We start from the raw sequence: 56,517 nt of genomic DNA, 5'->3' as shown, positions 1-56,517 counted from the left end.
CGCGGTGGATCCGCAGGTCGCGGCCCAGATGGCGGCCGGGGCGCGGAAGGTCATGGAGGCCGACTGGGGCATCGCGACCACCGGAGTCGCCGGCCCCGACCCCCAGGACGGACAGCCCGTCGGCACGGTTTTCGTGGCCGTTGACGGGCCATGCACGACGGAAACCGGCGCCGACCGCGGCGGGAAAACGGCCGCGCTGCGGTTGAACGGCAGCCGGGCGGACATTCGTATGGAGAGTGTACGGAGAGTGCTTGGACTGCTTTTGGAGCAGATCGCGGGCGAACAGACCGGAAATGAGCGGGCACAGGATACGGAACGGAACGGGGGGTTTTGATGTTTGCAGCCCTGAGTGAACACGACATCGCTCCCCGCACGGCCGCGGCGCGAGGCGGTACGGTGGGGCGTGAAGGATGCGGCTACGCGGTCCGAGGAGGGAGCCACCGATGATTCTGCTCCGTCGCCTGCTGGGTGACGTGCTGCGTCGGCAGCGCCAGCGCCAGGGCCGTACTCTGCGCGAAGTCTCCTCGTCCGCCCGAGTCTCGCTCGGCTATCTCTCCGAGGTGGAGCGGGGGCAGAAGGAGGCTTCCTCCGAGCTGCTCGCCGCCATCTGCGACGCGCTGGACGTACGGATGTCCGAACTCATGCGGGAAGTGAGCGACGAACTCGCTCTCGCCGAGCTGGCCCAGTCCGCTGCGGCCACCGAGCCCGTTCCCACGCCGGTTCGCCCGATGCTGGGTTCCGTGTCGGTGGCCGGTGTGCCACCGGAACGGGTGACCATCAAGGCGCCCGCCGCCGAGGCGGTGGACGTGGTCGCCGCGTGACCTGTCGCACGCGCGCGTGAACCTGAGCACACGTGGATGAGGCCCCGGCCGGGCCTCTCCGGGGAGACCTGGAGGGGCCCGGCCGGGGCTTTCACCTTGTCCGGGGGTTTACGGCGGGTTTCACCGCGGCCCGTTTGCCGGTGCCGCGCGGGGCCGCCATCGTGGAGCCCAGTGCGGCGGTCCGTCGTCGGCCGGAGGTGATGGTGGGTGCGATGGCGGGGCCGATAGTGCGCTGGGGGGTCGCTCTGGGGCTGGGCGCCGTGTGGTGGTGGGCGGTGCTGAGGCTGCTGCTGTCGGGCGACGCGGGGGTGCTGGAGGGCGCCGTCGCGGCCGGGGGATGGGGGCTGAGCCTGCTGCCGGTGCACTGCGTGCCCAAGGAGGGGCCCGGGGAGAGGGGCACGGCGAGGGGCAAGGCTGGCCACAAGGAGGGGGCGCTGGACGAGCCGGACGAGGGGGCGGACGACGGGCTCGCGGCGTCGGCGCCCGGGGACGGCGGTGGACCGTCGTTTCCCGCCTCCGAGGGGTGGCCGTACGGCGCCTTCGGGGCGCCGCCCTCCGCCGGCGGGAGATGGCCGTTCGGCACCGCGAAGGCATCGCCGCCCCCTCGCCCGGACGAGGGATCCGGCCCGTCATGAGGACCGGGCGGGTGGTCAGCCGGTGGTGCGGTGGTAGCGGTCCCGCCACTTCTGCGCGCTGCCCGGCGCCGGTGTGGGGCCTGCCTGGCAGCTCGGACACCAGTACGTGGGCCGCTCCTGGGAGCCGTCGCCCTGGTCGGCCACCCGGACGGAGGTGCCGCAGCGCAGACAGGGGCGCGGTGCCCGGCCGTACACGAACAGGTCATGGCCCCGCAGGCCCGTGGTCCGGCGGACCACACGGTCGCGGTTGGCCTCCAGAAGGTTCTTGGCCAGGGCGGGAAGCTTCGCGGCGCGGTCGGCGGGCACGGCGCCGACCGGCAGCCACGGGGTCACGCCGAGCAGGAAGCACAGTTCGCTCTTGTAGACGTTGCCGATGCCGGCGAGATTGCGCTGGTCGAGCAGGGCCTCGCCGAGCGGGCGACCAGGGTCGGCCAGGAGGTTGGCCAGGGCCACGTCGGCGTCCCAGTCGGGGCCGAGGAGGTCGGGGCCGAGATGGGCGACGATGCGCTCGTCCTCCGAGGTGCGCAGCAGCTCCAGGACCTGGAGACGGTAGCCGACGGCAGCGCGGCCGGCGGTGCCGAGGACGACACGGATCTGGTGGCCGGGGCCGCCCTTCCAGCGCTCCCCGGCGCCGTACACCTTCCAGGCGCCCTCCATCAGCAGATGCGAGTGCAGCGTCAGGCCGCCCTCGAAGCGGGTGAGCAGGTGCTTGCCGCGGGAGACGGTGTCCAGGACGGTTCTGCCGGTGAGGTCGACCGTGGCGTACTTCGGCACCCGGAAGTCGCTGCGGGTCAGCACGTCGCCCGCGAGGGCGTCGCGCAAGCGCCTCGCGGTCTGCCAGACCGTGTCGCCTTCGGGCATGAGTCAAGGGTGACACGTGGGCGTGGGCGGTCGTGCAGGGGTGCGCGTGGGTTGGCCCTCGCCGCTCAGGTTCATGCGCGCAGGCGCAGTCCGCGTGGGGTCGCTATGAAGCCCGCTCCTTCCAGGAGGGCGCCGATGGGGGAGGTCAACGCGGAGGCGCCGTTGACGCGCTCCACCGTCACCGTGCCCAGCGAGCCCGCTCGGGCGGCCGCGGCCAGTGCCTCGGCGGCCTCCCGCAGGCGCGGGTCGTCACCGGCCGCGCCGTCCGGGTCTGCCGGCCAGGCCAGCAGCGTCTTGCCGCCGCGCTCCATGTACAGCGCCAGTTCGCCGTCGACGAGCACCACCAGGGAGCCGGCCTTGCGACCCGGTTTGTGCCCCGCGCCGGTCGGCGGCTCGGGCCAGGGCAGGGCGGCGCCGTAGGCGTTCGCGGGGTCGGCGGCGGCGAGGACGACCCCGCGGGCCCCGGCGTCGGTGGTACGGGCACGGCGGCCGCCGAAGCCGCCTCCGTACGGGAAGCCCGTCCCGCCTCCCGCGCTCCCGCCGCCCCTCGGGCCGCCGTGGCCCGGTGAGGCGAGGGCGCGGGGTGAGACGTAGTCACCGGGCGCCGCGCGGCCGGAGTCCAGCCAGTCGACGTCACCGCCGAGGTCGCCGCCGAGGTCGCCACCGAGTTCGGCGGCGGGGAAGCCGGAGTCGATGCTGCCACCGGGCACCCAGGAGCCGTCCGGGGGGCCGAAGGCGCCGGGGCCGCCGCCCCCGGGGACCGCGCCGGGCAGGCCCTCGCCCCGCTCACGGGCGTTCGCCACCGCGCGCAGCCGGTCCACCGCGCCGTCCATCGCGAACTGCGCGGCACCCAGGCCCTCCACCACGTAGCCCCGCCGGGCCTGGCCGCTGTCCTCGAAGGCGGACAGGATCCGGTACACCGCCGAGAAGCCGCCCTCCACGCCCTCCGCCGCCACCGCGCCCCGCGTGACCACGCCGTGCCGGTCGAGGAGCGTACGGGCCAGGGCGTGGGCGCGCACGGTGGGGTCGGGGTCGCGGACCGGGAGCAGCGACCAGCGGCCGGCGACGGTCGGCGGGCCGCTGCGGGACGCGGTGCGGGCGGCGGCCGTCAGCGATCCGTAACGCCCGCGTGGGACCGCGCGCTTGGCCCGGTGCGCGGTGGAACCCGCGGTGCGGCCCGAGCCCAGCAGGGAGCGCATCGGGGCGAGCGTGTCGTTGGTGAGCCGCCCGGACCACGCCAGGTCCCACAGCGCGTCGGCCAGTTGGGGTTCCGTGGCTTCGGGGTGCGTCGTCGCGCGGACCTGGTCGGCGATCTGACGGAAGAACAGTCCGTATCCGCCGGAGAGGGCGTCCAGGACCGACTGGTGCAGCGCGGTCAGCTCCAGCGGGTGCGGCGGAGGCAGGAGCAGCGGGGCCGCGTCCGCCAGGTACAGCGAGACCCAGCCGTCCTTTCCGGGCAGCGCGCCCGCACCCGCCCACACCACCTCACCGGCCGACGTGAGTTCGTCCAGCATCGACGGGGTGTAGTGCGCCACGCGGGACGGCAGGACCAGCTTCTCCAGCGCGGACGCGGGCACGGACGCGCCCTGCAACTGCTCGACGGCGCGCACCAGTCCGTCGATGCCGCGCAGGCCGTGCCCCGTGCCGAGGTGCTGCCACTGGGGCAGGAACTGGGCGAACGCGGCCGGCGGCACCGGCTCCAGCTCGTGTCGCAGCGCGGCCAGCGAACGCCGGCGCAGCCGCCTCAGGACGGCCGCGTCGCACCACTCCTGGCCGATGCCCGCCGGATGGAACTCGCCCTGGACGACACGGCCGCCCGCGGCGAGCCGCTGAAGCGCGCCCTCGGTGACCGCGGCGCCCAGGCCGAAGCGGGCCGCGGCCGCCGCCGACGTGAACGGGCCGTGGGTGCGGGCGTAGCGCGCCAGCAGGTCGCCCAGCGGATCCTTCACCGGCTCGGTGAACGCCTCCGGGACGCCCACGGGCAGCGCGGTGCCGAGCGCGTCGCGCAGCCGGCCCGCGTCCTCGATCGCGGCCCAGTGGTCGGCTCCGGCGATCCGGACCCGGATGGCCCGGCGGGCCCCGGCCAGCTCCCGCGCCCAGCCGGGCTCGGCGCCCCGCTCGGCCAACTCGGCCTCCGAGAGCGGACCGAGCAGTCGCAGGACGTCGGCGACGCCCTCGACGTCCTTCACGCGGCGGTCCTCGGTCAGCCACTGGAGCTCGCGCTCCAGCTCCACCAGCACCTCGGCGTCGAGCAGTTCACGCAGCTCCGCCTGGCCCAGCAGCTCGGCCAGCAGCCGCGAGTCCAGCGACAGCGCGGCGGCGCGGCGCTCGGCGAGCGGCGAGTCCCCCTCGTACAGGAACTGGGCGACGTACCCGAACAGCAGCGACCGCGCGAACGGGGAGGGCTCGGGGGTGGTGACCTCGACCAGGCGCACCCTGCGCGACTCGACGTCGCCCATCAGCTCGACCAGGCCCGGCACGTCGAAGACGTCCTGGAGGCATTCGCGGACCGCTTCGAGGACGATCGGGAACGAGCCGAACTCGCTCGCCACCTGGAGCAGTTGGGCGGCACGCTGGCGCTGCTGCCACAACGGGGTGCGCTTGCCCGGGTTGCGGCGCGGCAGCAGCAGCGCGCGGGCGGCGCACTCGCGGAAGCGTGCGGCGAACAGGGCCGAGCCGCCGACCTGGTCGGTGACGATCTGGTCGACCTCGCCCTTGTCGAAGGTGACGTCCGCGGCCCCGACGGGCGCCTGTTCCGCGTCGTACTCCAGGCCGGCCCTCATCGGTTCCTGGTCGAGCAGGTCGAGGCCCATCAGGTCGGCGTCGGGCAGGCGCAGCACGATGCCGTCGTCGGCGTGCATGACCTGCGCGTCCATGCCGTACCGCTCGGACAGCCGGGCGCCGAGCGCCAGCGCCCAGGGGGCGTGCACCTGGGCGCCGAAGGGGGAGTGCACCACGACCCGCCAGTCGCCCAGCTCGTCACGGAAGCGCTCCACGACGATGGTCCGGTCGTCCGGGACGTGCCCGCAGGCCGCGCGCTGCTCCTCCAGGTACGACAGGACGTTGTCGGCGGCCCACGCGTCGAGGCCGGCGGCCAGCAGACGCAGCCGGGCGTCGTCCTTGGGCAGGGAGCCCACCTCGCGCAGGAACGCGCCCACCGCGCGGCCCAGCTCCAGCGGGCGGCCGAGCTGGTCGCCCTTCCAGAACGGCAGCCGGCCCGGCACGCCCGGCGCGGGCGAGACCAGGACCCGGTCGCGCGTGATGTCCTCGATGCGCCAGGAGCTGGTGCCGAGCGTGAAGACGTCGCCGACCCGGGACTCGTAGACCATCTCCTCGTCCAGCTCGCCGACCCGGCCGCCGCCCTTCTTGGGGTCCGAGCCGGCGAGGAACACTCCGAACAGCCCGCGGTCGGGGATCGTGCCCCCGGAGGTGACGGCGAGGCGCTGCGCGCCGGGGCGGCCGGTGATCGTGCCCGCGACGCGGTCCCACACCACGCGCGGGCGCAGCTCCGCGAACGCGTCGGACGGGTAGCGGCCGGCGAGCATGTCCAGGACCGCGGTGAAGGCCGACTCCGGCAGTGAGGCGAACGGGGCCGCCCTGCGGACCAGGGCGAGCAGGTCGTCGAGCTGCCAGGTGTCCATCGCCGTCATCGCCACGAGCTGCTGGGCGAGGACGTCCAGCGGGTTGGCGGGCACCTTCAGGGACTCGATGGCGCCGGAGCGCATCCGCTCGGTGACGACCGCGGCCTGGACCAGGTCGCCGCGGTACTTCGGGAAGACCACGCCGGTGGAGACCGCGCCGACCTGGTGGCCGGCGCGGCCGACCCGTTGCAGTCCGGACGCCACCGACGGCGGGGACTCCACCTGGACGACGAGGTCCACGGCGCCCATGTCGATGCCCAGCTCCAGGCTGGACGTGGCGACCACCGCGGGGAGTCGGCCCGCCTTGAGATCCTCCTCGACCAGGGCGCGCTGCTCCTTGGACACCGAGCCGTGGTGCGCGCGGGCGATGACCGGCGGCGCGCCCTGCGCCGCGCCGGAGCCGCCCATCAGCTCCGCGGGGGAGTGGTGTTCGTCCAGGGGCTCGCCGGTCGCCCGCTCGTAGGCGATCTCGTTGAGCCGGTTGCACAGGCGCTCGGCGAGGCGGCGGGAGTTGGCGAAGACGATCGTCGAGCGGTGGGCCTGGACCAGGTCGGTGATCCGCTCCTCGACATGCGGCCAGATCGAGGGCCGCTCCGCCTTGTCGCCGTCCTCGGCGACAGGGGAACCGCCCAGCTCCCCCAGGTCCTCGACGGGGACGACCACCGACAGGTCGAACTCCTTGCCGGACTCCGGCTGGACGATCTCCACCTTGCGGCGGGGCGACAGATAGCGGGCGATCTCGTCGACCGGGCGGACCGTCGCGGACAGGCCGATGCGGCGGGCGGGCCTGGGCAGCAGCTCGTCCAGGCGCTCCAGGGACAGCGCGAGGTGCGCGCCGCGTTTGGTGCCGGCCACCGCGTGCACCTCGTCCAGGATCACCGTCTCCACGCCGGTGAGCGCGTCCCGGGTGGCCGAGGTCAGCATCAGGAACAGCGACTCGGGCGTGGTGATCAGGATGTCCGGCGGGCGGGTGGACAGGGCGCGGCGCTCGGCCGCCGGGGTGTCGCCGGAGCGGATGCCGACCCTCACCTCCGGCTCGGGCAGGCCGAGGCGGACGGACTCATGGCGGATACCGGTCAGCGGGCTGCGCAGATTGCGCTCCACGTCCACGGCGAGGGCCTTGAGCGGGGAGACGTACAGCACCCGGCAGCGCTTCCTCGGGTCGGCCGGGGGCGGGGCGGAGGCGAGCTGGTCGAGCGCGGCGAGGAAGGCGGCGAGGGTCTTGCCGGAGCCGGTCGGGGCGACCACCAGCACGTCCGAGCCCTCGCCGATGGCCTGCCACGCCCCCGCCTGGGCCGCGGTGGGCGCGGAGAAGGCCCCCGTGAACCAGCCGCGGGTCGCGGGGGAGAAGCCGTCGAGGGCCCGGTGTGCGTCGCTGACCATGAGTCCATCGTGCACCCGGCCACTGACAACGCCTCTGACCTGGGCGGGTGCCCCGGAGGGCCGGGGGCGGCCCCCGCACTCGCGCGGCCGCGCCGACGACGGAGAATCGGGAGCATGGCGGCAGCGGGTGAGGAGCGTGCGCGGCACTGGCGGTACGAGGAACTGCCCGGTGTCGATCTGCTGCGGGCCCGCTATGTCCGCAAGGAGTTCGTGCGGCACACCCACGAGCACTTCGTGATCGCCGCCATCGTCGAGGGCGTGGAGGTGTTCCACCACGGCGGGTCCGACCAGTACGCGGGTCCGGGGACGCTGGCGCTGGTCAATCCTGACACCCCGCACACCGGGCGGGCGGCGGTGCCCGAGGGGTGGCGGTACGGAGCGGTGTACCCGTCGCCGGAACTGGTCGCGGAGATCGCCGGGGAGACCACGGGCATCCGCGGGACGCCGGGCTTCGTCCGTCCCGTGCTCGACGATCCGTACGCCGTCGGGCTGGTGCACCAGGTGCTGCGGGCCACGGACGAGGGCAACGCGCTGGCCGCCGACACCCTGCTGCGGGTCGCCGTGACGCGGCTGCTGCGGCTCAACGGCGGGGCGCTGCCGCAGCGGGAGATACGGACGGCGGGGGCGCGGACCGCTGCACGCGCGCGTGCCGTCCTGGAGGAGCGGATGGCCGAGCCGCCGAGCCTGGAGAGGCTGGCGGCCGACCTGGGCAGCAGCCCGTTCGCGCTGCTGCGGGCCTTCCGCAACGCCTACGGAATGCCGCCGCACACCTGGTTGACCGACGCCCGGGTGCGCCGGGCCAGGCGGTTGCTGGACGCGGGCACCGCGCCCTCCGAGGCCGCCGTCGCCGTCGGTTTCACCGACCAGTCGCACCTGAGCCGGCACTTCACCCGGATCGTGGGCGTGCCCCCGGGGGCCTACCAGCGCGAGCGCAAGAACGTACAAGACTCCAGGTCCCGGCTGTTCCTACCCTCGGCGTTGTGGCAGAACAGACAGCTCTCGCAGACATACGCGCCGACGACGGAGGAAAGCCCGACGCCGCCGTCGTACGGGACGCCCTCGGGGTCGGGATCGCCGTAGGACTGTCCGGGTTCGCGTTCGGGGTGACCTCGGCGGGCAGCGGGCTCACGCTCTGGCAGACGTGCGCGCTCAGCCTGCTGGTGTTCACCGGCGCCTCCCAGTTCGCGCTGGTGGGGGCGCTGGCCGCCGGAGGCAACCCGTACACGGCGGCCGCGGGCGCCTTCTTCCTTGGCGTGCGCAACGCCTTCTACGGGCTGCGCCTGTCGCAGCTGCTGGCCCTCCCGCGCGCGGTACGGCCGTTCGCCGCCCAGTGGGTCATCGACGAGACCACCGCGGTGACGCTGGCCCAGCCCACGCGGCGCAGCGCGCGGATCGGCTTCACCGTCACCGGGGTCACCCTGTACGTGCTGTGGAACCTCACCACGCTGCTGGGCGCGCTGGGCGCCAAGGCCCTCGGCGACACCGACGCCTGGGGTCTGGACGCCGCCGGGCCGGCCGTGTTCCTGGCGCTGCTGGCGCCGATGCTGAAGACCGCCACCGAGCGGGCCGTCGCGGTCCTGGCCGTACTGCTCGGGCTCGGTCTGCTGCCCGTGCTGCCGGCCGGGGTGCCGGTCCTCGCGGCCGCGCTCGCCGCCCCGGCCGTGCTGTACCTGCGGGGCCGTCGCGGAAGCGGCGCCCGTGACGACGTACGAGACGTGCGAGAGGGAGATCGTTGAACATCTGGATCGCGGTGGCGGTGACCGCTGTCGGCTGCTACGCCGTCAAGCTGGCCGGGCTGCTCGTTCCGGCGGGCGCCCTGGAGCGGCCGCTGGTGAAGCGGCTCGCCGCACTGCTGCCCGTCGCCCTGCTGGCCGCGCTCACCGCCCAGCAGACGTTCGCCGACGGGCACACGCTCGTGCTGGACGCGCGGGCGGCCGGGGTCGCGGCCGCCGCCGTGGCACTCCTGCTGCGGGCGCCGTTCCTGGTCGTGGTCGGAGCGGCGGTGGTGGTGACGGCCGGGGTACGGGCCCTGACGGGGTGAGCCGCAGCGGGCACCGGTGGTGGTTCAGCCGATGGTCCGGCCGTAGGCCCTGAGGGTGCGCAGCGCCTCGATCGTGACCATGGGGCGTGCCTCCAGGGCGGGGGCCGGAGCCCACTGGCGCCAGGTGACCGGCCAGCCGCCGTCCTCTTCCTGGCGGCCGGCCAGGAAGTCCAGGGAGCGCTTCATCTCCTCGTCCGTGAACCACGCGCGCGCGAGGGAGGCGGGTGTCCGCGCGTAGTCGTGCGCGAAGTGGTGCTCCCCCGGGGCGTAGCCGGGGGCGACAGGACAGTCCTCAGGACGCTCCGGGTCCAGCAGCACCAGCCGCTGGTCGCGCACCAGACGGCCGAGCCGGTCCGCGGCCGCACGCGCGCGTGTGCGGTCGGGTGCCGAGTCCAGGAAGGCGACGGCCGCCTCGATCTCGTACGGGTGGGAGGTCTCCAGGGACTCGGCCCGCTGCCAGCAGAAGTCGGTGGCCCGGAACAGCCAGGCGTGCCACACCTCGTTGCGGTGCAGCAGGCCCACCACCGGCCCGGTGGCCAGCAGGTCGCTCGGCGGGTCGTCCACGATCGGCACGAAGGGGGCCGCCGGGTAGCCGCGCTGACCGGGGTGGACCGCGGGCAGCGCGCCGTCGGGGGTGGAGACGGAGGTCAGATAGCGGCACACGCGCTCCACCCGCTGTCCGCCGCAGCGGCCGACGGTGTCCAGCACGCGCAGCGCGTGCGCGGTGTGCAGCGGCTGGCTGACCGGGCCGCGCAGATCGGGCTCCAGCGCGTGACCGTACCCGCCGTCCTCGTTGCGGTAGGCGTCCAGCGCGGTCTCCACCGGATCCGCGGCGCCGTTCAGGAAGTGGTACGCGAACAGCCGCTGTTCCAGCACGCGCGCGGTGAGCCACACGAAGTGCTCGGCGCGGAACAGCGGGGAGGACGCCGGGGGCGGCGGGGGAGAAGGGGTAGCTCCGGTCTCGGCCATGCGTCAGACCGTAGGGCGGAAAGCGTTCTCCCCAGGTGGCCCCGGAACGAGGTCACCCGCAGGGGCGGGATACTGGGATCATGCGGTTGACGGTCTTCTGGGAGCGGATGGCGGAGCACTTCGGCGCGGGCTACGCCGACAGCTTCGCGCGCGACCACGTGATGTCGGAACTCGGCGGGCGCACGGTGCACGAGGCGCTGGCGGCCGGCTGGGACGCGAAGGACGTGTGGCGCGTCGTGTGCCAGGTCATGAACGTTCCGCGCGAGAGGCGCTGACCGGCCGGGAGGGGCACGGGCCGGTGCCGGGCCGTCGGCGGCGTCGGCGAGACTTGCACCGTGGCACCCACTGACGAGACCGGCCAGACGGCCCCGCACACCTCCCCGTCCGCTACGACGCCGCCTCCCCGGTCTCCGGAACCGGCCGAGGGCGCCGCCGGGCCGGGCGCCCGCATGCCCCGCTGGCTGCCGCGCGCCATGGTGCTCGCGATCGGTCTCGTCGCCGCCTTCCAGCTCGGCAGCTGGGCCTTCCACCAGCTGACCGGCCTGCTCCTCAACGTCCTCATCGCGTTCTTCCTGGCCCTCGCCGTCGAGCCCGCGGTCAGCCGCATGGCAGCCCGCGGGATGCGGCGGGGGCTCGCGACCTTCCTGGTCTTCCTCGGTCTGACGATCGCCTCTGCGGGCTTCGTGACCCTGCTCGGCTCGATGCTCGCCGGGCAGATCATCAAGATGGTCGAGGGCTTCCCGGAGTACCTCGACTCCGTCATCAACTGGGTCAACTCCTCGTTCCACACCGAGCTGAGACGGGTGGACGTGCAGGAGGGCCTGCTCCACTCCGACTGGCTGCGCACGTACGCGCAGAACAGCGCCGCGGGCGTGCTCGACGTGTCCGCCCAGGTGCTCGGGGGCCTGTTCCGGCTGCTGACGATCGCCCTGTTCTCGTTCTACTTCGCCGCCGACGGTCCGCGGCTGCGCCGCACCATCTGCTCCCTGCTGCCGCCCGCCCGCCAGGCGGAGGTTCTGCGGGCGTGGGAGATCGCCGTCGACAAGACCGGCGGCTATCTGTACTCGCGCGGCCTGATGGCGCTCGTCTCGGGGATCGCCCACTACGTCCTGCTCCAAGCCCTGGGAGTGCCGTACGCGCTCGTACTCGGTGTCTGGGTGGGCCTGGTCTCGCAGTTCATCCCGACCATAGGGACCTATCTCGCGGGCGCCCTGCCGATGCTGATCGCCTTCACGGTGGACCCCTGGTACGCGGTGTGGGTGCTGGTCTTCGTGGTGGTCTACCAGCAGTTCGAGAACTACATGCTCCAGCCCAAGCTGACCGCGAGGACCGTGGACATCCATCCCGCGGTCGCCTTCGGCTCGGTCATCGCGGGCACCGCCCTGCTCGGCGCCGTGGGCGCGCTGATCGCCATTCCCGCGGTCGCCACCCTCCAGGCCTTCCTGGGCGCCTATGTGAAGCGGTACGCCGTCACGGACGACCCCCGCGTCCAGGGCCACCGCGGCCGCGGCCCGGTCCCGGGCCTGCTCGACCGCGCACGCCGGCTGCGACGGGCCCGGTAGGGCGGACCCGCCAGGGGGTGCCCGGGGGCAGCCGGACGGCGAGGACCAGCTCCGCGGTGATCTCGATCTCGGTGTGGGGCATGCGCGGCCACGGTACCCGGGCGGTGTCCTGCCCGCCCCGGTGCCGCTCGGCGCGCTTGACACGAAAATCGAACATCTATTCTTATGGGAGCTCCGGCACGGCTCGACGGAAGGGATTTCGCCCCGGTTCGGGGGGAGAAGTGCCTGAGTTATCCACAGGCCGGACGTGCGTCGGGGCGCATTGTCAGTGGCAGGCGTTAGCGTCTTTGACGTGAAGCGATCGACACAAGCAAACCGGGTGGAACCCATGGCAGGAACCGACCGCGAGAAGGCGCTCGACGCCGCGCTCGCACAGATTGAACGACAATTCGGCAAGGGCGCGGTCATGCGCATGGGCGAGCGGTCGAAGGAGCCGATCGAGGTCATCCCGACCGGGTCGACCGCGCTCGACGTGGCCCTCGGCGTCGGTGGCCTGCCGCGCGGCCGTGTCGTGGAGATCTACGGACCGGAGTCCTCCGGCAAGACGACCCTGACCCTGCACGCGGTGGCGAATGCGCAGAAGGCGGGCGGCCAGGTCGCGTTCGTCGACGCGGAGCACGCCCTCGACCCCGAGTACGCGAAGAAGCTCGGTGTCGACATCGACAACCTGATCCTCTCCCAGCCGGACAACGGCGAGCAGGCCCTGGAGATCGTGGACATGCTCGTCCGCTCCGGCGCCCTCGACCTCATCGTCATCGACTCCGTCGCCGCGCTCGTCCCGCGCGCGGAGATCGAGGGCGAGATGGGCGACAGCCACGTGGGCCTCCAGGCCCGGCTGATGAGCCAGGCCCTGCGCAAGATCACCAGCGCGCTCAACCAGTCCAAGACCACCGCGATCTTCATCAACCAGCTCCGCGAGAAGATCGGCGTGATGTTCGGCTCCCCGGAGACCACGACCGGTGGCCGGGCGCTGAAGTTCTACGCCTCGGTGCGCATCGACATCCGCCGTATCGAGACCCTGAAGGACGGCACGGAGGCGGTCGGCAACCGGACCCGCTGCAAGGTCGTCAAGAACAAGGTCGCGCCGCCCTTCAAGCAGGCCGAGTTCGACATCCTCTACGGCCAGGGCATCAGCCGTGAGGGCGGTCTGATCGACATGGGCGTGGAGCACGGCTTCGTCCGCAAGGCCGGCGCCTGGTACACGTACGAGGGCGACCAGCTCGGTCAGGGCAAGGAGAACGCGCGCAACTTCCTCAAGGACAACCCCGACCTGGCCAACGAGATCGAGAAGAAGATCAAGGAGAAGCTGGGCGTCGGCGTGCGGCCGGAGGAGCCGGCCACGGAGCCGGGCGCGGACGCCGCGGTCACCACCACCGCCGCGGACGCCACGGCCAAGGCGGCGCCCGCCAAGGCCACCAAGCCCAAGGCCGCCTCGGCCAAGAGCTGACCGTGACACGGCGAACCGACTGGGCCGAGTACGAGCACGCGGACGAGTACGCCGCCTTCGGTGCCCCACGGGGGAGGGGCACCGGGGACGCGCTCGGCCCGGGCGCGGACCAGGACGGCGCATACGCGGACGGCGGACACGGGGGCAGCGGCTACGGAGACGGCGGCTACGAAGACGCCGGGTACAGGGAGGCCGAGCCGGGCCGCGGTGTGCCCGGGGACGGCGGCGGACAGCGGCGCGCGGGTGGCCCACCCGTGGGTGGTGCGCGCCGGGGCGGCTCGCGTGACGGTGGGCCGCGCGGTGGACGCGGGGGCCGTCGGCGCGGCCCCGACCAGGCGTCCGCCGAGGACGGGGGCGCCTCCTCCTTGTCGAGGGCGGGGCAGGGAGAGCCTCCGGGGGACCCGGTGGAGCGGGCGCGCGCCATCTGCCTGCGCCTGCTCACCGGGACTCCGCGCACCCGCAAGCAGCTCGCGGACGCCCTGCGCAAGCGGGAGATCCCGGACGAGGCGGCGGACGAGGTCCTCTCCCGGTTCGAGGAGGTCGGGCTGATCGACGACAGCGCGTTCGCGGACGCCTGGGTGGAGTCCCGGCACCACGGACGCGGACTGGCCCGGCGCGCCCTCGCCCGTGAGCTGCGGACCAAGGGCGTCGACACGGCACTGATCGACGAGGCGGTCGGCCGGCTCGACGCCGAGCAGGAGGAGGCCACCGCGCGCGAACTCGTCGCCCGCAAGCTGCGCTCCACCCGCGGCCTCGACCGCGACAAGCGGCTGCGCCGCCTCGCCGGGATGCTCGCCCGCAAGGGCTACTCCGAGGGCCTGGCCCTGCGCGTGGTCCGGCAGGCGCTGGAGGAGGAGGGCGAGGACGCGGACTTCCTCGCCGACGAGGGCTACTGAGCCGGTGCCCGCCGGGGCGCCCGTCCGACGAGGAGAGGCATGGACGCCACCACGGGACGAAAGGCCTCGTGGTCCCGCAGGCCCAGGCGGGCGACGCGGTGCCACACCGACCGCCCTGCGCCTACGTCCCCCTGCCTTTCTACGACGGCTGTACGCGGCCGTCCCACGGCGTCACCGGCAGTCCGGCCGAGCGCCATGCCTGGAAGCCGCCCACCAGGTCGGTCGCACGGAGCAGCCCCAGCCGGTGCAGGGACGCAGCCGCGAGGCTCGACGCGTAGCCCTCGTTGCAGACGACGACCACGCGCAGGTCGTGACCGGTGGCCTCGGGGACACGGTGGCTGCCCAGGGGGTCGAGGCGCCACTCCAGCTCGTTGCGTTCCACGACGAGGGCGCCCGGGATCAGACCGTCCCTCGTACGCAGCGCGGCATAGCGGATGTCCACCAGGAGGGCGTCGCCGGTCTTGGCGGCCGCGTAGGCCTCGCGCGGCTCGACGCGTTCGTAGCCCTGCCGGACCCGCTCCAGCAACTCGTCGATTCCGACAGGTGGTTGAGGTGTGCTCACTGCCAGTCCTCCGGGCGTTCGACCTGTTCGAGGCGCAGGGTCTGCCCGGTGCGGCTGTAGCGGCGGATCCGGGGCAGCGGCGGGTGGTAGGCGTGCACGGAGACGGCGTGCCGCTCGGTGGACTCGTTGAGCACCTCGTGCACGTGGTGGCGTCCGAAGGAGCGGCCCCGCCCCTCCGGGAGTTGCCGTTCGCGGTCGACGCCGTCGGTGAGTTCCAGGGTCCGCCAGCCGTCCGTGGGCAGCCGGGCGGCGAGCGAGTTCTCCTTCAGCTCGCCCGAGGCGGTCACGAAGGCACCGACCGAGTCGGCGTGGTCGTGCCAGCCCGTGCCGGTGCCCGGCGGCCAGCCGATCAGCCATGCCTCACTGCCGCCGGGCCCCTCCAGGCGCACCCAGGTGCGGCCCTCCGGGGCGAGCGGAAGCGAGGCGATCAGCTCGGCGTCACAGGCGGCGCGCCGCACGAAGTCGAGGAGTTCCGCCTGCGTCGGCGCCTGCCCGGAGGACGCGGAGGCCACGGAGCCGGCGGGAGCAGACCCCCTGGGCGAGGGCCCGGCGGGGGGAAGTTCGGAAGCGGGGGACACGGGAGCCGGGGACCCGAGGGGCGAGACAGACACGTACACCGTCCTGAAGAGCGTTCGCGGAGGGCGCGCGGCGGCACAGGGTACGGACGTATGGCGTACGGGGATGTGCGGGTGGGGCGGCGCGCGCCGGGTGAGGGGAGGCGAGTTCAACAGGCCGGACGACACACGCAGCCCGCATAGCGGACGAGGTCCATATGGACCCTCCGCCACAGGCGCACATCGGTGTCGGTCACGTTCGGGAGTAGACCATGGCGGTCCCGACCGGTCAACTCGCCCTCACCCTGCGGACCGCGCGGCGCGGACGGTCCGCGCGCGGTCCACAGGGCCCCGCGGTCAGCGCGCGCCCGCCTCGGCGCGTTCCTCGGCGCGTCCGGCGCCGCCCAGCGCCGTCTCCGCCGCGGTGTACAGGTCGGCCGGGCGCACCCCGCTCAGCGCGGTGACCAGATGCCCGTCGGGCCGTACCAGCAGGACGGTGTGGGGGGCGGCGCCCGGGTAGCTCTCGGCGACCAGCAGTTCGGCGGGGCGCGGCAGCGCGGTCACCGCGGCGGCCAGCCGGGGCATGATGCCGGCGCTCACCCAGTGCCGGCGTTCCCACACGCCCGTACCCGGCGCGATCAGCACCACGAGCAGCGCCCCCCGGCCCAGCCGGTCTCTGAGCGGCACGAAGGAGCCGTCCTCCGCGGTCACCACCACGTCGGCGACCGGGGAGCCGGCCGGCGTGTCCACGAGGACCTCGCCGTCCAGGGGCGGGGGTGTGAGCGGCGAGTCCGTGTACGCCCCCGGCGCGCCCAGCGGCCCGCGCCCCAGATGGCCGTCCGTCAGCAGGGCGTCGTTTCCGCGGCCGGACCCGGGCACGAGGGACCGCAGCCCGCCGCCCCCGCGCACCACCGGCAGCAGTTGGTCGGCGGCGCGCAGCCGGGCGGCGACGACGGCGCGCCGCTCGGTCTGGTAGCTGTCCAGCAGTGCCTCGTGCGGCCCGTGGTGCCAGGCCGGAGCCAGCTTCCAGGCGAGGTTGTCGGCGTCCCGCAGGCCCTCGTCGAGACCCTGGGTGCCGAGGGCGCCCAGCAGATGCGCCGCGTCCCCGGCGAGGAAGACCCGCCCTGCGCGCCAGCGGCGTGCCACCCGGTGGTGGACGGTGTGGACGCCGGTGTCCAGGAGTTCGTACGACGGCGAGGGTTCGCCGGTCCAGCCGGTGAGGGTCTCCCGGATGCGGGCGAGCAGCAGTTCGGGCGTGACCAGGTCCTTGCCGGGCGGCAGCAGCCAGTCCAGCCGCCACACGTCGTCCGGGAGTGGGCGGGCGGCGATCTCCCCGGCGAAGGGGCCGGTCGTCCGCCACGGCGGCAGCCGGTGGAGGAACGCTTCGCCGGGACGGGGCAGTTCGGCGCGCACCGCGGCGACGGCGTGCCGTTCGACGGCCGTGCGGCCGGGGAAGCGGATGTCCTGGAGCTTGCGCACGGTCGAACGCGGGCCGTCGCAGCCGACCAGGTGACTGCCGCGCCACCAGGTACCGCCAGGGCCGCGGGTGTGGACGGTGACCCCCGTGGACTCCTGCTCCATGCTGTCGAGGCGGCTGTTCACGGCGAGTTCGACCAGTGGTTCGCGGGCGACCGCGGTGCGCAGGGCGCCGGTCAGGACGTGCTGGGCGATGTGCAGCGGCGCGGGTTCGGCGTCGTCGAAGGCGACTTCGTGCATCACCTGTTTGCGCCGCAACGACCGCCATCCGGCCCAATGGAGCCCGGCCCCGCCGAGCGGCACGCCGGTCAGGCGCTCCACCAGCGCGGTGGTGTCCTCGCGCAGGACGACCGTGCGCGCGGCACGCGGCGCGTCCGTGCCGGAGCCCTCGTCGAGCACGACGGACGGCACCTCCTGACGCGCCAGTGCCAGGGCGAGCGTGAGCCCGACGGGCCCCGCTCCGACAACGATCACCGGATCCACAGCGCGGCGCCTCCTGCCAGCAGCGGTGTCCTGGAAGTGACAGGTGAACAGAAAGCCGGAGCACGGTGCACGATCACAGAACGTATGCAACAGACTGGGCGCCAGCCGGTCAAGCGGGACGCACGCCGGTGCTCCAGGTGCGCGGTGGCGTGCGCCGTGCGGCGGCTCGTGTGCGCGGCCGACCGCCGTGCCCCTTTCGCGGCGTCCCACGCCGACGGGGGTGCGGCGGCAACAGGCCACCGCACCCCCGTCGGGTGCCTCAGAACCGCTGGACCATCCGTCAGATCGAGCCGCCCGCACCCGTTCCGTAGGTGCCACCGGTCTGGGCGGGGTTGACCTCCTCCTCGTCCGCGGCGAGGACGACGCCGGTGCTCCGCTTGCTGCGGCGCAGCCTGCGCTCGAGCCAGCTCGCGAAGCTGGTGAGGGCGAAGTTCAGCAGGATGAAGATGACGGCCACCACGATGAAGCTGGCGATGACGTTGGCGTAGTTGGCCGCGAGCGTGCTGCGGGAGCCCAGCAGCTCGGGGAAGGCGAGCATCGCGCCGCCCAGCGCGGTGTCCTTCACGATGACGACCAGCTGGCTGACGATGGCCGGCAGCATGACGGTGACCGCCTGCGGGAGCAGGATGCCGCTCATCGTCTGGCCCTTGCGCAGACCGATCGCGTAGGCGGCCTCCGTCTGCCCCTTGGGCAGGGCCAGGATGCCGGCGCGTACGACCTCGGCGAGAACCGAGGCGTTGTAGAGCACCAGACCGGTGACGACCGCGTAGAGGGGGCGCTCGTCGCTGGCGATGCCCGTGGAGCGGACGTAGAACTCGTTGGCGAACAGCATCAGCAGCAGTACCGGGATCGCCCGGAAGAACTCGACCACCACACCGGCCGGAACGCGGATCCACCGATGGTCGGACAGCCGGGCTATGCCGAAGAACGCGCCCAGCGGAAGGGCGATGACCATGGCGAGCGCCGCGGCCTTCAGGGTGTTGCCGAGGCCGGGCAGCAGGTACGTCGTCCACGCGGCGGAGGTGGTGAAGGGCTGCCACAGGGCCCACTTGAGCTGGCCCTTGTCGTTCATCGTCGACCAGATCCACCACAGGAGCAGTGCGAGCAGGGCGACGAAGACGACGGAGAGGATCACATTGCGCCGCCTGGCCCGGGGGCCGGGGGCGTCGTAGAGCACGGAACTCATCGCTTCACCGCCAGTCGCTTGCCGAGCCAGCCGAGGAAGAGGCCGACGGGCAGGGTCAGGACCACGAAACCGAGGGCGAAGACGGCGCCGATGGCAAGCGTCTGGGCCTCGTTCTCGATCATCGTCTTCATCAGGTAGGAGGCCTCGGCCACACCGATCGCGGCCGCCACGGTCGTGTTCTTGGTCAGTGCGATCAGCACGTTGGCCAGCGGTCCGATCACCGCGCGGAACGCCTGCGGCAGCACGACGAGCCGCAGCGACTGGCTGAAATTGAGCCCGATCGCGCGCGCCGCCTCCGCCTGCCCGACCGGCACGGTGTTGATGCCGGAGCGCAGCGCCTCGCAGACGAACGCCGCGTGGTAGGCCGCGAGCCCGAGCAGCGCCAGCCGGAAGCCCTGGATCTTGAAGTCGGACGCGCCCATCGTCACCCCGAAGATGTCGGCGAGGCCGAGGGAGGTGAAGACGATGAGCACCGTCAGGGGGATGTTCCGGAAGATGTTGACGTAGGCGGTGCCGAAGCCGCGCATCAACGGGACCGGGCTGACCCGCATCGCGGCCAGCAGGGTGCCCCAGACCAGCGAGCCCAGGGCGGAGAGGACGGTGAGCTTCACCGTCATCCAGAACGCCCCTAGGACGTCGTAACCTTGAAGAAAGTCGAACACGATCTCCCGCGCTTCCGGGTGTGTGGCGTACGAGGAGGGCGTGGCGCGCCGCCGCCGTGAGCGCGGCGGGCGGCGGCGCGCCCGGGGAACCCTGCGAGGCCTGCGGATCCCTGCTTACCGGACGAGCCGGGTCACTTGACGATGTCGCCGATCTTCGGGGCCGGCTCGTTCTTGTAGTCCGCCGGGCCGAAGTTCTTCTTGACCGCGGCGTCCCACGAGCCGTCGCTGACCATCTTCTCCAGCGCGGAGTTGATCTTGTCCACGGTCGCGGTGTCGCCCTTCTTGACGCCGATGCCGTAGTTCTCGTTGCTCAGCTTGAGCCCGGCGAGCTTGAACTGGCCCTTGTAATTGTCCTGGGAGGCGAAGCCCGCGAGGATCGAGTCGTCGGTGGTCACCGCGTCGACGGCACCGCTCTGCAGGCCGGCGATGCACTCCGAGTAGCCCGCGTTCTCCTTCAGGGCGGCCTTCGGGGCGATCGACTTCTGCACGTTCTGCGCCGAGGTGGAGCCGACCACGGAACACAGCTTCTTGCCGTTGAGGTCCGTGCCCTTGGAGATGTCCGAGTCCGCCTTGACCAGCAGGTCCTGGTGGGCCAGCAGGTACGGGCCGGCGAAGTCGACCTTCTGCTTGCGCTCGTCGTTGATCGAGTACGTGGCCACGATGAACTTCACGTCGCCGCGGGCCAGCGCGTTCTCACGTTCGGCGCTCTTGGTCTCGACCCACTCGATCTGGGCCGGCTTGTAGCCGAGTTCCTTGGCCACGTAGGTGGCCACGTCCACGTCGAAACCGGAGAACGAGCCGTCGGGCTGCTTCAGGCCGAGGCCCGGCTGGTCGAACTTGATGCCGACCTTGACCTTGCCGCCACCGCCCGACGACCCCTCGTCCTTCTTGTCGTTCGAGCCGCACGCCGTTGCCGACAGGGCGAGGGCGAGGACGACGGCCGAGGCGGCGGTGACCTTGCGGAGCTTCATGTGAACTTCCTTCGGTGTTGAGGAGATGCTGAGCCGTCGGACGGCGACGGCAGGATCACGGGCCGGCGGCGTACGGCGCCACCGGCGGGCCGCCGCGTCAGTGGTGCAGGATCTTCGAAAGGAAGTCCCTGGCCCGGTCGCTGCGCGGGTTGCTGAAGAACTGGTCGGGCGTGGCCTCTTCGACGATCCGGCCGTCGGCCATGAAGACCACCCGGTTCGCGGCCGATCGGGCGAAGCCCATCTCGTGGGTGACGACGACCATCGTCATTCCGTCCCGGGCGAGTTGCTGCATGACCTCCAGCACCTCGTTGATCATCTCCGGGTCGAGCGCGGAGGTCGGCTCGTCGAACAGCATGACCTTCGGGTCCATGGCCAGCGCCCGCGCGATGGCCACGCGCTGCTGCTGGCCGCCGGAGAGCTGCGCGGGGTACTTGTCGGCCTGCGCGCCCACTCCCACCCGGTCGAGCAACTCACGGGCCCGCTCCTCGGCCTTCCTCCGGTCCGTGCGGCGGACCTTGACCTGACCGAGCATCACGTTCTCGAGCACGGTCTTGTGCGCGAAGAGGTTGAAGGACTGGAACACCATGCCGACGTCGGCGCGCAGCCGGGCCAGCTCCTTGCCCTCCTGCGGCAGCGGCTTGCCGTCGATCGTTATGGTGCCCGAATCGATGGTTTCCAGACGGTTGATGGTGCGGCACAGAGTGGACTTCCCGGACCCGGAGGGCCCGATGACCACGACGACCTCGCCGCGGGCGATCGTCAGTTCGATGTCCTGGAGCACGTGCAACGCGCCGAAGTGCTTGTTGACGCTCTTCAGGACGACCAGATCGGCGGTCGAGGCCACGTCTTCCTTGGCCATCGATACTTCGGTCATCGCTTTCAGGCTCCGTCCTCCTCGGTTTCGGGGGACAGTAATGACCGATGCGACCTGCGTCATTACATCTGAGGGAGATCTGAGCATCACGATCCGGTAGCGGTCGTACACATGACGTAGCGCGGCGGGTGGGGCGCGTACCGGCTGGATAACGACACAGGGTGCGCAACCGGAAGCCTCTTGACGCCGTCCTCGTCCATCGGCGTCACTGCCATGGTGCACACGCGCGCATGCACGACGTGTACACGCTGTGACCGTACGACTCATGAACCGGAGGGGGCCGGAATGCGACTGCTCCTCGTCGAGGACGACAACCACGTCGCCGCCGCCCTGTCCGCGGTCCTGGCGCGGCACGGGTTCGACGTCACCCACGCCCGCAGCGGCGAGGAGGCCCTCCAGGCCCTCGTCCCCGAGAGCGCCTGCTTCGGCGTGGTCCTGCTCGACCTGGGCCTGCCGGACCAGGACGGCTACGAGGTCTGCGCCAGGATCCGCAAGCGCACCAGCACCCCCGTGATCATGGTCACCGCCCGCGCCGACGTCCGCTCCCGCATCCACGGCCTCAACCTCGGCGCCGACGACTACGTGGTGAAGCCCTACGACACCGGCGAACTGCTCGCCCGTATCCACGCCGTCAGCCGTCGCACGGTCCACGAGGACGCGAACGCCGCCGGCGAGAGCACCCTGCGCCTGGGCGCGGTGCTCATCGAACTGCCCACCCGGCAGGTCAGCGTGGACGGCGCGGTCGTCCAGCTCACCCGCAAGGAGTTCGACCTGCTCGCGCTGCTCGCCCAGCGCCCCGGCGTCGTCTTCCGGCGGGAGCAGATCATCAGCGAGGTGTGGCAGACCAGTTGGGAGGGCACCGGGCGGACCCTGGAGGTGCACGTCGCCTCCCTGCGCTCCAAGCTGCGCACGCCGGCGCTCATCGAGACCGTACGCGGCGTCGGTTACCGCCTCGTCGCCCCGGCCGCCTAGCGGGGACGGGTGAGTTCACGTCTGCTGCCGCTGCTCATCGTCCTGATGGCGGCCGTCCTGCTCGCGCTCGGCGTCCCGCTCGCCGTCAGCGTCGCGGGCGCCGAGCAGCAGAAGGCGGTCGTGGACCGCATCGACGACACCGCGCGCTTCGCCGCCCTGGCCCAGTTCGTCACGGACGGGACCAGCGGCCCCCGGCGCACGGTACCGGACGAGCGGCTGGAGACCCTCCGCCGCGAACTCGGCAGCTACCACGGGGTCTACGGCATCCGGGCGGGCGTCTTCTACCGGACCGGGATCCCGATGGCCAACGCCCCGGACGACTGGTCGCTGCCCGCGCGCGGCGAGGTGCGCGACGCCTTCGACGAGGCGCTGCTGAGCCGGCGCAGCCACGATCCGGAGCAGGTCTGGCCCTGGCAGCGCCACCGGCTCGTCGTCGCCTCCCCCGTCATCCGGGACGGCGACGTCGTCGCGGTCGTGGTCACCGACTCGCCGACCGGGCAGATGCGTTCGCGGACCCTGCACGGCTGGCTGCTCGTCGGCACCGGCGAGATCGCCGCGATGCTGCTCGCCGTCGGCGCGGCGCTGCGGCTGACCGGCTGGGTGCTCAGGCCCGTGCGGATCCTCGACGCCACCACCCACGACATCGCCACCGGGCGGCTGAAGTCCCGGGTGGCGGCCGCCGGCGGACCGCCCGAACTGCGAAGGCTCGCCCGGTCGTTCAACGAGATGGCGGACAACGTCGAGGACGTGCTGGAGCAGCAGCGCGCCTTCGTCGCCGACGCCTCGCACCAGTTGCGCAATCCGCTCTCCGCGCTGCTGCTGCGCATCGAGCTGCTCGCGCTCGAACTGCCCCAGGGCAACGAGGAGATCGCCTCGGTGCGTACCGAGGGCAAGCGCCTCGCCCAGGTCCTGGACGACCTGCTCGACCTGGCGCTCGCCGAGCACGCGGAGCCGGATCTGCGCCTCATCGACATCGGGGAGCTGGCCGCCGAGCGGGTGGCGGCCTGGGCGCCGGCCGCCGAGGCCAAGGGGGTGCGGCTGGCCGGTGACTGCCCGGCCACCACGGCCTGGGCCGACCCCGTGGCCCTGTCGTCCGCGCTGGACGCGCTGATCGACAACGCCGTGAAGTTCACGCCGGACGGCGAGAGCGTCGAGGTGACGGTCTCCTTCGAGCGCGACACGTCGACGATCGTCGTGGCCGACCACGGCCCCGGCCTCACCGACGAGGAACTCGCCCGCGTCGGCGACCGCTTCTGGCGCAGCGGACGCCACCAGAACATCCAGGGCTCCGGCCTCGGTCTGTCCATCTCCCGCGCCCTGCTCGCGGCGGGCGGCGGTGCGATCTCCTACGCCCGGCACCGGGAGGAGGAGCCGCGCGGGCTGCGGGTGACTGTGGCCGTGCCGAGGTCGGCGCCTACGGCTTGACCGAGCGGTAGTAGCGCCGCGCGCCCTCGTGCAGCGTCAGGGGGTCGGTGTAGATCGCGGTGCGCAGGTCGACGAGCTGGGCGGAGTGGACGTGGGCGCCGATGCCGTCGCGGCTCTTGATGACGGTGCGGGTCACCCACTCCGTCAGCCTCGGGTCCATGTCCTCGCGTGTCATCAGCACGTTGGACACGGCGATCGTGGGCACGGTCGCGCCGTTCTGGACCGACGGGTACGCCGACTCCGGCATGTTGGTGGCGCGGTAGTAGCGGGTGGCGCCGCCCTCGGCGTGCAGCCTGGCCACCAGATCGGCCTCGATCGGCACGAAGCGGAACGGGAACTGCTCGGCCAGCCGCCGCAGACCGTCCGTCGGGAGCCCGCCTGACCAGAAGAACGCGTCGAGATCGCCCTGTCGCAGCCGGTCCGGGGCGGTGCCGATGCCGTCGCCCATCGGGCGGATGTCCGTCTCCGGGTCGATCCCGGCCGTCCTGAGCACCCGCTCGGCGATCAGCCGGACCCCGGACTCCGGCGGCCCGACCGACACCCGCTTGCCGCGCAGGTCGGTCACGGAGCGGATCCGCGAGTCGCGCGGGACGACGAGCTGCACGTAGTCGTCGTAGAGGCGCGCCACACCGCGCAGTCGCGAGGCGCCCGGGCCGTGGTTCACCTCGTACGTCTCCACCGCGTCCGCCGCGGCGATGGTGAAGTCGGACCGGCCGGTCGCCACGCGCGCGACGTTCTCCTGGGAGCCGTCGCTGGTCAGCAGCCGCACCTTCAGATCCGGCATGTCCTTGGCGAACGCGGTGCGCAGCCGCACGCCGTACTCCTGGTAGACCCCGCGCAGGGTTCCCGTGCTGAGGGTGATCGTCCCGCTCGGCGGTGCCTCGCCCAGGGGCAGCAGCCACCACAGCAGCAGCCCGAGGACCACGACCCCGGCGGCCGTGCCCTGGAGGCCGCGGCGTCGTCCGATGCGGCGGATCAGCGTAGGCATGCGCGCGATCCTGCCAGCGGGGCGCCGTGCTGACCAGGGGCGGGCGGCCCGGCGGCCGGTCGGACGGACGGCCGGGGGGCGTCCCGGTCGGCGGATACCCTCGCGGTATGAGTTCCTCGCCCGCCGATCTGGTCCGTGAGTTCCACCGTGCCTTCGGGCTCGACGCCCGCTCCACGCCCACCCGGGTGCCGCCGGAGCTCGCCGCGCACCGCGGGGAACTGCTCGCCGAGGAGGCGGCCGAGGTCGCGGAGGTCTCGGTCGGCGGCCCGCTCGACCGGCTCGCGCACGAACTGGCGGACGTCGTGTACGTGGCGTACGGCACCGCCCTCGTGCACGGTATCGACCTCGACGAGGTGATCGCCGAGATCCACCGCGCCAACATGACCAAGCTCGGCCCGGACGGCCGGATCGCCCGCCGCGCCGACGGCAAGGTGCTCAAGGGGGAGCACTACGTGGCCCCGGACGTCTCGGCCGTACTGCGCCGGCAGGGCTGGGCCCCCGAGGGCGTCTGAGGGTGCATGCGTGTTTGAGGGCGCGTGGCCGTTCTACGACGGTCCCGGGCCGGCGGGCAGCCGTGGCGAGGGGCGGGCGCATCGCACCGCGAGGACCAGCGCCAGCGCGGACAGCGTGGCCGCGTCCTTGAAGGCCCTGCGGGTCGAGGCGTCCAGGTGGGGGAAGGTGAACTGGGGCACCTGCGGGACCAGCGCGATCCAGAACCACGGCGAACGCGTCACCGAGTCCGCCTCCAGCGCCCCGGCGACCAGCAGTGGCACCACGACGACCAGATAGTGGTCGTAGGACGGCCGGGACACCAGGCAGGAGGCCAGCATCAGCAGCGCGGCCGTGTCCGCGAGCCGCGCGGGACCGGGATCGCCGCGCCGCCAGCGCAGCCCCGCGCAGAGCACTCCGGCGGCCGCCGCGGTCAGGGCCACCGCCTCGGCCGGTACGGTCGGCAGCCCCAGCCGCGGCAGCACCGCGGGCAGAGAGGCGTCGAACGGCCGCATCAGTCCGTCCCCGCCCTTGAGCAGGAAGGGCAGGGTGCGGGTGAAGAAGCCGCCCGGGTCCGGCATGACCAGGGCCGCGCCCACCGAGAGGGCCAGCGGCACCGCCACCATCCAGGCCAGCGCCCGCCACCGCCGGGCCAGCACCAGCAGGACGACCACGGGCAGCAGCAGCGGCTTCACCGCCACCGAGAGACCCAGGACCACCCCGGCCAGGTCCCAGCGGCCCCGGTCGGCCAGCAGCAGCGCCAGGGGCAGCGCAAGCGCGCCGACCGCCGTCCAGTTCCCCAGGTTCACCAGATGGCCGACGGGCGCCCAGCACAGCACCAGCGCCAGCAGCCCCAGCACCGCGAACCGGCTGCACGCCGGCACCCGGAACAGACGCACCGCGCACCACCAGCCGCCCGCGATCAGCGCCACGCAGGCGATCGGCGCGGCGACGCGCACCACGGGCGCCGGCAGCGCGGCCTGTCCGGCGGCGAACAGCACGGCACTCGGCAGGTAGAGGAAGCGCCGGTCGGAGTACGGGGCGCCACCGGTCAGCCAGACCTGCCCGGCATGGACGACGAAGGCGTTGTCCATGCCTCCCCCGGCGAACACGAGGGCCACGCGCGCGGCACGGGCGAACAGGACGACGGCGAGCAGCGCGAGCGGGACGGGACCGGCCGGCCGCAGCAGCCACGCGCGCGCCACCGCGGTCGGGGGCACGTCCGGCACGGGTGCCCGCAGGGCGTCACGAAGCTCCGTCACGCCGGTCATTCTGGGGCAATCGTCCATCGGAGGGAGGAAGTGTCCGGTCGTGTCGCCGTCACGGGGACGCAAAGCCCTCCGGCCGGTGGCCGTCCCGGGGCCGTCCGGGAGCACCTACCCTTGTCGCATGACCAGCAGCAGCGACCGGAGCCCCGCAGTGGACGTTCAAGGACCCAAGAGCTACGAGATCCGCACCTACGGGTGCCAGATGAACGTCCACGACTCGGAGCGGCTGGCCGGCCTGCTCGAGGAGGCCGGCTACGTGCGGGCGCCGGAGGGCGCGGACGGCGACGCGGACGTCGTCGTCTTCAACACCTGCGCCGTCCGGGAGAACGCCGACAACCGGCTGTACGGCAACCTGGGGCACCTCGCGCCGCAGAAGGCGAAGCGGCCCGGGATGCAGATCGCGGTCGGCGGCTGCCTGGCGCAGAAGGACCGGGACACCATCGTGAAGAGGGCGCCCTGGGTGGACGTCGTCTTCGGTACGCACAACATCGGCAAGCTGCCCGTCCTGCTGGAGCGCGCCCGCGTGCAGCAGGAGGCCCAGGTGGAGATCGCCGAGTCCCTGGAGGCGTTCCCCTCCACGCTGCCGACGCGGCGCGAGAGCGCGTACGCGGCCTGGGTCTCGATCTCCGTCGGCTGCAACAACACCTGCACCTTCTGCATCGTCCCCGCGCTGCGCGGCAAGGAGAAGGACCGCCGCCCCGGCGACATCCTCGCCGAGGTGGAGGCCCTGGTCGCCGAGGGCGTCTCCGAGATCACTCTGCTCGGCCAGAACGTCAACGCCTACGGCTCCGACATCGGCGACCGCGAGGCGTTCAGCAAGCTGCTGCGGGCCTGCGGGAACATCGACGGCCTCGAGCGGGTCCGCTTCACCTCGCCGCACCCGCGCGACTTCACCGACGACGTGATCGCCGCGATGGCCGAGACCCCGAACGCCATGCCGCAGCTGCACATGCCGCTGCAGTCCGGCTCCGACACGGTGCTGAAGGCGATGCGCCGCTCCTACCGGCAGGAGCGCTACCTCGGGATCATCGAGAAGGTCCGCGCCGCCATCCCGCACGCCGCGATCACCACCGACATCATCGTGGGCTTCCCCGGCGAGACCGAGGAGGACTTCGAGCAGACGCTGCACGTCGTGCGCGAGGCGCGCTTCGCGCAGGCGTTCACCTTCCAGTACTCCAAGCGTCCGGGCACCCCGGCCGCCGAGATGGCGGACCAGATCCCCAAGGAGGTCGTCCAGGCGCGCTACGAGCGGCTGGTCGCGCTCCAGGAGGAGATCTCCTGGGAGGAGAACAAGAAGCAGGTCGGCCGCACGCTGGAGCTGATGGTCGCCGAGGGCGAGGGCCGCAAGGACGGCGCCACCCACCGCCTCTCCGGCCGCGCCCCCGACAACCGCCTGGTCCACTTCACCAAGCCCGAGCAGGACGTGCGCCCCGGCGACGTGGTCACCGTCGAGGTCACCTACGCCGCCCCGCACCACCTACTCGCCGAGGGTCCGGTGCTCGACGTGCGCCGTACGCGCGCGGGTGACGCCTGGGAGAAGCGCAACGCCGCCGAGGCCGCCGAGCCGGCCGGTGTCATGCTCGGCCTGCCGAGGGTGGGCGTGCCCGAGCCGCTTCCGGTCGCCGCGGGCAGCGGCTGCGGCTGCGACTGACCCGGCCTGTGATCGGCCGGCCGACGTCCGGTCGTCCGGCGGCGTTACGCTGCGGATCATGCTTGTCGCCGCCGCTGTCTGCCCCTGCCCGCCCCTCCTCGTGCCCGAGGTGGCCGCGGGAGCCGCACCCGAGCTGGACTCCGCCCGGGCCGCCTGCACGGGCGCGCTGGGTGTGCTCGCCGCCGCCCGGCCCGACCTGCTGGTGGTCGTCGGACCCGCGGAGGGCTCGGGGAGCGGCCGCCACCCGGAGGGCACCACGGGTTCGTTCCGCGGCTTCGGCGTGGACCTGGAGGTACGGCTCGGCCGGGACACGGGCACCGGGGGCGGGCTGCCGCCCTCGCTCGCCGTCGCCGCCTGGCTCCTCGAGCGCACCGGCTGGTCCGATGCTCCGATCGAGGGACTCGGCGTGGAGGAGTCGCTGACGCCCGAGCGGTGTGCGGCGGCCGGACGGGACCTCGCCGCGCGGGCCGGCCGCGTGGCACTGCTGGTGATGGGCGACGGCAGCGCGCGGCGCACGCTCAAGGCGCCGGGGTATCTCGACGAACGGGCCGACCCCTTCGACATGGGCGTCGCCCGGGCGCTGGAGGAGGCCGACACGTCGGCTCTCATGGCACTGGACGTCCCCCTGGCGCACGACCTGAAGGCGTCGGGCCGGGCCCCCTGGCAGGTACTGGCCGGAGCGGCCGAGGACGCCGGCCTCTCCGGCACCCTGCTCCACGACGACGCGCCGTACGGAGTGGGATACCTGGTCGCCGCCTGGTCCTGAGCCTGCAGGCGAGCGGGACACGGCGCACATCCCGGTCATGACCGGGACACGGCGGACGGCCGGAAGGCACGCGCCACCCGGCCGTCCGCCGTCGCCCCTCAGGACGTGGGCGGCGGTCCCTCCGGCGGCGTCGGGGCGGCAGCACCGCCCGGCGCCGTGCCGGTGCCCGGGTCCGGGCTCGTGCCCGCCTCCGGGCTCGTGCCCGCCTCCGGGGCGGTGCGGGTCTCCGGACCCGTCTCACCCTTGTGGGCGAGGCGGTCCATGGCGCCCTTGGCCTTGTCCGTACCCGCGTGAATCCTGTCGCTGTACTTGCCCTTGGTCTTCTCGTCGACCACCTTCGCGGCCTTGTCGAGGTTCTGCCCGATCGTGCCCCCGTGGCGCTGGGCGAGGTCCGACACCTTCTCCTTCGCCGGGCCGATCCTGGCCTTCATGTTGTCCAGCAGACCCATGGTTCACCTTCCCTGACGGGGCGGATTCCTGCTCCCCGGCGGTCGAGGTCCCCTCCGCCCCTTCGACCTCCGAAGGAGTCACGCAAAAACGTTCATACTTACTCGATACCCTACTCGTCCTACCCCGTCACCTGCCGTCACACGACTCGTGCGAGGTACCGCCTTCGTGGTTTGGGAGACTGGTGCGGTGAGCAGCGCACCCCCCGCCCCCCGCGTCATCGCCGTCGTCGGCCCCACCGCGGCCGGAAAGTCCGATCTCGGCGTCTTTCTGGCCCAGCGCCTCGGCGGGGAGGTCGTCAACGCCGACTCGATGCAGCTCTACCGGGGGATGGACATCGGCACCGCGAAGCTGACGCCCGAGGAGCGCGGTGGTGTCCCCCATCACCTGCTCGACATCTGGGACGTGACGGTCACGGCCTCCGTGGCCGAGTACCAGCGGCTCGCCCGGGAGCGGATCGACGCGCTGCTCGCCGAGGGACGCTGGCCGGTCCTGGTCGGCGGCTCCGGCCTGTACGTCCGCGGGGCCGTCGACAACCTGGAGTTCCCCGGCACCGACCCCGAGGTGCGCGCCCGGCTGGAGGACGAGCTCACGCTGCGCGGTTCCGGGGCGCTGCACGCCCGCCTCGCCGCCGCCGACCCGGAGGCCGGGCGGGCGATCCTGCCCAGCAACGGCCGCCGGATCGTCCGCGCCCTGGAGGTGATCGAGATCACCGGCCGCCCCTTCACCGCGAACCTCCCGGGCCACGACTCGGTCTACGACACCGTCCAGATCGGCGTCGACGTGGCCCGCCCCGAACTCGACGAGCGCATCACGCGCCGGGTCGACCGCATGTGGGAGGCGGGGCTCGTGGACGAGGTGCGCGCGCTGGAGGCGCGGGGCCTGCGCGAGGGGCGTACGGCATCGCGCGCGCTCGGCTACCAGCAGGTGCTCGCGGCGCTCGCGGGGGAGTGCACGCTCGACGAGGCGCGCGCGGAGACCGTACGCGCCACGAAACGCTTCGCGCGCCGCCAGGACTCCTGGTTCCGGCGCGACCCCCGAGTGCACTGGCTGAGCGGGGCCGCGGCGGATCTCACGGAACTTCCGCATCTCGCCCTGGCGTTGGTCGAACGACCGGTTACAGCCTGATCACGTCATGGCATCGGGACGCCCAGGCCGTCATCCAGGCCTCCGGCGCCGTGCCATCATCAAGCTCGGATCGACCGAGTGAAGTCCTAGTTGGGAGGGCGCGTGGCGATGGAGGCCGGCCCTCGCGACACCGCACAAGACACCGACCGCGTCACCGTGGAGCGCGGTGACGCGGAACCGGACGAGGGCTCGTTGAGCCCCGACGGGCCCGACGAGACGCAGGGCGGTGTGACCGCGGACGGACCCGGTCCCGAGGAGATGTTCCCCGGGCCCGAGGTGGAGGTCGAGCTGCGCCCGCAGCGGCGGCTGCGCATCTGGCAGCTGGCCCCGATCGTGGGCCTCGCCGTCGTCGGCTCGCTGATGTTCGCCTTCCCGCTGGCCTTCGACGGCGACAACGGCGCCGTGATCGCCATGCTGGGGCTGCTGATCTGCTCCTGCTCGGCGGGCTGGGGCTTGATGGCCGCCCGCCGCGTCGGCCACACCTGGCCGGGCCTGCCGCCGCGCGGTTCCGGGCGGCGCCTCGACTGGCGGGTGATCGGCGCGTACGTCCTCGTGGTCGCCGTGGTCGTGGTGCTCGCCGTCTGGCGGGTCGCGCGCCTGCGCTAGGGCCAGGCCGCCAGGCCGCCCGATCCCGCTCGCACCGGGGACTCCCCGACACACGTGAGCACCGGCTGCCGGCCCTTGAACGTGATCACGAGGTTGCCGGAGCGACCCCGTACGATCGAGTCATGAGCACGCGCATCCCCTTCCTCAAGGGCCACGGCACGGAGAACGACTTCGTGATCGTCCCTGACCCGGAGAACGCCGTCGAGCTGTCCCCGGCGGCCGTCGCCGCCCTGTGCGACCGCCGCGCGGGCATCGGCGCGGACGGGGTGCTGCACGTCGTACGCTCCGCCGCGCACCCCGAGGCCCGCGCGATGGCGGCCGAGGCGGAGTGGTTCATGGACTACCGCAACGCCGACGGCTCGGTCGCGGAGATGTGCGGCAACGGCGTGCGGGTCTTCGCGCGTTACCTCCAGCACGCCGGGCACACGACGGAGGGCGACCTCGCGATCGCCACGCGCGGGGGCGTGAAGACGGCGCACATCGCCAAGGACGGGGACGTCACCGTCGGCATGGGCAGGGCGGTCCTCCCCGAGGGCGACGTCACCGTGAGCGTCGGCGAGCGCCACTGGCCCGCGCGCAACGTGAACATGGGCAACCCGCACGCGGTCGCCTTCGTCGACGACCTCGCCGACGCCGGCGAACTGCTCGCGCCGCCGCCCTTCAGCCCGGCCTCCGCCTACCCGGACGGCGTGAACGTGGAGTTCGTCGTCGACCGCGGCCCCCGCCACGTCGCCCTGCGCGTGCACGAGCGCGGCTCCGGCGAGACCCGCTCCTGCGGCACGGGCGCGTGCGCCGTCGCCGTGGCGGCCGCCCGGCGCGACGGCGCCGACCCGGCGGCCACCGGAGCCCCGGCGACGTACACGGTGGACCTGCCCGGCGGAACGCTGGTCATCACCGAGCGGCCGGACGGTGAGATCGAGATGACCGGTCCCGCGGTGATCGTCGCGGAGGGCGTGATCGACGCGAAGTGGCTGGAAACAGCGCTCGGCTGACGGGCGGTCGGCTGGACATCGTAGCTCCGACGGCCCGTGAGAAGGTCATACGTATGTCCGGAGACGGGAACGGGCAGCGAATCCACGGCGGGTCGCTGCCAGGTGACCGGAAACCGTAAACATCCTGGCCATCGCTCGATTGGGTGATCCGTTTCACGCTCGCCGGGAGACGGCCGGTCGGGCGCGCTGGGCTCGGTAGCATCAATCACCGGCCCGGACGGGGGATCCGTCGCCAACCCCTGTGCCGAGTAAGCCCTGGGGCGCCCCGTCCGCCGGTCCACGCAGCCGGAGGTGCCCATGAGTGCGGATGCCACGAACCCTGCGGCCCCGGGCCCGGTGGCTCCCGCCGGGCCCCGACGCAGGGCCCGCCCACGGATCGACCTGCGCCGGCTCGGCCGTGCCGCGGTGCTCGGCCCGGCCGCCCGCGACCGGCTGCCCGACGCCATCGGGCACGTGGCAGAGGCCCACCGCGCGCACTTCCCCGAAGCCGACCTCGAACCGCTGCGCCGCGCCTACGTCCTGGCCGAGTCCTCGCACCGCGGCCAGATGCGCAAGAGCGGCGAGCCCTACATCACACATCCGCTCGCCGTGACCCTCATCCTCGCCGAACTGGGCGCGGAGACCACGACGTTGACCGCGTCCCTGCTGCACGACACCGTCGAGGACACCGACGTGACGCTGGACCAGGTCCGCGAGCAGTTCGGCGAGGAGGTCCGCTACCTCGTCGACGGCGTCACCAAGCTGGAGAAGGTCGACTACGGCGCGGCCGCCGAGCCCGAGACCTTCCGCAAGATGCTCGTCGCCAGCGGCAGCGACGTCCGCGTGATGTCGATCAAGCTCGCCGACCGGCTGCACAACATGCGCACGCTCGGCGTGATGCGTCCGGACAAACAGGCCCGGATCGCCAAGGTGACCCGGGACGTCCTCATCCCGCTCGCCGAACGGCTCGGCGTGCAGGCGCTCAAGACCGAGCTGGAGGACCTCGTCTTCGCGATCCTGCACCCCGAGGAGTACGCGCACACACGCGAGTTGATCGCGGAGAACGCGGGCCGGCCGGGCGACCCGCTCACCGAGGTCGCCGAGCAGGTGCGCGGAGTCCTGCGCGAGGCCGACGTGCCCGCCGAAGTGCTCATCAGACCGAGGCACTTCGTCTCCGTCCACCGGGTCTCCCGCAAGCGCGGCCAGCTGCGCGGCTGCGACTTCGGCCGGCTGCTGGTCCTGGTGAACGAGGACGCCGACTGCTACGCCGTCCTCGGCGAACTCCACACCTGTATGACGCCCGTGGTCTCGGAGTTCAAGGACTTCATCGCCGTACCCAAGTTCAACCTGTACCAGTCGCTGCACACCGCCGTCGCCCGCGAGGACGGACAGGTCGTCGAAGTCCTCATCCGCACCCACCAGATGCACAAGGCCGCCGAGGCCGGGGTCGTCGCACTCGGCAACCCCTACGCCCCTCCCGCCGAGGAGCACACCACGAGCGACGGCGAGCGCGCCGATCCCACCCGGCCCGGCTGGCTCTCCCGCCTCCTCGAATGGCAGCGGGCCGCGCCGGACACCGACACCTTCTGGTCCACCCTGCGCGAGGACCTCGCCCAGGACCGCGAGATCACCGTCTTCCGGCCCGACGGGGGCACTCTGGGCCTGCCCGAGGGCGCCACGTGCGTGGACGCCGCGTACGCGCAGTACGGCGAGGACGCGCACGCGTGCATCGGTGCCCGCGTCAACGGCCGCCTGGCGACCCTGAGCACCGTCCTGAAGGACGGCGACAGCGTCCAGCTCCTGATGGGCCAGGACCCGGCCTCCGAGCCCTCCCGGGAATGGCTGGACCACGCCCACACCCCGGCCGCCCGCATCGCCATCCAACGCCGGCTGGCCACCCGCCGGCCCACCGCGGACCGGGACGAGGACGCCGTCGGGGACGCCGCACCGGCCGTGGTCGACCCCGCGCGCGCCGGTTCCGCCGCGGTCGCGCGCAGCGGAGCGGACGCCGCACCGTCGCCGGCTGACCCTGCACCGTCGCAGGTCTCCGGGCCCCTCGGTACGGTGCCGGCGGCCGGGCCGGCCGTGAAGACCGCCTTCGGGCCCCGCACGGCGAGCGTCGTGGTCGCCGGCCGGCCCGACACGGCCGCGCGGCTCGCGGGCTGCTGCACACCCGTGCCGCCCGACGGGATCACCGGCTTCGCCGTGCGCGGGGGAGTGGTGACGGTGCATCGAGTGGAGTGCGCGGCGGTCGCGCGGATGAGGAGCGCGGGGCGCGCCGAGTTCGGCGTGCACTGGGGGGAGACGACGGCGTGCCGTGTCACGCTGCTCGCTGAATCGTTCGGCCGCCCCCATCTGCTGGCCGACCTCACCGAGGCCATCGCCCTGGAGGGCGTCGAGATCATCTCCGCCACCGTGGCCCCGCCGGCACAGCAGCGCGTCCGCCACACGTACACCCTCCAACTGCCCGACGCGGCCGGGCTCCCGGCCCTGATGCGCGCCATGCGCAACGTCCCGGGCGTCTACGACGTGAGCCGGACGCAGCCTCAACAGCCGGGGCTGTGAGCCGCGCGCGTGCCTCTTCGCGCGCGGCGCCCGGCCTGCTGACCATGCGCCAGGCCGCCGCCCGCGCATCGAGCGCGCGGACCGCTGTCCAGCCTGCCGCCCTCCTGTCCCGGGCGCTCGCCCTCGGCGCGCCTCCCCCGCGCCACCGCGCCTCAAGTACACCCCCGTGCACCGGCGCGCCCCCGCGTGTCGGTGGCCCCTCGGCGTGCTCCCGTCGGGCCCTTTCGGGTGGGTTGGGCGCGAGTCGGCGCGGTGGGGTGGGTGGGCGCTGGTAGCGGTGGTGCATGCCGCTCAGCCTTGGATCACGTGTCCCGCGTCGCCTGAAGGCGACTCTCCTCGCGTCCGCCGTCTCCGTCTGTCTCGTCGCCGCGAGCGCTCCGCCCGAGCCGCTGGGCATCGGCGACCGGCTCTTCCCGCACCTGGGCAACCCCGGGTACGACGTGTCGTCGTACGACCTGTCCTTCACCTACGGCGGTGACAACGGCAAGCCGCTCCAGACCGTCACCACGATCGACGCGTGGACCACCGAGGACCTGGAGCGCGTGAACCTCGACTTCGCGCACGGCACGGTGAACTCCGTGGACGTCGACGGCCTGCCCGCCGAGTTCGCCAGCGCGGGCGAGGACCTCGTGATCACCCCCGGGATTCCCCTGCCCCGGGGAAGCTGGATGCGCATCACCGTGCGCCACACCAGCGACCCCATGCCCGTGAAGGACCGCGACGGAGGCTGGGTGCGTACCTCGGACGGCCTCGCGATGGCCAACCAGGCCGACGCTGCCCACCTGGTGTTCCCGTGCAACGACCATCCCTCCGACAAGGCGATGTTCACCTTCCACATCACCGCGCCCGAGGGGTACACGGCCGTCGCCAACGGCCTTCCGGCCGGCGTCACCCGGAGCGGCGGGACGACGACCTGGTCGTACCGCACCTGGCATCCGATGGCGACCGAGCTGGCCCAGGTGTCCATCGGCCGCTCGACCGTGGTGCACCGCACCGGCCCGCACGGCCTGCCCCTGCGCGACGTCGTCCCCACCGAGGACCGCAAGGCCCTCGAACCGTGGCTGGCCAGGACCCCCGACCAGATCGCCTGGATGGAGAGCAAGGTCGGAACGTACCCCTTCGAGACGTACGGCCTGCTCATGGCCTCCGCCGCCACCGGTTTCGAACTGGAGACGCAGACCCTGTCCCTCTTCGAGAAGAAGCTGTTCACCGAGCCCGCCTACCCCCGGTGGTATGTCGAGTCGGTCATGGTGCACGAGCTGTCCCACCAGTGGTTCGGCGACAGCGTGAGCCCGCGCAGCTGGTCCGACCTGTGGCTCAACGAGGGCCACGCCACCTGGTACGAGTCCCTGTACGCCGACGAGAAGGCGAAGAAGCCGATGGAGGCCCGGATGAAGGCCGCCTACGGTGCCTCCGACCGCTGGCGGAAGGCCGGCGGACCGCCCGCGCGGCCCAAGCCGCCGAAGGCCGGCCAGAAGATCGGCGTCTTCCGGGCGAACGTCTACGACGGCTCCGCGCTCGTCCTTTACGCGCTGCGCCAGGAGATCGGCAAGCCGGCCTTCGAGAGCCTGGAGCGCGCCTGGGTGCAGGCCCACCGGGACGGCACGGCCACCACCGCCGACTTCGAGCGCCTGGCCACGGGCATCGCCGGACGCGACCTGAGCGGCTTCTTCCAGGCATGGCTGTACGGAGAGAAGACTCCGCCGATGCCCGGCCACCCCGACTGGAAGCAGGCCCCACCGCCGGAGACGGCGAAGAAGTGAGGGAGGGAACCGGAGGAATAACGCCGTGACGAGACGGGCCGTACCGTGCGACCATCTTCAGACCGGCGCGGGCACGGGCCACGGGAATCTCCCGGGGTACCCGTACGTTGTGACCGATGACGGACTCTCCCACCACGTAAGGACCAAATGACCTCCTCCTCTTCCTCTTCCCAGTCGTTCGAGGCACCCCAGGACAGCAAGCGCCTCGCGCACTCCTACCCCGAAGGTCTCCGGGCCGATGCCCTGATGGAAGAGGACGTCACCTGGAGCCACGAGTTCGACGGAGATCGGGACGGTGACCAGTTCGACCGTTCCGAGCGGGCGGCGCTGCGCCGTGTCGCGGGACTGTCCACCGAGCTCGAGGACGTCACCGAGGTCGAGTACCGCCAGCTCCGCCTGGAGCGGGTCGTGCTCGTCGGCGTATGGACCTCGGGGACCGCGCGGGACGCGGAGAACTCCCTCGCCGAACTCGCCGCCCTCGCGGAGACCGCGGGCGCGCTCGTGCTCGACGGCGTGATCCAGCGCCGTGACAAGCCCGACGCGGCCACCTACATCGGCTCCGGCAAGGCGAACGAGTTGCGGGACGTCGTCCTGGAGTCGGGCGCGGACACCGTCATCTGCGACGGTGAGCTCAGCCCGGGTCAGCTCATCCACCTCGAGGACGTCGTCAAGGTCAAGGTCATCGACCGTACGGCCCTGATCCTGGACATCTTCGCCCAGCACGCCAAGTCCCGGGAGGGCAAGGCGCAGGTCGCGCTCGCCCAGATGCAGTACATGCTGCCGAGGCTGCGCGGCTGGGGCCAGTCGCTGTCCCGGCAGATGGGCGGCGGCAGCGGCGGCGGCCTCGCCACACGCGGTCCCGGTGAGACCAAGATCGAGACGGACCGCCGGCGGATCCGCGAGAAGATGGCGAAGATGCGCCGGGAGATCGCGGAGATGAAGACCGGCCGCGAGATCAAGCGCCAGGAGCGGCGCCGCAACAAGGTGCCCTCCGTCGCCATCGCCGGCTACACCAACGCCGGCAAGTCCTCCCTGCTCAACCGGCTCACCGGCGCGGGTGTCCTGGTCGAGAACGCCCTGTTCGCGACCCTGGACCCCACCGTGCGCCGGGCCGAGACCCCGACCGGGCGGCTCTACACCCTGGCGGACACCGTCGGCTTCGTCCGGCACCTGCCGCACCACCTGGTCGAGGCGTTCCGCTCCACCATGGAGGAGGTCGGCGACTCCGACCTCATCCTGCACGTGGTGGACGGCTCCCACCCCGCCCCGGAGGAGCAGCTCGCCGCGGTGCGCGAGGTGATCAGGGACGTCGGCGCCACTGACGTACCCGAGATCGTCGTGGTCAACAAGGCGGACGCGGCCGACCCGCTGGTGCTCCAGCGGCTGATGCGCATCGAGAAGCGCTCGATCGCGGTCTCGGCCCGCACCGGGCTGGGCATCGAGGAACTGCTCGCGCTGATCGACAGCGAGCTGCCCCGGCCGTCCGTCGAGATCGAGGCGCTGGTGCCGTACACCCACGGCAAGCTGATCGCCCGTGCCCACACCGAGGGCGAGGTGATCTCCGAGGAGCACACCGCGGAGGGCACCCTGCTCAAGGCCCGGGTGCACGAGGAGCTCGCGGCGGAACTGGCGCCGTACACGCCCGCCCCCGCGCTCTGACCCCCAGCCGTACGGCCCGAGGGTCCGCCCCCTGTCACAGGGGGCGGGCCCTCGGCGTATCAGCGGGGCCGGATCACCGGCCGCCGTACGTCCTGCTCATGTTCTGGTACAGCGCCTCCGCGCCCTTGCCCAGCTGCGGACCCGCCAGCCAGGTGTGGTCCGCGGGGCCGATGGAGGTGTTGGACACCAGCTTGGTCCTGCCGCCCACCACACGGAACCAGCCGCCGCCTGAGGAGCCGCCGGTCATGGTGCAGCCGATGCGGTACATCGTCGGGAGCGACGGGCTGAGCGACAGCCGGCCCGGCCGGTCCACACAGCGGAACATCCTCAGACCGTTGTACGGAGGCGCGGCCGGGTAGCCCCAGGCTCCCATCGTGGCGACCCGGGCCGCCGGGGGCGCGGAGAAGTCCACGTCCAGGGCCGCCCCGACGGTTTCCTCCAGCGACCGGGAACCGGACTCCGGCCTCACGTGCAGCACGGCGTAGTCGTACGCCGCGCCCGCGCCGCCCGTCTCCGAGCCGCCCTGGATCCACTGGCCGGACGTGGACGCCCAGTCCGCCCACCAGGCGCCGTACGGGGCGACCTCGGAGGCGCGCGCGTTGCTCAGCCGCGCCGCGGACTTGCCGAGGTCGTTGTAGGACGGGACGAACGCGATGTTGCGGTACCAGCCGCCCTTCTTCCCGGCGTGCACGCAGTGGCCGGCCGTCCACACCAGGTTGGACCTGCCCGGGTGGTTGACGTCCTTGACGACCGTGCCCGAGCAGACCATCGAGCCCTGGGGCGAGTCGAAGAAGACCTTGCCGACCGGGGCCGCGTTGTTGTGGTACGGCGTCTTCTCCGCCTGCGCACGCACCGGCCGCGGCGCCGGGTCGCTGACGCCCTGGTCGGCGACGGCGTCCTGGGTGGAGACCGTCTTGTTCGCCTCCTGGGCGGACTGCATCCGCTCGGGCTTCCACAGCCCCTTGATCACCGGGTTGACGAAGTCCTTGGCCTCACTGAGCCACTTGTCCTTGTCCCAGTCCTTCCAGCCACCGCGCTGCCATGTGTCGACATCGATCCCGTGCTCCTTGAGCTTGTCCGCGATGTCGGCCGGAATCCTGACCTTGCCGTCGCCGTCGCCGCCGTCGCTGCCGTTGTTCGCGGTCTGCGAGGCGGTGGCGTCCGGCGCGCCTGCGGCGCCGGCCTTGCCCGAGGAGTCGGAGCAGGCGGTGGCGGTGAGCGCCAGGGCCGCGACGAGCCCGGTGGCGGCCAGGACGGTGCGCCGGCGCGCGCGCCGGGGCGTGGCTGACCTACGTATGAGCTGCATGGTGCGATGAACCCCCGTCGGTTGGTGTGAACGCCGTGCGCGCCCGGCCCGAGCGCCGAACGCCCCTTGGTGCTTGGTGCTTGGTGCCACGCGCGCGGCGGGACGGGGAAGGTCCTCGTGAGAAGGCCTCGTCGGACGCCCCGCCGCCGTAACGGCCTACTGTCCGGCGTACTTGCCGCTGACCGCGTCGTACACGCCCTTGGCCTCCGGGCCCAGTCGCGGACCCGCCAGCCAGCCGGCCGTCACGGGACCGATCGAGGTGTTGGAGATCAGGGCGGGCTTGCCGTCCGAGCCGGCCGCGACCCAGCCGCCGCCGGAGGAGCCGCCGGTCATGGTGCAGCCGATGCGGTACATCGTCGGGTCCGAGGCGTTCAGCGACAGCCGGCCCGGCTTGTCCTGGCACTGGTACAGCCGCTGCCCGTCGTACGGGGGCGCGGCCGGGTAGCCGGTCGCGGTCAGGCTCCGCGCCTTGGGCACGGCCGGGGCTGCGAAGTCCACGGGGAGCGCCGCGCCGACGGTCTCCTCCAGCGACCGGCCGCCGGCGCCCTGCTCGGGCGTCACATGGATGACCGCGAAGTCGTAGGCGGCGCCCTGCCCTCCGGTCGGACCGCCCTGCGCGATCCACTGCTCCGAGGTCTTGGCCCAGTCCCCCCACCACACGCCGTACGGGGCGACCTCGTCCTTGGCGGCGTTCTGCAGCTCGGCGGTGCCGCGGCCCGCGTCGTTGTACGAGGGCACGAAGGCGATGTTGCGGTACCAGCCGCCCTTCTTCCCGGCGTGCACGCAGTGGCCGGCCGTCCACACGAGGTTGGACCTGCCCGGGTGGGCCGGGTCCTGAACGACCGTCGCCGAGCAGACCATCGTGCCCTCGGGGGAGTCGAAGAACACCTTCCCCGCCGTCGCCGCGTTCGCGTGGTACGTCGGCGAGACCGCGCGCGCCGTCACCGGGGCCGGAGTCGGGTCGGTGACACCCTGGTCGCCCGAGAGATCGTTGTCGACGCCCTTGTCGGGGTCCTTGGCGCGGCGCATCCGGTCGGGGTCCCACAGGTCCTTGATGATCGGGTTGACGTAGTCCTTCGCCTCACGGAGCCAGTCGTCCTGGTTCCAGTCCTTCCAGGCGCCGTTCTTCCACTTGTCGATGTCGATCCCGTGTTCCTTGAGCTTCTTCCTGATGTCGTCCGGGATCTTGATCTTTCCGTCGCCGGTACCGACCGTGTCGCCGACGGTCGCGACGGCGGAGGGCCGCCCGTCTGTCTCACCGTCGCCCGAGTCGCAGCCCGTGGCGAGGAGCGCGAGCCCCGAGGCCAGGGCAACCGCGGTCAGCGCGGGGGAGGTTGTGCGACGGGCGCCCCCTCCTCGACGCGCGGTGAAGAACGGGCGTATGGGTCGCATGCTCTGACTCCCCCTGCTGAGAACGGACTTGCACCTTGCCGCCGCATACCCGCCGTGAACCCGGGGCCGGTTCACCCCGGTCCCGCGACGTGCGCGAACGGCACCACACACTATGCGCTCGGCGTGGGGGCCCGCCGACGGAACGGCAACGGTTTCGCTACGGGCAGTGGTTCCGCCGCGGGCGGTTCTCCGGTCCGGCCGTTCGCCCGGTCCTGGTTGCTCAGCGCGCGCGTGCGGGGTGCGCCACGGCACCGTCGCCACCGCAGAGGCGGCTCAGCGTCCCGACCGCGTCCCGCAGGCCGACACAGCGCAGGAAGTCCCTGCAGGCCCGCGGCTCCCAGCCCGGACCGGCGGGCAGGAGGGCAGGCCGCCCGCGCGCCCCCGCCGCACCCCACTCCAGAGCCGCGACCTGCCGGGCCAGTGGCACCGACGCGGTGGAGCGGGCCTGCGACCACAGGACCACGGCGGTCGGACCGGTACGCCGTACGCAGGCCAGCAGCGCCTCCACCGGCACCGCGGCGCCCAGCATCCGGGTCGGCACCCCGCGCTCGTCCAGCGCCGCGTTCAGCGCCTCCAGAGGGAGGGAATGCTGCTCACCGGGCGCGCAGGCCAGCACCACCGGCGGAACGTCCACCCGGACCGCGGCGCGGGGCAGCAGCAGCGGCATGCTGCGCAGGGTGGTCGACACCTGCCAGGACAGCAGGTGCTCCACCTCCACGTACCGCTCGCCGGAAGACTCCCACTTGCGGCCCACCGCGCGCAGGGTCGGCACCATCACCTCCTCCCACGCCACCGTCAGCCCGTACCTCCGGACCGCGTCCAGCAGCCGGCTCTCCAGCTTCGGCGCGTCCAGGCGCACCGCGGCGCGGGCCAGGCCCCGGCACTCCTGCCGCACGTCGCCCAGCGGCAGCCCGCTGCCCGCGCCCCCTCGGCGGGGCGGCTCCCCCGTCCCGGACGACGGCGCACGCCGGGCGGAGGGCATGGCGGGGGACGGTTCGGCCTGCCCGTCCGGGCCGCCGTGCCTGAGGCGGCTCACCCGGGCGGCCTCGGCCGGTGGCGCGCCCGCCGACGTCAGCCGGCACATCTCCTCCACCATCGCGATGTCCCGGGGACTCCAGCGGCGGTGCCGTCCGCCCTCCCGCTCGGCGGGCCCCAGCCCGTAGCGGCGGTCCCAGGAGCGCAGGGTGGTCGGGGAGACGCCCAGGCGGCGGGCCAGAGCTCCCGTGGTCAGCCCCGCCACGGGGGGTGTCTCGTCGCTCATGCCCTCGGTCCTCGTGCCCGCTCCGCCGGCTTCGCCCGCGATCCGGTTCCCATTGTCCGACGTCCCGTGCGAGTGCGCCGCGAATCGGTCACATCCCGTCCGGGACCAGGGCGCCGACGGGCAACGATCCATGACGTCACGGATCTTGAGAGCGCACCCGTAACCGTGTGCACCGTCCGGGGTTGTAGCGGTGAGGGTCCTGATCTCCGCGTCCGGGACCCCCGCGCCACGGGCGGCGATTCGCCCCGGCGCTGCGAGAGGCCGGTGCCCTGCGTCAGTGGCAGGCCGACGCCCTGGTACAGCGGGAGGACAAGGAGCCGTGACCGTGACGGAGTCTGCGCCCGGAGGCTGCGCGTCCGCGGGGCCGCACGCCTCGTTCGAGGGGATCCTGCGGCGGCAGTCGGCGTGCGAGTCGGCGGCGCGCACCTATGCGCGGGCCCTGCCGATCGTGCCCGTACGCGCACGCGGGCTCATCATCGAGGGCGCGGACGGCCGCCGCTACCTGGACTGCCTCTCCGGCGCGGGCACCCTTGCCCTCGGCCACAACCACCCCGTCGTCCTGGCGGCCGTCCGCGAGGTCCTCGACTCCGGGGCGCCCCTGCACGCCCTCGATCTCGCCACACCCGTCAAGGACGCCTTCGTCACCGAGCTGTTCCGGACTCTGCCGCCGGGACTCGCCGGGCGGGCACGCGTGCAGTTCTGCGGCCCGGCCGGCACGGACGCGGTGGAGGCCGCCTTCAAACTCGTGCGGGCCGCCACCGGCCGCACCGGGATGCTGGCCTTCGCCGGCGCCTACCACGGGATGACCGAGGGGGCGCTCGCCGCCTCGGGTCACGCCACCGACGTACGGGTCGCGCGCCTGCCCTACCCGCAGGACTACCGTTGCCCCTTCGGCGTCGGCGGCGCCCGCGGGGCCGAACTCGCCGCCCGCTGGACCGAGTCGGTCCTGGACGACCCGAAGTCGGGCGTACCGCTGCCCGCCGGGATGATCCTCGAACCCGTCCAGGGCGAGGGCGGGGTGATTCCCGCCCCGGACGACTGGATGCGGCGCATGCGCCGGATCACCGAGGACCGGTCGGTCCCGCTGATCGCCGACGAGATCCAGACGGGGGTGGGCCGCACGGGCACCTTCTGGGCGGTGGAGCACAGCGGTGTGACACCGGACGTGATGGTGCTGTCCAAGGCCATCGGCGGCAGCCTTCCGCTGGCCGTCGTGGTCTACCGCGACGACCTCGACGTCTGGGAACCCGGCGCCCACGCGGGAACGTTCCGCGGCAACCAGCTCGCCATGGCCGCCGGCGCGGCCACCCTGGCCCATGTCCGCGAGAACCGCCTCGCCGAACACGCCGCGTCCCTCGGCTTCCACATGCTGACCCAACTCCGCGAACTGGCCGCCCACTTCACGTGCATCGGCGAGGTGCGCGGCCGGGGGCTGATGATCGGTGTCGAACTGGTGGATCCGGAGGGGGACTTCGAGGACGACTTCGAGAGGGACAGCGGGGGTGGGGCGATGGTTGGGGCGCAGCGCTCAGCGGGGGGCGATGACTGGGGCCTCGGCGTGGGTGGCTGTGTCGATGGCAGTCCGGGCCCGGCGTCACCCCGGGGCCGAGATCCTCGTCCCGCCGCACCCGAACTTGCCGCCGCCGTGCAACGGGAGTGCCTGCGGCGGGGCCTGATCGTCGAACTCGGCGGCCGTCACGCAAGCGTCGTACGACTCCTTCCCCCGCTGACGATCACCGAGGAGCAGGCGGCCGCGGTGCTCGGCCGCCTGGCCGAAGCGGTCGAGGCGGCGGCCCGCAGCCACACCGGGCGAGACGGTTGGAAGCGCGGGAACTCTTGGAGGCAGCCGCGACTCACCGGCCGCTCGGAAGGCGCGGGGTAGCTCCCTCCGGCCGTCGTCGTCGGCCGGTGCCCCGGGATGAGCAGGTCCGAGCCGACAGTGGCCGACCTCGGCCCGAACCACTGGCGGCGGAGCCGGAGGAGCCGCTCGCCGGACGCCGAATGCCCGACGCCCTCGTCCGAAGCCCGCCCTGCCGAACCCCTGACCCCACGGGCCCGACGAGCCCGCCGAAGGCGAACCCCCCTCCACCAGCCGCCCCACCGGCACATCCCGAAACACCCAGATCCTCACCCTCTCCCGAGCCCACCGCTCGATCCGTATCGCCCCCGCCGCCCTGACCGCCCCCCCCACGGTCGCCCCACCGGCCCGTCACCGGCTGGACGCGTCGACCCGGACGTCACCCTGAGGAGCCGTCTTGAACCTCACCCCCATCCCCCACGGCCGCTCCCGCACCCCTGGCCCGGCCGAGACGGTCCCCCGTCAGCCGACCAGGACATCGGCCGCTCCACGGCCCGACGGCACGCCCACCGACCTCCTCGAACACCCCGACCCGCACACCGCCGCCCAGGCCGCGACCGTGGAGAGCCTCCTGCGCTGCTGGGTGCGCGAGACCGGCGCCGCCGCCCCCAGCTACGGAACCCTCCGCATCCCCCTCCGGGCCGGCGGGACGGCCCTGCTCGTGCCGGTCCACCACTGGTCCCCGACGGGCTGGCACCGCTTCGGCCTTCCGTACCTGGCCGACGCCCCGGAGGACGCCCCGCCGGCCGACGCCGTCACGGTCGCCACCCTGCTCGCGCGGGAAGCACGCACCAGGAGCCGCGTCCCCGGGCCCTCCCGGGAGCCCGCGACCGTCGACCCGTCACCGAAGCGGACTCCGGCCGAGCCCTGCGACACCGCCGCACTCGACCTCGTCGCCCGTGTCGCCGACTCCGTTCGAGGCACCACCCTGTTCCTGCGTGACCGCCGGCACCGTCCCACCGACGGAACCGACCGCTTCCTCTCCGCCGAGCAGGCCCTCCTGCTCGGGCATCCGCTGCACCCGACCCCGAAGAGCCGCGAGGGCCTGTCGGAAGCCGAAGTCCGCCACTACTCGCCCGAACTGCGAGGCTCCTTCCCGTTGCACTGGCTGGCGGTCGCCGACTCCGTGCTCGCCAACGACTCGGCCTGGACCGAACGCGGCCGGACGGTACCCGCCGGCCTGCTCGCCGCCCGGCTCGCCGGAGCGGAGCTGCCCCTGCCCGACGGATACACCGCCCTGCCGCTGCACCCGTGGCAGGCGCGGGAGGTACGCCACCGCCCGGGCCCGGCGGCACTGCTCGACGCGGGACTGCTGCGCGACCTCGGCCCCTGTGGACCGCCCTGGCATCCCACCTCCTCCGTACGCACCGTCCACCGCACCGGCGCGGCCGCCATGCTCAAGCTGTCGCTGGGCCTGCGCATCACCAACTCCCGTCGTGAGAACCTCCGCAAGGAACTGCACCGCGGTGTGGAGGTCCACCGGCTGCTGCGCAGCGGCCTCTCCCAGGAGTGGCGCGCGGCGCACCCCGGCTTCGACATCGTCCGCGACCCGGCGTGGCTGGCCGTGGACGACCAGAACGGGACACCGATGCCGGGCCTGGACGTGATGATCCGGCACAACCCGTTCAATGCGGCGGACGACGTCTCCTGCGTCGCGGGACTCGTGGCACCCCGGCCCTACCCCCGGGCCGGCGCCCCCCTCTCCCTGCGGTCCCGCCTGGCCGAGGTCGTCACCGGCCTCGCCGTCCGCACCGGCCGACCGTCGAGAGCCGTCGCCACCGAGTGGTTCCTGCGCTACCTCGAACAGGTGGTCCGTCCCGTGCTGTGGCTGGACGGCGAGGCCGGGGTCGCCCTGGAGGCGCACCAGCAGAACACGCTGCTCCTCCTCGACGACGAAGGCTGGCCCTCGGGCGGCCGCTACCGCGACAACCAGGGCTACTACTTCCGGGTCTCCCGGCACGCGGAGCTCGACGCCCGGCTGCCCGGCATCGGCGAGCACAGCGACACCTTCGTCTCCGACGACGTCACCGACGAACGCTTCGCCTACTACCTCGCCGTCAACAACGTGTTCGGTCTCATCGGCGCCTTCGGCTCCCAGCGGCTCGCCGACGAGCGGCTGCTGCTGGCCGCCTTCCGCCGCTTCCTCGCCGCCGCGGCCTCCGGCCCGGCCCGTACGCGCTCCACCCTGCCGGCCCGTCTGCTCGACTCCCCGGTGCTGCGCTGCAAGGCCAACCTGCTGACCCGGCTGCACGGCCTCGACGAACTCGTCGGCCCGGTCGACACCCAGTCCGTCTACGTCACCATCGCCAACCCCCTGTTCCACTGACCCCGCACTCCGACGTGACTCCGACTCCCGTCGTCCGTCTTCCGTCCTCCGTAGACCCTCCTTCCGAGAGGAGCGCGCCATGCCTCCCACCGACGCCGGCGCCGCCACCGGGCAAGCGCGGGCAACCGCTCCCCACCTCCGCGCGACCGAGGCGGGTACCGACGCAGAGGACACGCTCGAACTGCGCCTGCCGGACGACTTCGCCGCGCGCATCGGGGGGACGGCAGGGACGTGCAACCCGGCCGTGGCCGACCTGCTCGACGGCGTGGGCGACTGGGGCCCCACCCTCACCCCCGCCGGCGCGTTCCAACTGGCTCCCGTCCGGCTGGAGCGGGATCTGCCGCTGATCAGCCGCTGGATGAACGACCCCGCCGTCGCGGAGTTCTGGCAGCTGGCCGGGCCGCAGGACGTGACCGAGATCCATCTGGTCGCGCAACTCGACGGCGACGGCCGCAGTGTCCCCTGTATCGGCCTGCTCGAGGGCACGCCGATGAGCTACTGGGAGATCTACCGGGCCGACCTCGATCCACTGGCCCGGTACTACCCGGCCCGGCCGCACGACACCGGTGTCCATCTCCTGATCGGAGGCGTCGCCGACCGCGGGCGAGGGCTCGGCGGCACCCTGCTCAGAGCCGTGGCCGACCTGGTGCTCGACCGGCGCGTCCCCTGTGCCCGCGTCCTCGCGGAACCCGACCTTCGCAACGCGCCCTCCCTGGCCGCCTTTCTGAGCGCCGGTTTCCGGTTCGCCGCCGAGGTCGACCTGCCCGCCAAGCGGGCCGCCCTCATGATCCGCGACCGGTCCCTGCGCGATCTGCTGTGACGGCCCTCGCCCGATTGTCGGTCCCGAGCCGTAGGGTGGTCGCGCTATGACGAAGCCCTCCCTCCCCGAACTCCTGCATGCCGCCGTCGCCGCCGTCGGCGGTTCGGAGCGCCCCGGCCAGGTGACCATGGCCCAAGCCGTCGCGGACGCGATCGACGACGGCTCGCATCTGCTGGTCCAGGCCGGCACCGGCACCGGAAAGTCCCTCGGCTACCTCGTGCCCGCCCTCGCCCACGGGGAGAGAGTGGTCGTGGCCACCGCCACCCTCGCCCTCCAGCGCCAGCTCGTCGAGCGGGACCTGCCGCGCACGGTCGACTCACTGCACCCGCTGCTGCGCCGCCGCCCGGAATTCGCCATGCTCAAGGGCCGGTCGAACTACCTGTGCCTGCACCGCCTGCGCGAGGGCATGCCGCAGGACGAGGAGGAGGGACTGTTCGACCAGTTCGAGGCCGCCGCGCCCACCAGCAAGCTGGGCCAGGACCTGCTGCGGCTGCGCGACTGGGCCGACGAGACCGAGTCCGGCGACCGCGACGACCTGGCGCCCGGAGTGTCCGACCGGGCCTGGGCGCAGGTGTCGGTCTCGTCGCGGGAGTGCCTGGGCGCCTCCAAGTGTGCCTACGGCGCCGAATGCTTCGCCGAGATGGCCCGTGAGCACGCCAAGCTCGCCGAGGTCGTGGTCACCAACCACGCGCTGCTCGCGATCGACGCCATCGAGGGAGCGCCGGTCCTCCCGCAGCATGAGGTGCTCATCGTCGACGAGGCGCACGAGCTCGTCTCACGGGTCACGGGCGTCGCCACGGGTGAGCTCACCCCTGGCCAGGTCAACCGCGCGGTGCGCCGTGCCGCCAAGCTGGTGAACGAGAAGGCCGCCGACCAGTTGCAGACCGCGGCCGAGGGCTTCGAGCGTCTGATGGAGCTGGCCCTGCCCGGCCGCCTGGAGGAGATCCCCGAGGACCTCGGCTATGTGTTGCTGGCACTGCGGGACGCCTCGCGCAATGTCATCTCCGCCCTGGGCTCGACCCGTGACAGGTCGGTCCAGGACGAGGACGCCGTCCGCAAACAGGCGCTGGCCTCGGTGGAGAACGTGCACGACGTGGCGGAGCGCATCACCGAAGGTTCCGAGTGGGACGTCGTCTGGTACGAGCGCCACGACCGCTTCGGCGCCTCCCTGCGCGTCGCTCCCATGTCCGTCTCGGGCCTGCTGCGGGAGAAGCTCTTCGCGGACCGCTCCGTCGTCCTGACCTCCGCGACCCTCAAGCTCGGCGGCGACTTCAACGGCGTCGGCGCCTCCCTCGGCCTCGCGCCGGAGGGCACCGAGGGCGACGACGTGCCGCAGTGGAAGGGGGTCGACGTCGGCTCGCCCTTCGACTACCGCAAGCAGGGCATCCTGTACATCGCCAAGCACCTGGCGCGTCCCGCGCGGGACGGTGACCGGGGCGACATGCTCGACGAGCTGACGGAGCTGATCCAGGCGGCCGGCGGACGCACGCTCGGCCTGTTCTCCTCCATGCGGGCGGCCCAGCTGGCCGCGGAGGAGCTGCGGGGCCGTATCCCCGAGTTCCCGATCCTGCTCCAGGGCGAGGAGACGCTGGGCGAGCTGATCAAGAACTTCGCGGCGGATCCGAAGACGTGCCTCTTCGGCACGTTGTCGCTCTGGCAGGGCGTGGACGTCCCCGGCCCCGGCTGCCAGCTGGTCGTCATGGACAAGATCCCGTTCCCGCGCCCCGACGATCCGGTGATGAGCGCCCGCCAGAAGGCCGTGGAGGACGCCGGCGGCAACGGCTTCATGGCGGTGGCCGCCACCCACGCGGCGCTCCTCATGGCCCAGGGCGCTGGACGTCTCGTACGGGCCTCGGGGGACCGGGGTGTGGTCGCCGTCCTGGATCCGCGACTGGCGACGGCCAGGTACGGCGGCTACCTGAAGGCGTCGCTGCCCGACTTCTGGCACACCACGGACCGCAACCAGGTCCGCAAGTCGCTGGCGGCCATCAACGCGGTGGCCGAGCAGGAGGGCAAGTGATCGCGGGGGTGGGGGGGGCGGGGCCGGGGGGGGCCCCCCCCCCCCACCCGCGCACGGATTAGGGGGGCGGGCCCGGGGTGCCGGGGCCCCCCCCCACCCACCCGCCCCCCCCCCGGCGCGGCGGGGGGGGGGGGCCCCCCCCGGGGGGGGCGGTGCGGGTGGGCTGGGGGGGGGGGGGGGGCCCCGCGGGGCGCGGCCCCCCCCACCCCCGCGATCCGAGAGCAGGATGACGGGGGCCGAGCAGGGTGACCGGAGCAGCCCCGTACGACAGGCGACGCACAGCACGGAGCCCCGGAACCGGCGCAGGGGTCCCGGGGCCCGATCAAGGGGGCAGGCGGGCGAGCCCGCCCGGCGCGCTGCTCACACGCGCCGAAGGACCGCCACCACCTTGCCGAGGATGGTCGCCTCGTCGCCCGGGATCGGCTCGTACGCCGCGTTGTGCGGGAGGAGCCAGACGTGGCCGTCCTCGCGCTTGAAGCGCTTGACGGTGGCCTCGCCGTCGATCATCGCCGCCACGATGTCGCCGTTCTCGGCGACCTGCTGACGGCGGACGGTGACCCAGTCGCCGTCGCAGATCGCGGCCTCGATCATCGAGTCGCCGACGACCTTCAGGACGAAGAGCTCTCCGTCACCGACCAGCTGCCGGGGGAGGGGGAAGACATCCTCGACCGACTCCTCGGCGAGGATGGGACCACCCGCGGCGATCCGGCCGACCAGAGGGACGTACGAGGCGGCCGGCTTGCCGACCGTGTCCGTCGGCTGCAACGCGGTGGCCTGGTCGGAGCCACGGACCTCGTACGCGCGCGGACGGTGCGGATCACGCCGCAGGAACCCCTTGCGCTCCAGAGCCATCAGCTGGTGTGCGACCGAGGAGGTGCTGGAGAGGCCGACCGCCTGCCCGATCTCCCGCATCGACGGCGGGTAGCCGCGCCGCTGCACGGAGTCCCTGATGACCTCGATCACCCGGCGCTGACGGTCGGTGAGGCCCGAGCTGTCCGCCCGGATGCCCGGAGGTCGGCCCGGCAGGGAACGCTTGTGCCCCTCGGGATTCGTGGCTTCGTTCATCGCATGCACCGGCTCGAGTCGGCCCTGGGAGCGGTCCTGGGCAGTGATGGTGGCACTGTCTGCGGTGGTGGTCACGTCGGCCCCTCTCGATGGTCTCCCTCCGGCACAACGGTAGTTGCTTTCGAAAGGTTGCGCCAAACACACGTTCGAGTGAAAAAACGCCGAGAGCCGGACTTGATCACGTATCTGGGTGTAAGGGCAGTGCGGATGACCGGCAGGCAAAAGGGTTCATTGTTGTACTGTTCACCGCCGGGACGGCGCCCTCGTGAGTGGCTGCCCCAGTCTGCCATCCGGTATGCCGTCAACCGCGTGCCGCCTCCCGTCCGCCCGGGAGTCCCACGCGTCCTCCGTGCGGCGCTCACGGTATCTCCGTAAGCTCCCCGGCGGGCGCGAGTACCACCGGCGTGTTGCCCGCGGCGGCGCCGGTGCGCGCCGCGCGCCCGCGTCCCACGACACGCGCGTATCGCCTGCCCCAATGGAGTCGATCCCCACATGTAGTGGTTGGATGGCTACAGCGGCCCACAGATTGTGTTCCCCCCGGTCTTCGCGCCGCCGTTCATCGCCTATGCTTGTGCCTGCTTCGCGGGGCCCATGGGTCTGGTGAGGTCATTGAGTCTGCTGTGAGGAGGGTTGGAGTCCCATGCACTGCCCCTTCTGCAGGCACCCCGACAGCCGCGTGGTCGACAGCCGTACGACGGACGACGGAACGTCCATCCGCAGGCGCCGCCAGTGCCCTGACTGCTCCCGTCGGTTCACGACGGTGGAGACGTGTTCGCTCATCGTGGTCAAGCGGTCCGGGGTCACCGAGCCCTTCAGCCGGATCAAGGTCATCAACGGTGTGCGCAAGGCCTGCCAGGGGCGGCCCGTCACCGAGGACGCGCTCGCCCAGCTCGGCCAGCGGGTCGAGGAGGCGGTGCGCGCCAGCGGCAGCGCCGAGGTGGCCGCTCACGAGGTGGGGCTCGCCATACTCGGCCCCCTGAAGGAGCTCGACCTCGTCGCCTATCTGCGGTTCGCGTCCGTCTACCGGGCGTTCGACTCGCTGGAGGACTTCGAGTCCGCCATCGCGGAACTCAGAGAAGGAACGGTGCACCCCGCCGCGCAGGACGGCGACGGCGCTTGCGCGGGGTGCCAGGAAGACGGCCGCGGGCGCGGTGGGACGGCTGAGGTCCTCCCGCCCGCAGGCGCCGCCGACTGAACAGCGGGCCGGTCGGGACGGTGCGTCCCGCCCCGGCTCGGCGGCGGTGAGTGAAACCGGTCGTGGGTGGCAGCGAGGGTGCCCGCGACGTCAGACAGAACACCGTGCTCCGGAACATCAGGGGCACTTCAGGGCGTTTACGTCCGTACAGGGAGGCGGCATGACAGAGACGGCGAGCGGTCCGGCACGAGGTTCCCGAGCCAAGGGCACCAAGGCCAGCAAGGGACTGCGTATCGAGCGCATCCACACCACCCCCGGCGTGCACCCGTACGACGAGGTGGCCTGGGAGCGCCGTGACGTCGTCATGACCAACTGGCGCGACGGCTCGGTCAACTTCGAGCAGCGTGGCGTCGAGTTCCCCGACTTCTGGTCGGTGAACGCGGTCAACATCGTCACCAGCAAGTACTTCCGCGGTGCCGTCGGCACTCCGCAGCGCGAGACCAGCCTCAGGCAGCTGATCGACCGCATCGTGAAGACGTACCGGCAGGCCGGCGAGGACAACAAGTACTTCGCCTCGCCCGCCGACGCCGAGATCTTCGAGCACGAGCTGGCCTACGCCCTCCTGCACCAGATCTTCAGCTTCAACAGCCCCGTCTGGTTCAACGTCGGCACCAAGCAGCCCCAGCAGGTCTCCGCCTGCTTCATCCTGTCCGTCGACGACTCCATGGAGTCGATCCTCGACTGGTACAAGGAAGAGGGCATGATCTTCAAGGGCGGCTCCGGCGCCGGCCTGAACCTCTCCCGCATCCGCTCCTCCAAGGAGCTGCTCTCCTCCGGCGGCAACGCCTCCGGGCCCGTCTCCTTCATGCGCGGTGCCGACGCCTCCGCCGGCACCATCAAGTCCGGCGGCGCCACCCGCCGCGCGGCCAAGATGGTCATCCTCGACGTCGATCACCCCGACATCGAGGACTTCATCCAGACCAAGGTCAAGGAGGAGGAGAAGATCCGCGCCCTGCGCGACGCGGGCTTCGACATGGACCTCGGCGGAGACGACATCACCTCCGTCCAGTACCAGAACGCCAACAACTCGGTCCGCGTGAACGACACGTTCATGAAGGCGGTCGACCAGAGCGGGACGTTCGGCCTGCGCGCGCGGATGACCGGCGAGGTCATCGAGCAGGTCGACGCCAAGGACCTGTTCCGCAAGATGGCGGAGGCCGCCTGGGCCTGCGCCGACCCGGGCATCCAGTACGACGACACGATCAACCACTGGCACACCTGCCCGGAGTCCGGCCGCATCAACGGCTCGAACCCCTGCAGCGAGTACATGCACCTGGACAACACGTCCTGCAACCTCGCCTCGCTGAACCTGATGAAGTTCCTCAAGGACGACGGCCAGGGCCACCAGTCCTTCGAGGTCGAGCGCTTCGCCCAGGTCGTCGAGCTGGTCATCACGGCGATGGACATCTCCATCTGCTTCGCGGACTTCCCGACCCAGAAGATCGGCGAGAACACCCGCGCGTACCGCCAGCTCGGCATCGGCTACGCCAACCTCGGCGCGCTGCTGATGGCGACGGGCCACGCCTACGACTCCGACGGCGGCCGTGCCCTCGCCGGTGCCATCACCTCCCTGATGACCGGTACCGCCTACAGGCGCTCGGCGGAGCTCGCCGCGGTCGTCGGCCCGTACGACGGCTACGCCCGCAACTCGCAGCCGCACCTGCGGGTCATGAAGCAGCACGCCGATGCGAACGCCACGGCCGTCCGCATGGACGACCTGGACACGTCGGTCTGGGCCGCCGCCACGGAGGCCTGGCAGGACGTGCTGCGGATCGGCGAGAAGAACGGCTTCCGCAACTCGCAGGCGTCCGTCCTCGCGCCCACCGGCACCATCGGCCTGGCCATGTCCTGCGACACCACGGGCGTCGAGCCCGACCTCGCGCTGGTCAAGTTCAAGAAGCTGGTCGGCGGCGGCTCGATGCAGATCGTCAACGGCACCGTCCCGCAGGCCCTGCGCCGCCTGGGCTACCAGGAGGAGCAGATCGAGGCGGTCGTCGCGCACATCGCCGAGCACGGCAACGTGATCGACGCCCCCGGCCTCAAGCACGAGCACTACGAGGTGTTCGACTGCGCCATGGGCGAGCGTGCCATCTCCCCGATGGGCCACGTCCGCATGATGGCCGCGATCCAGCCGTGGATCTCCGGTGCCATCTCCAAGACGGTCAACATGCCGGAGTCGGCGACCGTCGAGGAGGTCGAGGAGATCTACTTCGAGGCGTGGAAGCTGGGCGTCAAGGCGCTCGCCATCTACCGCGACAACTGCAAGGTCGGCCAGCCGCTCTCCGCGAAGAAGAAGGACGAGAAGGCCGAGGTCACCGCGAAGGCCGAGGACACGATCCGCAGCGCGGTCGAGAAGGTCGTCGAGTACCGCCCGGTCCGCAAGCGCCTGCCCAAGGGCCGGCCCGGCATCACCACCTCCTTCACGGTCGGCGGCGCCGAGGGCTACATGACCGCCAATTCCTACCCTGACGACGGTCTCGGCGAGGTCTTCCTGAAGATGTCCAAGCAGGGCTCCACCCTCGCGGGAATGATGGACGCCTTCTCGATCGCCGTGTCGGTGGGCCTCCAGTACGGCGTGCCGCTGGAGACGTACGTCTCGAAGTTCACCAACATGCGCTTCGAGCCGGCCGGCATGACCGACGACCCGGACGTGCGGATGGCGCAGTCGATCGTCGACTACATCTTCCGCCGCCTGGCGCTGGACTTCCTGCCCTTCGAGACGCGCTCCGCGCTCGGCATCCACTCCGCCGAGGAGCGTCAGCGCCACCTCGAGACCGGCTCCTACGAGCCGGCCGACGACGAGGTCGACGTCGAGGGCCTGGCCCAGTCGGCGCCGCGCCAGACCGACCTGAAGGCGGTGGCCACGCCGAAGGCCGAGGTCGAGTCGGCCAAGCCCGCGCCCCAGCAGGCGCACACCAGCGCCGAGCTGGTGGAGATGCAGCTCGGCATCCAGGCCGACGCCCCGCTGTGCTTCTCCTGCGGCACGAAGATGCAGCGGGCCGGCTCCTGCTACATCTGCGAGGGCTGCGGCTCGACCAGCGGTTGCAGCTGATCCGGCGGTGACGCCGTGAAGTAAGGGGCGCGACCATAGGCCGCGCCCCTTACGCGTTTCGGCTATGACAGGCGCGGGCGGCCCATGCTGTGGGTGAACGTCTCCGGGTCGTCCTCGAAGCCCTGGACGCCGGGGCGGAACTCCCAGGTGCCCGCCTCGTCCCGGGTGAACTCCGCGAGCGTGGCCGCCGTCGCCCCGAGGACGCCGCCGAAGTCGTCCTCGGCGAGGACGGTGTATCCCTCGCGGACGCGCATTCCCGGAGCGAGGACGCCGGCGAAGGTGCGGTGCGCCGGACGCTGCTGGATGACGACGCCGACCACCACGCGCGCGTACCCGTCGCCGAGCCGGTCCAGTTCCAGCGTCATGACCTCGTCCCAGCCGAAGCCCTGGCCGTCCCTGCTGTCCCGGTTGAGATAGATGGTGCCGTCGGGAGAGCGGCTGTCGAAATACACCACATAGGCTGGTTCGCCATGCGGGTCGCCCGTCCGGTAGGTCGCGGCGACCAGATCCAGATCAGTGGGCGGCTGCCCCGCGGGACTGGGATCCCACTTGACCGCGACCTCGACCTTGCCGATCCCCTTGCTGAGTCCGCTCATCTGACTCCCCCTTGACCGACATCGTGCGCCCCTCTGCCTCAACTTCCCTTCCACGGGCGCTTGTTGTCCATCGTGCCACGCGCGCGGGGGCGCTTGCGCGGGCGCTGTCCCCACGAGAGTGACCGAGGCCACGTCCCAGGGCCTTACGATGGCGCGGTGCTGGTCAAGTGGATTCGCTGCACCGTGGTGGACCGCCGGGGCTTCGAGCGGGGGCAGCGGAAGTGGGCGGGGCTTCTGGGGGAGCCGGGGTTTCGGGGACAGGGGGGCGGGTGGAGCCGAGGACGGCCGGGTGTCGCACACATCGTCGCCTTCTGGGAGAGCCGTGCCTTCTACGACTCCTTCATGGCCCGCTCCCACGACCGGCTCGCGGCCGCGCAGGCCGGCACTTTCAAGGACGCCCAGGTCCGGCTGTTCGACTACCGGTTCGACGTGAAGACCGGCTTCGAACCCCGCTTCTCGGACGCCGACCTGCTGCGGGTCGCCCTCTGCCGGGTCCACGAGGAGCGCGCCGAGCACTTCACGCTGATGCAGGAGAAGGTCTGGAACCCCGCGATGGCCGGCTCGCCCGGCATGGTGCGCGGCCTGTTCGGTGAGGCCCCCGGCAACGAATTCCTCGTGCTGTCCATGTGGCAGTCCTCCGCCGAGCACGGCAAGTACCGCGCCGAGCGCGTGGAGCGCCTCGCGCTGCGCGCCCAGACGGAGGCCGACGTGGCGTCGCTGACGGGTGACATCGTGGAACTCGAGGGCACCTGGACGGTGTGACGGCGAACGGTCACCCACGCGCGCGTGTGTGTGGCGCGTGCCGCACGATGTGTGTGATGTGCGCCGTACGAGGGCCGCCGGAGTCCTCGAACGGCGTCGGCCCGATCTACTGTTCTGGCATGGCACGACCACGGCGCATCATCCTTGTCCGGCACGGCGAGTCAACGGGCAACGTCGATGACTCCGTGTACGAGCGCGAACCCGACCACGCGCTGGCACTCACCGAGCGGGGCCGGCGGCAGGCCGAGGAGACCGGCAAGGAACTGCGGGAACTGCTCGGAGGTGAACGCGTGAGCGTCTACGTCTCGCCCTACCGGCGCACCCACGAGACCCTACGCGCCTTCCACCTGGACCCCGACCTCATCCGCGTGCGTGAAGAGCCGCGGCTGCGCGAGCAGGACTGGGGGAACTGGCAGGACTGCGACGACGTGCGCCTCCAGAAGACCTACCGGGACGCCTACGGGCACTTCTTCTACCGCTTCGCCCAGGGCGAGTCCGGAGCCGACGTATACGACCGGGTCGGCGGCTTCCTGGAGAGCCTCTTCCGCAGCTTCGAGGACCCCGACCACCCGCCCAACGTGCTCCTGGTGACCCACGGCCTGGCCATGCGGCTCTTCTGCATGCGCTGGTTCCACTGGACCGTCGCGGAGTTCGAGTGCCTCTCGAACCCGGGGAACGCCGAGATGAGGATGCTCGTTCTCGGGGACGACGGCCGCTACACGCTCGATCGTCAGTTTGAGCGGTGGCGCGAGCCGGAATCGTACGGGATCACTGGATGGAGCGGCTGAGCGATGACCCCTGACTCCTCTCCGGGCGTGCGCCTGGAACGTGCGCTGGCCAGTGCGCGCGGGCTCGCGGTGGGGGACGCGCTGGGCTCGCAGTTCTTCGCCCCGGTGAACTACCCGCTGCTCAAGCGCCGCGAACTGCCGCCCGGCCCGTGGCGGTGGACGGACGACACCGAGATGGCCTGCTCCGTCGTCACCGTCCTGGCCGCCCACCACCGCGTCGACCAGGACGCCCTGGCGCGGTCCTTCGCCCGGCGCCACGCACCGGAACGCGGGTACGGCGCGGGCACGGCCGGGCTGCTGCGGCGGATCAGCGAGGGCGGCGACTGGCGGACCCTGGCGCCCGCCCTGTTCAAG

The 56,517-nt window shown here is 72.5% G+C and carries 49 protein-coding genes (2 of these 49 running past the window's edge); 30 read left to right on the top strand and 19 right to left on the bottom strand.

Annotation, left to right across the window (positions count from 1 at the left end):
- The 3 genes from ACIP4X_RS30905 to ACIP4X_RS30895 form a co-directional block, all read left to right on the top strand.
- Positions 1–334, top strand: the 3' portion of a protein-coding gene (locus ACIP4X_RS30905) for a CinA family protein (RefSeq protein ID WP_358735258.1). Its footprint begins 212 nt before the window's first position; the window shows 334 of its 546 coding nt (coding positions 213–546); the start codon falls outside the window, past its left edge; its stop codon occupies positions 332–334.
- A 109-nt stretch (positions 335–443) separates the two neighbouring features.
- Positions 444–821 carry a helix-turn-helix transcriptional regulator gene (locus ACIP4X_RS30900; protein WP_358735256.1) on the top strand — a complete coding sequence of 126 codons (378 nt, stop codon included), beginning with the start codon at positions 444–446 and terminating at the stop codon, positions 819–821.
- A 212-nt stretch (positions 822–1,033) separates the two neighbouring features.
- A complete protein-coding gene (locus tag ACIP4X_RS30895) occupies positions 1,034–1,456 on the top strand; it encodes a hypothetical protein (RefSeq protein WP_401351503.1) in 423 nt (140 codons plus the stop codon).
- Positions 1,457–1,471: 15 nt separating this feature from the next.
- Here the strand turns inward: ACIP4X_RS30895 and ACIP4X_RS30890 are convergent, their stop codons facing one another.
- Positions 1,472–2,317 (bottom strand): DNA-formamidopyrimidine glycosylase family protein, encoded by an 846-nt coding sequence (locus tag ACIP4X_RS30890; RefSeq protein WP_391457417.1) that lies wholly within the window; start codon positions 2,315–2,317, stop codon positions 1,472–1,474.
- A gap of 71 nt (positions 2,318–2,388) precedes the next feature.
- The gene (locus ACIP4X_RS30885) at positions 2,389–7,341 is read right to left on the bottom strand and encodes an ATP-dependent helicase (RefSeq protein WP_401351501.1); all 4,953 of its coding nucleotides are present in this window, start codon (positions 7,339–7,341) and stop codon (positions 2,389–2,391) included.
- A gap of 114 nt (positions 7,342–7,455) precedes the next feature.
- On the opposite strand from ACIP4X_RS30885, the gene ACIP4X_RS30880 reads away from it, so the two are divergent.
- From ACIP4X_RS30880 to ACIP4X_RS30870, 3 genes are read left to right on the top strand one after another with little or no spacing between them, the layout of a single operon-like run.
- On the top strand, positions 7,456–8,421 hold the full coding sequence (locus ACIP4X_RS30880) for an AraC family transcriptional regulator (protein ID WP_358735250.1): 966 nt from the start codon (positions 7,456–7,458) through the stop codon (positions 8,419–8,421).
- Entirely contained in the window at positions 8,322–9,077 is a 756-nt protein-coding gene (locus ACIP4X_RS30875; protein ID WP_358735249.1) for an AzlC family ABC transporter permease, read from the top strand. The genes ACIP4X_RS30880 and ACIP4X_RS30875 overlap by 100 nt, the downstream gene beginning before the upstream one ends.
- The gene (locus ACIP4X_RS30870) at positions 9,074–9,382 is read left to right on the top strand and encodes an AzlD domain-containing protein (protein WP_358735248.1); all 309 of its coding nucleotides are present in this window, start codon (positions 9,074–9,076) and stop codon (positions 9,380–9,382) included. The genes ACIP4X_RS30875 and ACIP4X_RS30870 overlap by 4 nt, the downstream gene beginning before the upstream one ends.
- Before the next feature lie 24 nt (positions 9,383–9,406).
- Here ACIP4X_RS30870 and ACIP4X_RS30865 read toward each other — a convergent pair whose 3' ends face one another.
- Positions 9,407–10,351: a hypothetical protein gene (locus ACIP4X_RS30865; protein ID WP_358735247.1), complete on the bottom strand. Its 945-nt coding sequence runs from the start codon at positions 10,349–10,351 to the stop codon at positions 9,407–9,409.
- Positions 10,352–10,431: 80 nt separating this feature from the next.
- Between ACIP4X_RS30865 and ACIP4X_RS30860 the strand changes: the two genes are divergently transcribed.
- From ACIP4X_RS30860 to recX, 4 genes are all read left to right on the top strand, one after another.
- The gene (locus ACIP4X_RS30860; RefSeq protein WP_358735246.1) at positions 10,432–10,626 is read left to right on the top strand and encodes a DUF3046 domain-containing protein; all 195 of its coding nucleotides are present in this window, start codon (positions 10,432–10,434) and stop codon (positions 10,624–10,626) included.
- Positions 10,627–10,686: 60 nt separating this feature from the next.
- Positions 10,687–11,913 carry an AI-2E family transporter gene (locus ACIP4X_RS30855; RefSeq protein ID WP_358735245.1) on the top strand — a complete coding sequence of 409 codons (1,227 nt, stop codon included), beginning with the start codon at positions 10,687–10,689 and terminating at the stop codon, positions 11,911–11,913.
- Positions 11,914–12,241: 328 nt separating this feature from the next.
- A complete protein-coding gene (gene recA, locus ACIP4X_RS30850) occupies positions 12,242–13,360 on the top strand; it encodes a recombinase RecA (protein WP_358735243.1) in 1,119 nt (372 codons plus the stop codon).
- A 2-nt stretch (positions 13,361–13,362) separates the two neighbouring features.
- Entirely contained in the window at positions 13,363–14,256 is an 894-nt protein-coding gene (gene recX, locus ACIP4X_RS30845; protein WP_401351498.1) for a recombination regulator RecX, read from the top strand.
- Between the two features lie 139 nt (positions 14,257–14,395).
- Here the strand turns inward: recX and ACIP4X_RS30840 are convergent, their stop codons facing one another.
- The 8 genes from ACIP4X_RS30840 to ACIP4X_RS30805 all read right to left on the bottom strand — a co-directional run bounded on the left by ACIP4X_RS30840 (position 14,396) and on the right by ACIP4X_RS30805 (position 21,024).
- Positions 14,396–14,818, bottom strand: a complete 423-nt coding sequence (locus ACIP4X_RS30840) for a rhodanese-like domain-containing protein (protein WP_391457409.1) — start codon at positions 14,816–14,818, stop codon at positions 14,396–14,398.
- Positions 14,815–15,330 carry a cysteine dioxygenase gene (locus ACIP4X_RS30835; protein ID WP_391457407.1) on the bottom strand — a complete coding sequence of 172 codons (516 nt, stop codon included), beginning with the start codon at positions 15,328–15,330 and terminating at the stop codon, positions 14,815–14,817. Before ACIP4X_RS30835 ends, ACIP4X_RS30840 begins: the two co-directional genes overlap by 4 nt.
- Positions 15,331–15,542: 212 nt before the next feature.
- The gene (locus ACIP4X_RS30830) at positions 15,543–15,614 is read right to left on the bottom strand and encodes a putative leader peptide (RefSeq protein ID WP_324838480.1); all 72 of its coding nucleotides are present in this window, start codon (positions 15,612–15,614) and stop codon (positions 15,543–15,545) included.
- A gap of 115 nt (positions 15,615–15,729) precedes the next feature.
- On the bottom strand, positions 15,730–17,331 hold the full coding sequence (locus ACIP4X_RS30825; protein ID WP_401351495.1) for an FAD-dependent monooxygenase: 1,602 nt from the start codon (positions 17,329–17,331) through the stop codon (positions 15,730–15,732).
- A 280-nt stretch (positions 17,332–17,611) separates the two neighbouring features.
- Entirely contained in the window at positions 17,612–18,517 is a 906-nt protein-coding gene (locus tag ACIP4X_RS30820) for an ABC transporter permease subunit (protein WP_391457403.1), read from the bottom strand.
- Positions 18,514–19,179, bottom strand: coding sequence for an amino acid ABC transporter permease (locus ACIP4X_RS30815; protein WP_358735232.1), 666 nt, complete (start codon positions 19,177–19,179; stop codon positions 18,514–18,516). The genes ACIP4X_RS30820 and ACIP4X_RS30815 overlap by 4 nt, the downstream gene beginning before the upstream one ends.
- A 131-nt stretch (positions 19,180–19,310) precedes the next feature.
- Positions 19,311–20,150, bottom strand: a complete 840-nt coding sequence (locus ACIP4X_RS30810; protein ID WP_401351493.1) for a glutamate ABC transporter substrate-binding protein — start codon at positions 20,148–20,150, stop codon at positions 19,311–19,313.
- A 97-nt stretch (positions 20,151–20,247) separates the two neighbouring features.
- The gene (locus tag ACIP4X_RS30805) at positions 20,248–21,024 is read right to left on the bottom strand and encodes an amino acid ABC transporter ATP-binding protein (RefSeq protein ID WP_401351491.1); all 777 of its coding nucleotides are present in this window, start codon (positions 21,022–21,024) and stop codon (positions 20,248–20,250) included.
- 285 nt (positions 21,025–21,309) lie between these two features.
- Here ACIP4X_RS30805 and ACIP4X_RS30800 point away from each other — a divergent pair, with 285 nt between their 5' ends.
- Positions 21,310–21,996, top strand: coding sequence for a response regulator transcription factor (locus ACIP4X_RS30800; protein WP_358735227.1), 687 nt, complete (start codon positions 21,310–21,312; stop codon positions 21,994–21,996).
- A 9-nt stretch (positions 21,997–22,005) separates the two neighbouring features.
- Positions 22,006–23,421 carry a HAMP domain-containing sensor histidine kinase gene (locus tag ACIP4X_RS30795; RefSeq protein WP_358735225.1) on the top strand — a complete coding sequence of 472 codons (1,416 nt, stop codon included), beginning with the start codon at positions 22,006–22,008 and terminating at the stop codon, positions 23,419–23,421.
- Here ACIP4X_RS30795 and ACIP4X_RS30790 read toward each other — a convergent pair.
- On the bottom strand, positions 23,411–24,409 hold the full coding sequence (locus tag ACIP4X_RS30790; protein WP_358735223.1) for a TAXI family TRAP transporter solute-binding subunit: 999 nt from the start codon (positions 24,407–24,409) through the stop codon (positions 23,411–23,413). The genes ACIP4X_RS30795 and ACIP4X_RS30790 overlap by 11 nt on opposite strands.
- Before the next feature lie 107 nt (positions 24,410–24,516).
- Here ACIP4X_RS30790 and ACIP4X_RS30785 point away from each other — a divergent pair, with 107 nt between their 5' ends.
- Positions 24,517–24,921, top strand: coding sequence for a MazG nucleotide pyrophosphohydrolase domain-containing protein (locus tag ACIP4X_RS30785; protein ID WP_358735221.1), 405 nt, complete (start codon positions 24,517–24,519; stop codon positions 24,919–24,921).
- Between the two features lie 33 nt (positions 24,922–24,954).
- Here ACIP4X_RS30785 and ACIP4X_RS30780 read toward each other — a convergent pair whose 3' ends face one another.
- Positions 24,955–26,160, bottom strand: a complete 1,206-nt coding sequence (locus ACIP4X_RS30780) for a glycosyltransferase family 87 protein (protein WP_358735219.1) — start codon at positions 26,158–26,160, stop codon at positions 24,955–24,957.
- A gap of 127 nt (positions 26,161–26,287) precedes the next feature.
- Between ACIP4X_RS30780 and miaB the strand changes: the two genes are divergently transcribed.
- Both miaB and ACIP4X_RS30770 read left to right on the top strand, forming a co-directional pair.
- Positions 26,288–27,817, top strand: a complete 1,530-nt coding sequence (gene miaB / locus ACIP4X_RS30775; RefSeq protein WP_401351489.1) for a tRNA (N6-isopentenyl adenosine(37)-C2)-methylthiotransferase MiaB — start codon at positions 26,288–26,290, stop codon at positions 27,815–27,817.
- A gap of 58 nt (positions 27,818–27,875) precedes the next feature.
- Positions 27,876–28,583: a class III extradiol dioxygenase subunit B-like domain-containing protein gene (locus ACIP4X_RS30770; protein WP_401351487.1), complete on the top strand. Its 708-nt coding sequence runs from the start codon at positions 27,876–27,878 to the stop codon at positions 28,581–28,583.
- Between the two features lie 98 nt (positions 28,584–28,681).
- Here the strand turns inward: ACIP4X_RS30770 and ACIP4X_RS30765 are convergent, their stop codons facing one another.
- On the bottom strand, positions 28,682–29,032 hold the full coding sequence (locus ACIP4X_RS30765; protein WP_401351485.1) for an antitoxin: 351 nt from the start codon (positions 29,030–29,032) through the stop codon (positions 28,682–28,684).
- 187 nt (positions 29,033–29,219) lie between these two features.
- Here ACIP4X_RS30765 and miaA point away from each other — a divergent pair, with 187 nt between their 5' ends.
- The 6 genes from miaA (at position 29,220) to hflX (ending at position 37,722) form a co-directional block, all read left to right on the top strand.
- Positions 29,220–30,158 carry a tRNA (adenosine(37)-N6)-dimethylallyltransferase MiaA gene (miaA, locus tag ACIP4X_RS30760; protein ID WP_401351483.1) on the top strand — a complete coding sequence of 313 codons (939 nt, stop codon included), beginning with the start codon at positions 29,220–29,222 and terminating at the stop codon, positions 30,156–30,158.
- 108 nt (positions 30,159–30,266) lie between these two features.
- Positions 30,267–30,764: a hypothetical protein gene (locus ACIP4X_RS30755; RefSeq protein WP_358735273.1), complete on the top strand. Its 498-nt coding sequence runs from the start codon at positions 30,267–30,269 to the stop codon at positions 30,762–30,764.
- Positions 30,765–30,886: 122 nt separating this feature from the next.
- Entirely contained in the window at positions 30,887–31,756 is an 870-nt protein-coding gene (gene dapF, locus ACIP4X_RS30750; protein WP_391457388.1) for a diaminopimelate epimerase, read from the top strand.
- A gap of 297 nt (positions 31,757–32,053) precedes the next feature.
- On the top strand, positions 32,054–34,300 hold the full coding sequence (locus tag ACIP4X_RS30745) for an HD domain-containing protein (protein ID WP_358735208.1): 2,247 nt from the start codon (positions 32,054–32,056) through the stop codon (positions 34,298–34,300).
- Positions 34,301–34,584: 284 nt separating this feature from the next.
- On the top strand, positions 34,585–36,063 hold the full coding sequence (locus ACIP4X_RS30740; RefSeq protein ID WP_401351481.1) for a M1 family metallopeptidase: 1,479 nt from the start codon (positions 34,585–34,587) through the stop codon (positions 36,061–36,063).
- Positions 36,064–36,210: 147 nt separating this feature from the next.
- Positions 36,211–37,722 (top strand): GTPase HflX, encoded by a 1,512-nt coding sequence (gene hflX / locus ACIP4X_RS30735; RefSeq protein ID WP_358735205.1) that lies wholly within the window; start codon positions 36,211–36,213, stop codon positions 37,720–37,722.
- A gap of 73 nt (positions 37,723–37,795) precedes the next feature.
- On the opposite strand, the gene ACIP4X_RS30730 is transcribed toward hflX, so the two are convergent.
- The 3 genes from ACIP4X_RS30730 to ACIP4X_RS30720 all read right to left on the bottom strand — a co-directional run bounded on the left by ACIP4X_RS30730 (position 37,796) and on the right by ACIP4X_RS30720 (position 41,681).
- Positions 37,796–39,028 carry a hypothetical protein gene (locus tag ACIP4X_RS30730; protein ID WP_358735203.1) on the bottom strand — a complete coding sequence of 411 codons (1,233 nt, stop codon included), beginning with the start codon at positions 39,026–39,028 and terminating at the stop codon, positions 37,796–37,798.
- 156 nt (positions 39,029–39,184) lie between these two features.
- Entirely contained in the window at positions 39,185–40,420 is a 1,236-nt protein-coding gene (locus tag ACIP4X_RS30725; RefSeq protein WP_401351478.1) for a trypsin-like serine peptidase, read from the bottom strand.
- Between the two features lie 220 nt (positions 40,421–40,640).
- A complete protein-coding gene (locus tag ACIP4X_RS30720; protein ID WP_401351476.1) occupies positions 40,641–41,681 on the bottom strand; it encodes a MerR family transcriptional regulator in 1,041 nt (346 codons plus the stop codon).
- A gap of 319 nt (positions 41,682–42,000) precedes the next feature.
- Here ACIP4X_RS30720 and ACIP4X_RS30715 point away from each other — a divergent pair, with 319 nt between their 5' ends.
- From ACIP4X_RS30715 to ACIP4X_RS30700, 4 genes are all read left to right on the top strand, one after another.
- On the top strand, positions 42,001–43,563 hold the full coding sequence (locus ACIP4X_RS30715) for a diaminobutyrate--2-oxoglutarate transaminase family protein (RefSeq protein WP_401351474.1): 1,563 nt from the start codon (positions 42,001–42,003) through the stop codon (positions 43,561–43,563).
- A gap of 373 nt (positions 43,564–43,936) precedes the next feature.
- Complete coding sequence (locus ACIP4X_RS30710; protein WP_401351472.1) at positions 43,937–45,865, top strand: IucA/IucC family protein; 1,929 nt, start codon at positions 43,937–43,939, stop codon at positions 45,863–45,865.
- Between the two features lie 79 nt (positions 45,866–45,944).
- Positions 45,945–46,685: a GNAT family N-acetyltransferase gene (locus tag ACIP4X_RS30705; protein ID WP_358735194.1), complete on the top strand. Its 741-nt coding sequence runs from the start codon at positions 45,945–45,947 to the stop codon at positions 46,683–46,685.
- Positions 46,686–46,731: 46 nt separating this feature from the next.
- Positions 46,732–48,705 carry an ATP-dependent DNA helicase gene (locus ACIP4X_RS30700; RefSeq protein WP_401351470.1) on the top strand — a complete coding sequence of 658 codons (1,974 nt, stop codon included), beginning with the start codon at positions 46,732–46,734 and terminating at the stop codon, positions 48,703–48,705.
- Positions 48,706–49,065: 360 nt separating this feature from the next.
- On the opposite strand, the gene lexA is transcribed toward ACIP4X_RS30700, so the two are convergent.
- Positions 49,066–49,845 carry a transcriptional repressor LexA gene (gene lexA, locus ACIP4X_RS30695; RefSeq protein WP_100570721.1) on the bottom strand — a complete coding sequence of 260 codons (780 nt, stop codon included), beginning with the start codon at positions 49,843–49,845 and terminating at the stop codon, positions 49,066–49,068.
- Between the two features lie 565 nt (positions 49,846–50,410).
- Between lexA and nrdR the strand changes: the two genes are divergently transcribed.
- Positions 50,411–50,965 carry a transcriptional regulator NrdR gene (nrdR, locus tag ACIP4X_RS30690; RefSeq protein WP_391457372.1) on the top strand — a complete coding sequence of 185 codons (555 nt, stop codon included), beginning with the start codon at positions 50,411–50,413 and terminating at the stop codon, positions 50,963–50,965.
- A 160-nt stretch (positions 50,966–51,125) separates the two neighbouring features.
- Positions 51,126–54,017, top strand: a complete 2,892-nt coding sequence (locus tag ACIP4X_RS30685; RefSeq protein ID WP_401351468.1) for a vitamin B12-dependent ribonucleotide reductase — start codon at positions 51,126–51,128, stop codon at positions 54,015–54,017.
- 62 nt (positions 54,018–54,079) lie between these two features.
- On the opposite strand, the gene ACIP4X_RS30680 is transcribed toward ACIP4X_RS30685, so the two are convergent.
- Positions 54,080–54,613, bottom strand: coding sequence for a TerD family protein (locus tag ACIP4X_RS30680; RefSeq protein WP_401351466.1), 534 nt, complete (start codon positions 54,611–54,613; stop codon positions 54,080–54,082).
- A gap of 156 nt (positions 54,614–54,769) precedes the next feature.
- Between ACIP4X_RS30680 and ACIP4X_RS30675 the strand changes: the two genes are divergently transcribed.
- The 3 genes from ACIP4X_RS30675 to ACIP4X_RS30665 all read left to right on the top strand — a co-directional run.
- Positions 54,770–55,375 carry a YdbC family protein gene (locus ACIP4X_RS30675; RefSeq protein WP_358735185.1) on the top strand — a complete coding sequence of 202 codons (606 nt, stop codon included), beginning with the start codon at positions 54,770–54,772 and terminating at the stop codon, positions 55,373–55,375.
- A 119-nt stretch (positions 55,376–55,494) separates the two neighbouring features.
- Complete coding sequence (locus ACIP4X_RS30670; RefSeq protein ID WP_358735183.1) at positions 55,495–56,163, top strand: histidine phosphatase family protein; 669 nt, start codon at positions 55,495–55,497, stop codon at positions 56,161–56,163.
- Positions 56,164–56,166: 3 nt separating this feature from the next.
- On the top strand, positions 56,167–56,517 hold the 5' end (the start) of the coding sequence (locus tag ACIP4X_RS30665) for an ADP-ribosylglycohydrolase family protein (RefSeq protein ID WP_358735181.1). It continues 558 nt past the right edge of the window; only the first 351 of its 909 coding nucleotides appear in the window; the start codon lies at positions 56,167–56,169; its stop codon lies beyond the right edge, outside the window.

The sequence above is a fragment of the Streptomyces sp. NPDC088817 genome, assembly GCF_044750345.1.
Lineage (GTDB): Bacteria > Actinomycetota > Actinomycetes > Streptomycetales > Streptomycetaceae > Streptomyces.
The sequence above is the reverse complement of the archived record's forward strand: the minus strand, read 5'-3'. Positions and strand labels throughout refer to the sequence as shown.

Bases quoted from the DNA above. Each gene is read 5' to 3' on its own strand.
- ACIP4X_RS30900 (WP_358735256.1), top strand. From the start codon at position 444: ATGATTCTGCTCCGTCGCCTGCTGGGTGACGTGCTGCGTCGGCAGCGC.
- ACIP4X_RS30895 (WP_401351503.1), top strand. From the start codon at position 1,034: ATGGCGGGGCCGATAGTGCGCTGGGGGGTCGCTCTGGGGCTGGGCGCC.
- ACIP4X_RS30890 (WP_391457417.1), bottom strand. From the start codon at position 2,317: ATGCCCGAAGGCGACACGGTCTGGCAGACCGCGAGGCGCTTGCGCGAC.
- ACIP4X_RS30885 (WP_401351501.1), bottom strand. From the start codon at position 7,341: ATGGTCAGCGACGCACACCGGGCCCTCGACGGCTTCTCCCCCGCGACC.
- ACIP4X_RS30880 (WP_358735250.1), top strand. From the start codon at position 7,456: ATGGCGGCAGCGGGTGAGGAGCGTGCGCGGCACTGGCGGTACGAGGAA.
- ACIP4X_RS30865 (WP_358735247.1), bottom strand. From the start codon at position 10,351: ATGGCCGAGACCGGAGCTACCCCTTCTCCCCCGCCGCCCCCGGCGTCC.
- ACIP4X_RS30860 (WP_358735246.1), top strand. From the start codon at position 10,432: ATGCGGTTGACGGTCTTCTGGGAGCGGATGGCGGAGCACTTCGGCGCG.
- recA (WP_358735243.1), top strand. From the start codon at position 12,242: ATGGCAGGAACCGACCGCGAGAAGGCGCTCGACGCCGCGCTCGCACAG.
- ACIP4X_RS30820 (WP_391457403.1), bottom strand. From the start codon at position 18,517: ATGAGTTCCGTGCTCTACGACGCCCCCGGCCCCCGGGCCAGGCGGCGC.
- ACIP4X_RS30810 (WP_401351493.1), bottom strand. From the start codon at position 20,150: ATGAAGCTCCGCAAGGTCACCGCCGCCTCGGCCGTCGTCCTCGCCCTC.
- ACIP4X_RS30805 (WP_401351491.1), bottom strand. From the start codon at position 21,024: ATGACCGAAGTATCGATGGCCAAGGAAGACGTGGCCTCGACCGCCGAT.
- ACIP4X_RS30800 (WP_358735227.1), top strand. From the start codon at position 21,310: ATGCGACTGCTCCTCGTCGAGGACGACAACCACGTCGCCGCCGCCCTG.
- ACIP4X_RS30790 (WP_358735223.1), bottom strand. From the start codon at position 24,409: ATGCCTACGCTGATCCGCCGCATCGGACGACGCCGCGGCCTCCAGGGC.
- ACIP4X_RS30785 (WP_358735221.1), top strand. From the start codon at position 24,517: ATGAGTTCCTCGCCCGCCGATCTGGTCCGTGAGTTCCACCGTGCCTTC.
- miaB (WP_401351489.1), top strand. From the start codon at position 26,288: ATGACCAGCAGCAGCGACCGGAGCCCCGCAGTGGACGTTCAAGGACCC.
- ACIP4X_RS30770 (WP_401351487.1), top strand. From the start codon at position 27,876: ATGCTTGTCGCCGCCGCTGTCTGCCCCTGCCCGCCCCTCCTCGTGCCC.
- ACIP4X_RS30765 (WP_401351485.1), bottom strand. From the start codon at position 29,032: ATGGGTCTGCTGGACAACATGAAGGCCAGGATCGGCCCGGCGAAGGAG.
- ACIP4X_RS30755 (WP_358735273.1), top strand. From the start codon at position 30,267: ATGGAGGCCGGCCCTCGCGACACCGCACAAGACACCGACCGCGTCACC.
- dapF (WP_391457388.1), top strand. From the start codon at position 30,887: ATGAGCACGCGCATCCCCTTCCTCAAGGGCCACGGCACGGAGAACGAC.
- ACIP4X_RS30745 (WP_358735208.1), top strand. From the start codon at position 32,054: ATGAGTGCGGATGCCACGAACCCTGCGGCCCCGGGCCCGGTGGCTCCC.
- ACIP4X_RS30740 (WP_401351481.1), top strand. From the start codon at position 34,585: ATGCCGCTCAGCCTTGGATCACGTGTCCCGCGTCGCCTGAAGGCGACT.
- hflX (WP_358735205.1), top strand. From the start codon at position 36,211: ATGACCTCCTCCTCTTCCTCTTCCCAGTCGTTCGAGGCACCCCAGGAC.
- ACIP4X_RS30730 (WP_358735203.1), bottom strand. From the start codon at position 39,028: ATGCAGCTCATACGTAGGTCAGCCACGCCCCGGCGCGCGCGCCGGCGC.
- ACIP4X_RS30725 (WP_401351478.1), bottom strand. From the start codon at position 40,420: ATGCGACCCATACGCCCGTTCTTCACCGCGCGTCGAGGAGGGGGCGCC.
- ACIP4X_RS30720 (WP_401351476.1), bottom strand. From the start codon at position 41,681: ATGAGCGACGAGACACCCCCCGTGGCGGGGCTGACCACGGGAGCTCTG.
- ACIP4X_RS30705 (WP_358735194.1), top strand. From the start codon at position 45,945: ATGCCTCCCACCGACGCCGGCGCCGCCACCGGGCAAGCGCGGGCAACC.
- ACIP4X_RS30700 (WP_401351470.1), top strand. From the start codon at position 46,732: ATGACGAAGCCCTCCCTCCCCGAACTCCTGCATGCCGCCGTCGCCGCC.
- nrdR (WP_391457372.1), top strand. From the start codon at position 50,411: ATGCACTGCCCCTTCTGCAGGCACCCCGACAGCCGCGTGGTCGACAGC.
- ACIP4X_RS30685 (WP_401351468.1), top strand. From the start codon at position 51,126: ATGACAGAGACGGCGAGCGGTCCGGCACGAGGTTCCCGAGCCAAGGGC.
- ACIP4X_RS30680 (WP_401351466.1), bottom strand. From the start codon at position 54,613: ATGAGCGGACTCAGCAAGGGGATCGGCAAGGTCGAGGTCGCGGTCAAG.
- ACIP4X_RS30670 (WP_358735183.1), top strand. From the start codon at position 55,495: ATGGCACGACCACGGCGCATCATCCTTGTCCGGCACGGCGAGTCAACG.